The organism is Streptococcus sp. 2021WUSS126 (assembly GCF_044427255.1).
Classification (GTDB): Bacteria; Bacillota; Bacilli; order Lactobacillales; family Streptococcaceae; genus Streptococcus; species Streptococcus hashimotonensis.
Genome location: NZ_JAOTGI010000006.1, coordinates 1 through 57,671 on the forward strand (window position 1 = coordinate 1; position 57,671 = coordinate 57,671).

Genomic DNA, 57,671 nt, shown 5'->3' on the forward strand with positions numbered 1-57,671 from the left:
GTAAAATGAAACATATAAGACCTCCAATTGAGTGTGGTAATTCCTGTTAGAAGTTGATTGTTTTTTTATTCTAGTGTACAGGTAAATCCACGAATTCTCAACTGGGGGTCTTTACATATTGTCTATACCAAAAATAGAATCATCAAATAGGAAATTCCATTATTTAACATATGTAGCGCAATCGGATAGCGAATATCTCGTCTAATTAAATAGAGCCAACCAAGATTGAGACCCATAGTGAAATAAATTAGAAACTGCGGAATGGTTGTTGGCATATGGACCAAACTAAACAAAGAACCCGTTACAGCAAGATAGATTCCAACAGCCTTCATATCTGCCATTTTAGGGAAGAAATAGGTCGCCAACAAACCTCTAAAAATCAATTCCTCTAAAATCGGAGCAAAGATTACGACTGATAAAAATGAAACCAAGGGGTAGGCAGACACAAATTGGATGACCAAGGTTTGATTTTGACTTTCAGATATAGGTACCAAAAGTTGGAAGATGAAAAATGCAATATAGAGCAAAATAGGCCATTGAAACTTATGGAACCATGATGAAGATACACTATAGTCAATGGTATGCCGAGAATACACAAATTTCCATAATACAATTGTAAATGCAATTCCGAGAACAATGCCAATAATCGCACAAATCAAAATCATATTCACAATCAATTGAGCTGGAAATTCTGGAATAGCTTGTAATGACGGTCCTACCATCAAAAACCCAGAAATAATTTGATAAGCAACAAAAAATAAAAACAATAATGCAATGTGTTTGATAAATTTTAACATACTCCCTCCCTAAAAACTCAAATCAACAATATTATCAATTCGTACCAACTTGGTTTCAATCTCTCCTTCCGCTAATTCACGAGAAATTTTAACCCACTCCTCATCCACAGCTAAAATGCTGTATTCGTAAATGGTCATAAATTCCTCATCAAAGCGGATTTTAGCCTTACTTCCGACCAATTCTTTCAATAAAACTGACATCTGATTTTCTCCTTTTGTAGTTTTCTGCAACTTTTTTACCCTAGCTTGCAACTGCTTCACTTTTTTCCTATCTGATAGAGAATTGAAAAATAGAAATCCTACAAGAATCCATAAAAATAGTTCCATCGTATCCTCCTATATCAAGCCCAGACTCTGCATCAGTAGCATCAACAAAAATCCGAGAAGATTATTCAGACTGTGTAGAATAAGTGCATTGGTATATTTGCCAGAAATACGATAGGCGAGTCCCAGGACCAGGCCCATACCTCCATAGACAACCCAAGATCCGATATTGGTCGGATTGTGAATAAGTCCAAACAGAAAACTTGATAGCAATAATCCCACAATCGAATCCTTTCCAAAGACTTTCCCCATAAGAATCCCTCTGAAAAGCAGTTCCTCCAAAACTGGAGCAAAGAAAACTGTAAAGAGAAACAAAATTAAGGTTGGCAAGCCTGAATTGTTGATAATTTCCTGATTGGCAGTCGTCTGACCGTATCCCTCTTCCAGCATAATCAATTGTCCACCAATTATTTTCAGACCAAACATAACGATAAAGGCGAGGGCTATAAAACCAACATTCGCACCCATCCCCCACTTCTGCTCACCTTTCCACAGACCTAATTTACCAGTCAAGATAAGACCAAGCACTACAGCAACCAACAAGAAGGCAGCAGCAATCAGAAGGTTTTTCCCATCAAAATTTGGTAGAGTAAACATAGCCATCTGGGTCAATACATTTAGTGCAACGACAGCCAGTCCCACTAAGAGAAACTTCCAATTTTTAACCACATTCCAATCTTTGACACTTCCAAGTCTATTCATAGCAATCACCTTAATATAAATAATTATTTTTCGTTTGTTGAAAGATAAAGTCTTTTAGTTTACTTTTAGTACGAGGCAACGAGCCGCAGGCATAACTGGAGTTAGGCAAGGCGAGTTAACGAAGTAATAAAAGAGAAACTAAATGACGACAGCAGAGCTGGCAAGCCCAAAACCAATGGCAAGAGGATATTCAGGTTTGACAAATCAATCTGCCCAGTAGCCAGCCACTCTCCGAAAATATAGCCAACTGCGTACATACCAAGGCCGATTAACCCCACGAAATAAACAATTTTTAGAATCGATGTAAACTTTTTATTCTCTTTCATAATCACTACCAAAACCTTTCATTATTTAAAATAACGACGGATCATGCGAACCTGCATCACATTGATGTAAATATGTAAAAATGCAACAACTAGAAAAGCCGTAATTTGTCGTTCCTGCAATAGCATGCTAAGTACAAATAGGAAAAGATATAAACCTGGTAACACGATTTGATTCAAAGTGAAGACGATTTGGAAACTCATTTTGTAGTTTGCTTGTTTCTCACCTTCGTCCATTGCCTCAGCAAAGTCTTTCATTTCTTTTACCGTAGCAAAAGCGGATAACTTATAATCACGAATTTTCTGAGTTAATTTCATGATAAAAATCTGAGAAATGAGAAGAATGACATAGAAAACTACATCAAAAATTGACCCGTACATGATCGCGCCGTCTTCTAAGAAGGTAACACCAAATCCTAGAACCAAATTTAACAGAGTCAATGATACGGCAACATTGAATGATATGGTCGCGTATTCTAGGTTACGATACATTTTCTTATATAGTTCATCAACACGTTCTTCATCCTCATCTGAAATGGAATGATAAAGTTTATAATTTTGATTAGCTTTAACACCAAAATATACGGTTCCAGCGAAAATTACAAATGTAATAATCCTCAAACAAATTAGAAAGTTATCTAAATTGAGATAAGAAGGCAGGTTGAATTTAAAGATTAATACTCCAAAGAAACCGATAAAGCCACCCAAAATTGCTGAAATCAGCATATAGGCTGAATATCTCATCCATCTTTGTTTCGTTGAAATTTGTTTTCCCTGTTTCATTTTTCTACCTCCACTGATTGAAAAACATTCTCCACATTTTCATTAAAAATTTGTGCAATCCGCATAGCAATGACCACCGAGGGCGTGTATTCGCCCCGTTCAATCAAGCTAATAGTCTGCCGTGATACCTCTGCTAATTTTGCTAGCTCTGTCTGATTGAGACCATCTCTGGCTCGCAATTCCTTGAGCCGATTTTTTAAGACATATTCCATGAGTTTTCCTTTCTAGGCTTGGTAGATAATCAAGCCTGTTTCTGTGTCTTCGACAGCTATATTTTCCTTGGCAAACTTGACCAATAAAAGATAAGTATAGTAGAAATCGCCTGCACAAGAGGCCGCATGCATGGTTGCTACCATGAAGTAGAGAGTGGTATTCATCATCCCCAAACCTGCTAACATGGTCAAGCCCAAACTAATCACAACAAAGGGAGCCAAGCTGATTACTAGCATTTGCATCCGATTGTAGAGTGAACCTGGACTGGTCGCATAGGCCATCCCCGATTTCCATTTAAAACCAAACTTAACAGGATTTTCAGGACAAAAAATCTTGAAAAATAATCCATGAATAGCTTCATGTACAACTATCAAAATAGGAAATAGAACTGTTGCTATCCATAACTCTGGTAAGGTAAGCGGCAAATTTTGATCTACATTAGCCAGCAAGGAAAACGCTAACTTACCAAATAGCAGAGCAAATGGGAAGACCAGAACAATCGCAAGAATATTCAATCCCCACACAAACTTCTTATTTTCCATGATATTGACTTCAAATAATTTCTTTTTCGCTTCCATGTATCGTCTCCTTCATTTTCCTACAAGCTAGACTAAACTATATAGTCCTAGAGCAACTCCAATTAGTAAGCCGAAAATAATTGCTACCATATCTGCTGAAATGTGTCGTTTCACGATCTATCTCCTTTTACTTATTTTCTTTTTTCTCCATTTGTAAACTTGCTTCGATACAAGCAATTGAGGCAATTAGAGTAGTCATTAGAACTGTGTCCATATCGCTCCAACCCAGCAAATCAGAAAGAAGAATGTAAGCCAATAATAGAATGGCCCCTATTTCAACTGCACGCGCAATGGTTGTTCCTGTAATCATAAAAGGTTGTTTCATTTGGTGACTCCGTATCTGTTCATCGTATCAGATGAACCTTTTTGATTTTTATCTTGATATCATTGTAATACTTCCTTTTCTTTTTGACAAGTATCTTTGTCAAAAAAATAATAATTTTTGTCAAAAAGTTTATGAAAATTGTCAAAATGTAGTAAATATTGGTCAGGATAGCCAAAATTCATTAAAAAAGAAGCAAGATTACTCTCGCTTCTTTTCTCGAAAGACTGGATGTCCATGTTCCCACATGATAATCTCTAAATTAAACCACTTTGCATAATTTCTTTTATAGCTTTGCAGCTTGCCATACACTAAAGTAAATAAAAGAAGAATGCTTATGATAAATACTCCTATGATTACTTCCCCTGAATTCTCACCAATCATCAATTTGACTACCTCGGTAACAAACATTGCGACGATAATCAGTAACCGAATAAATCATAACAAAACCTGCGTAGTAAATTAGCTGGTGCTTTCTGCTTCGCTGATTGTATTTCTTCCTATAGACTTGCTCTATCTTTCTAAAACGTGGATAGAGGACTTCCTTGGTACCGTATCCAAAGCGCCCCATTTCATCCAAAGCATAATATCCTAACAGGCGGCAAATTTCATAATTTATGAAACGTAAAATGAGATAGAGGGGAATAATTAATAGACAATTCCATATCTGATAGGATATTATTAGACAGATAAACAGTATATTGATGACTTGCAGAAGAAAATAAAAGACCAAAATCATGTTTTTATTATACCAAAAACTCTTCTACCCAATGGATAAAAGAGTTTATTGAGCGATTATAGATTATCAGCTACGCTGTTCAAGAGGGTTTGGATTGCAGAGGCATCGCTACCACCTGCCATGGCCATGTCTGGCTTACCACCACCACGACCTGCTACGATTGGAGCAAGGACTTTGATGAGGTTCCCTGCATGAACATCGCTTGATTTGCTGGCTACAAGGACATTGACCTTGTCACCGATTGCAGCAACCAGCACCAAGACATCTGAGTAGTCTTTTTGCTTCCAGTTGTCAGCGAAGGTACGAAGAGCACCTGCATCAGAAACTTGGACTTGGCTGGCAATGTAGCGAATGCCATTAGCATCTTTGACATCTTTGAAGACATCACCTGCTGCCGCTGCTGCTGCTTTTTCTTTCAAGCTAGCATTTTCTTTTTGTAGATCACGAACTTGCTGAGCAAGACTTTCAACCTTGTTTGGTACTTCCTTGATCTGTGGTGACTTGATGGTTGCTGCCACTTCTTTAAGGGCATCTTCTTGGTCACGATAGGCAAGGAAGGCTTCACGGCCTGTTACCGCGATGATACGGCGGGTACCTGAACCGATACCTTCTTCTTTCAAGATCTTGAAGATACCGATTTCAGCGGTGTTACCAACATGAGTACCACCACAGAGTTCAACAGAATAATCACCAATTGTCACCACTCGGACTTCTTTACCGTATTTTTCACCGAAGAGGGCCATGGCACCCATTTCCTTAGCTGTGTCAATATCAGTTTCAACCGTCACAACTGGAATGGCATTCCAAATTTGTTCATTGACTTCTTCTTCAATACGACGAAGTTCTTCCGCAGTAACTGCCTCAAAGTGCGTAAAGTCAAAGCGGAGGAAGTCTTGCTCATTCAAGGAACCAGCCTGTGTTGCATGCTCACCGATAATATTGTGAAGAGCTGCATGGAGCAAGTGAGTTGCTGTGTGGTTCTTCTCAACACCCTTACGGCGTTTTGTTTCGATTTCAAGTGTGTAGGTTTGACCAACTGAAATGCTTGTGGACAGTTCAACTGTGTGCAATGGTTGACCATTTGGTGCTTTCTGCACATCGATGACAGTCGCAACAATGTCTCCAGCAGTATTTTTCACAAAACCATGGTCTGCAACCTGACCACCCATTTCTGCATAGAATGGTGTTTGATCAAAGACAAGGAGGGCTTGACCTTTTGAGACTGCTTCTGTACGCGCATTATCAGCCACAATGACAGATAAGCTTGCTTCAAGAGCTGTTTGACCATAAACAAAGGTTGACTCTTCTGTGATAGCAGCCAGGGTTTCATTTTGCATGCCCATTGAACCACCTTTGACAACTGAGGCACGTGCACGGTCTTGTTGCTCTTTCATAGCCGCTTCAAAGCCAGCAATATCAAGGGTCATACCACGGTGATCAGCCAATTCTTCTGTCAACTCTACTTGGAAACCATAGGTATCATAGAGTTTGAAAATGTCACAACCATCAATCTCAGACTTACCTTCTGCTGCCAATTTGTCCATCAATTGCTCAGCAAATTGTGAACCTGTATGGATAGTACGAGCAAATGACTCTTCTTCACTCTTAACAATCTTCTCAATAAAGGCACGTTTTTCAAGTACTTCTGGATAGTAGCTTTCCATGATATTGCCAACTGTCTCCACCAATTTGTACAAGAATGGCTCTGTGATGCCCAAACGTTGACCATGCATAGAAGCACGACGAAGGAGACGACGAAGGACATAACCACGGCCTTCATTTCCAGGAAGAGCACCGTCACCAATAGCAAATGAAAGAGCACGGATGTGGTCTGCGATAACCTTGAAGCTCATGTTGTCGCCATCTTGGTCATAGGTCTTACCAGAAATCTTTTCAACTTCACGAATGATTGGCAAGAAGAGGTCCGTTTCAAAGTTGGTCTTAGCCCCTTGGAAAATAGCTGCCAAACGCTCCAAACCAGCGCCAGTATCAATGTTTTTGTTTGGCAATTCCTTGTACTCAGAACGCGGAACAGCTGGGTCTGCGTTGAACTGGGACAATACGATATTCCAAATCTCGATGTAACGGTCATTTTCAATATCTTCTTCCAAGAGACGGATACCAATGTTTTCAGGGTCAAAGTCAGTACCACGGTCAAAGAAAATCTCCGTATCTGGACCAGAAGGACCTGCACCGATTTCCCAGAAGTTATCTTCAAGCGGAATCAAGTGGCTTGGCTCAACACCAAGAGCAATCCAACGATTGTATGAATCCACATCATCAGGATAGTAAGTCATATAGAGCTTGTCTTTTGGAAAGGCAAACCATTCTGGGCTTGTCAAGAGCTCAAAGCCCCACTCAATCGCTTCATCACGGAAATAATCACCAATAGAGAAGTTGCCAAGCATTTCAAACATGGTGTGGTGGCGGGCTGTCTTACCAACGTTTTCAATATCGTTGGTACGGATGGATTTTTGGGCGTTTGTAATCCGTGGGTTATCAGGGATGACTGAGCCATCGAAATATTTTTTAAGAGTTGCCACACCAGAGTTGATCCACAAAAGAGTTGGATCGTTAACTGGGACAAGGTTTGCTGAAGGCTCAACAGAGTGACCCTTTGATTTCCAGAAATCCAACCACATTTGACGAATTTGAGCAGAAGATAGATTTTTCATAAACTAAGATACCAAGAGCGTTAAGAAAGCGAGAAGAAAATAGGAGACCAACGCTGTGCGCCAGCGCACTAGGCGGTCTATCTTTTTCTCGACGCTTTTAGCTCGGGTTCAATTCAGAAAATTATCTAAATTGAACATTTCCTTTCATATAGTAATAATTGAGGGGAAAGTCCGTAGCCCGAGTTCATTTCAGAATAAACTCAATGCCCTTTCCTTTCGTTTAGATATTTTGAAAAATTATTATTAGAAAGAAGCGAGCCTTCCAGGCGGGTTCAATTCAGAAAATTATCCAAATTGAACATTTCCTTTCATATAGTAATAATTGAGGGGAAAGTCCGTAGCCCGAGTTCATTTCAGAATAAACTCGATGCCCTTTCCTTTCGTTTAGATATTTTGAAAAATTATTATTAGAAAGAAGCGAGCCTTCCAGGCGGGTTCAATTCAGAAAATTATCCAAATTGAACATTTCCTTTCATAATAGTAATAATTGAGGGGAAAGTCCGTAGCCCGAGTTCATTTCAGAATAAACTCGATGCCCTTTCCTTTCATAAGTGATAGTTAGGCGGGTTCAATTTAACGAAATAGTTAAACTGAATGATTATTTCACGATTAATTCGATGCATCTTCCATCATTTCGATGTAGTCAATTGCGACCACTAAGGAAATGACCAAATCTGCATAGGAATCCTCCAATACAGTAACGGAGTAATGAGAAGTTAAATGAAAGAGTTCTTTGGAGATTTCAGCCACGAGCATACCATCTGGCCTTTTCAAGCGAAAATCCAAATCCCAGATATTTCCATCTAGGATTAAACCTAGATTTTCCACAGTATAGCGATCCTTGAAAAAAGTAAGTTCCTTTTGCAAGTAGAAAGAATGACCGTCTGCCATATCAATGGTAAACTGGGGCAGGAAGGTCAAAAACTTCTTGGTAATCTGACAAACTTCTCCACCTCTGGAATTTCTCACGATAAACCGTTTTGGAATTTCGAGGAAAGAGCCCTCCACTTGATAGGCAAGATTCCCAAAACTATCACAAATATCAAATTTTTCACCACCAAAGGTAAAGCGCTGTTTCACTTGAAATTGCTTCATGATAACCTCCAAAAAAATAACAAGAAACCAAACGAAGGGCGAAAAACCGCGGTACCACCTTCATTCAATGACTTGTCATTCTCATTTAAGAAACTGTATCCACAAGCAAAAAACTTTTATATATAAGCCGAAAACTGTGAATACAGGTTCTACTATTCAATTGTAATATTAAGTAGCAAGATACTTGGCTTAGATGGCTCGCAGCAACCGCCAATTTTCTGAACTAAGGTGTCAAGTACCGATTCTTAATAAGTAAATCGTCAATTACTGACCTGATGAACTAGAAGATTCTGTTGTAGAAGAAGAACTTTCAGTCGATGAAGAGCTACTCTTCGTTGAAGAAGAACTGCTTTCTTCTGTTGTCACATATTGTGAAAGAAGATTTTGGAAAGCACTGTCTTTAACCTTAACGTTTGCTTTTTGGAGTGCTTCTTTCAGCACAGTAGCAACAAATGATGAATCACTTTGCTTTTGTGCCAAAATAATTTCTTTCAGCTTATCTTTATAATCTTCCCATTTAGCAGATTTTTCTGATTTAGCATCCAATTTTACAACATAATAGCTCGTTGTATACGTCTTCATATCTACCGAAGAAATCACCGACGCTCCGACTTGACCTGCATCCAAGGCAAATACTGCTTTCTGTACCTCTGCTGGAACAGTTGTTGAAGTTGAATCGAATTTAACTTCGCCTCCATTGTCTTTTGTAGTAGTATCCGTGGAATTGTCTTTCGCCAATTGAGCAAAATCTGCACCTTCAGCTTGTGCAGCAGCTAAAACTTCTTTTGCTTTAGCTTCGTCTGCCAACTTAATGACACGTGCTGTTACTTCAGGTGTATAGGCGTCATAAGCTGCCTTGTAGTTTTCATCTGTCAATTCTTTCTCAGCAGCTTGTTTTACAGCATACTCAACCAATTTATTGGTACGAATTTGTTCCTTATAGGATTCTTCTGTCAATCCTGCCGAAGAAAGTGCCGCATTAAAAGAAGCACCAAGTTGTTCTGCCTTCTTATCATATTCCTTATTTACTTCTTCTGCAGAGACTTTGTCACCATACTGATTTTCAAATACATTACTGATAACCATTGACAGCAAAACTTGTTGAGCTTGTGAGTTTGTTTTCACTTTCTCATAAAACTCAGACACAGTAATCGTGTTACCTTTCATCGTAATGATATCTTTATCAGCTGCATTGGAACAAGCAGCGAGTGTTACTGCAGCAAAGAGTGTTACTGCACCTGCGAGAATTTTTTTAGTTTGTTTCATTAAAGACTCTCTCCTTTTTTCATTAACCCCTTTATTATAACACAAAAGCTTAAAAACTTCTTAAATTTCTATATGTTTTAAGTCAACATTCTCTACATTTTTCCTCAACATAAGAAGACCGTCACTCATGGAAACAAGACTAGCAGTCACATCTGGATTATCCAATGTCGCATCGAATAAACGTTGCAATCCCTTATAAATCGTTCGCTGCCCTCTTCTGACATCCTTGATGTCTTTGGCAACATCTCCTCCTTGGAAGATGTCATCCAAAATGATTAAACCACCTACTTTGACCTTTTTCAAGACTTCTGGTAAAAATACAATATATTTTGATTTAGCAGAATCCATGAAAACAAAATCATATGTGTTATCTGGTAAAGTCGGAAGAATATCCATGGCTTCCCCTTCCAGCAATTCAATCTGCTGGCGCTGATCATATTTGGCAAAGTTTTCCTTTGCAAAGCCAATCATTTCTTCATTTCGATCAATCGTTGTAATCTTCGAATGTGGGCTATTGTCAGCCATCAGTAAAGCAGAAAAGCCAATAGCAGTTCCAACTTCTAAAATACGTTTAGGTTGGAGTGTCCGCATCAGCAAGCGGAAATAAGCTACCGTTTCATGAGGGATAACTGGAATATTTTCTTGACGAGCAAACTCTTCCAGTTCTTTCAAAAAACCTGTATTTTGCGCCTGACGTGTTCGCATAAAATCCACAATTTCTTCCTTGACAACCGGACGGCGCATATTGTGATTTGCGTTTTTACTATATGATTCGACCATAGAATCCATTATATCATAAGCCGACAAGATTTTCTTCCTCAACACACTAAAAGGTAGGTTTCCCCACCTTTTCTTTACATATTTTTGGCGTAATCAATTCGATACCCTAAATTTCCAGCTAGTTCTTGAAGTCGAATAAAAGTCGCCTGCTTACTGAAAAAGAGATAGTAACTATCCGTGTCCATATCTACTGCCCCTAGACAAAAGTTTTCATCAAGATATTTGTTATCAATGACTCTTGCCCATTCTGAAATAGATGCAATTGGACTTAATCCACCTGAATCCAATTTAAGAGAAATTCCCGCATTGCGGACCTGCTGAAGGCAATCAAAAAAGTAGATAAAATCTTCAAGATTGTCCTTATAATCACGCACACAAATATAGTTCAAATGCTCTAGTAATTTTATCAAGATTAACCAAAGATTTTCCTTTTCAGACTCTCCAACACGATCCAAGAAATCATCGAATGACTCTGAATCTAAAATACGTTCCATAAAATTGAGAATCTCGTGTGGATCACTGGCGAAGACTACTTCTCTAAGTTGGAGAAATAGTTCCCTATCACCATTTGACATTAAATCTGCTAATTCAAAAATATCTTGTAGTTGTTCTTCTGTTAACATAGTCCCCTCTCTTTATTAATTTGAAAAATCCCATCTTATATGCGGTGCTACTTGCTCTACAAAATGGTAAATATCATTAAAATCTGCACCATCAAGCTTATTCAAATTAACGACTGCAAGTAGTGCCCCCTTATTTCCTACAATTCGCAAACGTTTCGACTGATAGCCACGATAGACAGGAGAAACGATGTATCGAATCTCCGCAATCTCTTCTAACGAATGGCGCTGACGTTCACTCCAAAAGTGTTCTTGAAATTCTATGTACTGTGTTGTCAAGATAAAAACAGCCTTTTGCTTTCTCAATATATATAAATAAACCAGCAAAGGTTGTAAAAATATCAAATAGACAACACTTCCCACAGATGGTTCAGGTCTGGTCAAACCACCAAGACCGAGCAAGATGAAAACAAGACTAATCACACTGGGAATGACAATCGAACGTTTATAGGAAATCATTTTAGAGATGTACCCCTTTTTCAACAAGCTCCTCTAACTCAGTTAGGCGTGCTTCAAAAACTTTGAAAGCATCATTAAGATAGTCTTCTTTGGTCATGTCTACACCTGCTTTGGCAATGACATTGAGAGAATAATCTGAGCTACCAGCCTTCAAGTAGTTGAGATAGTTTTCTTTGTCTTCTGGACTACCATTGACAATCTTGTTTGCTAGAGCTGATGCTGCTGCGAAACCTGTCGCATACTGATAGACATAGAAATTGTAATAGAAGTGTGGAATACGAGCCCACTCAAACTGGATTTCTGGATTTTCTTCTGCAGAAAGTCCGTAGTATTTCTCGTTTGTCTGACCGTACAATTCATTGAGGAAATCAGCCGTCAAGACTTGACCTTCCTGGTCTGCCTTATAGATAGCTTGTTCAAACTCGGCAAATTGGGTCTGGCGGAAGACTGTACCACGGAATCCATCTAGGTAATGGTTGAGAATAGCAAAGCGTTCCTTGTCATCTTCTACTTCTGACAAGAGTTTTTCTGTTAAGAGATTTTCGTTGGTTGTTGAAGCAATTTCAGCCAAGAATAGGGAATAATGTCCATAGACATAAGGTTGAGTCTTACGAGTCAACATAGAATGAAGTGAGTGGCCTGTTTCATGGATAAGAGTGTACATGTTATCCAAGTTATCCTGCCAGTTGAGAAGCATGAAGGCGTTGGTGTCGTAGGCACCTCCTGAGTATGCTCCTGAGCGTTTTCCTTCATTGACATGGACGTCAATCCAGCGATTTTCAAAGGCTTCCTTTACAATTGCCGAATAATCCTCACCGAAAATTTCCAAGGTTTCTTGGCATTTCTTGAGTGCATCTTCATAAGAAATCTTGGTACTGAAATCTGACAATGGTGTGTACATATCGTACATCTTCAAGTCATCAATACCCAGGAGTTTCTTACGCAAATTGATGTAACGATGCAGGAGCGGAAGGTGCTTGTTGACTGCCGCCACTAATGTATCGTAAACGGATTCTGGAATGAAATTAGCTGCAAGTGATGCGTGACGGGCTGAATCGTACTTCCGCAAACGAGCTTTCAGGTTATTGACCTTGACATTAGACTGTAGAGTCTTAGCGTAGGTATGCTGGAACTGCTCGTAGGTTCCGTACATGGCCTCATAGGCTTCTTGGCGGACATCACGGTTTTTAGACTCCATAAAGTGGATGTAGTTTCCGTGTGAAAGCGGCACCAAGCGACCGTCCTCATCTGCGATTTCTGGGAAACGCAGACTGGCATTGTCCAAGACTGAGAAGGTTTCAGCTGGTGACTCAAAAATCTCGCTGGTCGCTGCCAATACTTCTTCCACCTCTTGTGACAGGACATGGTCCTTAGCCGCTAAAAGTTTTTCAAATTGGTGGCTGTACTGAACAAGAGCTGGCTCTTCTGCCTTAAAGGCTTCCAACTGCTCTTCAGTAATGGCCATAAATTCAGGCTCATAGAAGGCAAAAGCCTGTGAAAAGACCGAATACAAGCCCATGGCTTTAGCTTGAAATTCCTGGTATTTGCCTTCACGAGTATCTTGGTCGTTCTTCATAGACGCATAGACATAGAGTTTTTCAATGCGACGCATGAGACCAAGTTGCGTTTCGCTGATTGTCAAAAGGCTCTTCGCTGAGTCGAGCAAGTGACCTGCAAATTCTTTTGTTTTTTCAGTTTCAGCTTGTAAATCTGCAAGTTCTGCTTCCCAAGCTTCATCCGTTGGGAAAATAGTGGTTAAATCCCACTGGTATTTTTCTTCAATTTCGTAACGTTGTTTAGACATAATTAATCCTCCGTATCCTTTATTCTAACATAAAAAATCCCCTCTTTCCAACGGAAAGTGAGGGCTTATAGGTTACTATTTCAACTGGAAAATAGTTTTTGGTATTCGCTATCGCAAGTCGCCACTAGGATAACAAAGTCTACAACCTTCACCAACAGTAGCATGCCTAACATAAAATGTTGAGCATATTTTCAAAAGCAATATATACACCTCCATCAGCTATCTCTATTTACATTGGTTTTCTATAAATTATTGGTGGATATAGAACCTGTTTCTGCTTGTCTTCAATACTGTCGTAATACTGGTCAAAATCCTGATAAACTAGGGTTAAATCTGTTTGTATTTGGGCAAAGCCAATGGCAGAGCGGGGCAGACGGAGGTGGGGATACCATTCTTCTGCCGTCTTTGTCAGCAAATTCTCCCCTCGGCTATAAGACTCTGCCTGCAGGGCTAACCAATTGGGGGATTTGTAATAAAGCTGTTGAGCAATGTAGCGAGGCAAATCCCTATCTAACGGGCAAGTAAGATGCGATAAAGCTTGCTTGGCAAATGGCAGACGCAAGATTTCCAATAAATTTCCCTCGCCAAACGGAAAGACTTTAGTAAGACAGTGGACCTTACCTCGTAAGTCTTCATGAATAAGGTAACGAAGACGCAATTCTTTTTTCTCGTCATCCAATTCCCAGAGGTGAAACCCCATGTTCATACTAAAAGAGAGAAATTGCTTGTGTAATTTACTTAATCTTTCTTTTAACCATAGGTCTTTTCCCAACAGCCAGAGAACCTGAAGACCAGCTTCATAATAGGCTTGCGTCCTCACCTGCAAACGAGAAATTGGCAGACTGGAACATTGGACTTCCAAGGCTAAACGATCATTGACAAATAAATCAGCGACCTGCCCTATACTAGGCAGGCATTTTTCAAGTTCAACTTGTTCGGCATTGATTAACCAACTGTACAGACAAGACTTAAGGGACAGGTGCTGGGCCGACTCATTCTCGGAAAAGTATGTGCAATCCCGCAGGGTTACGTGGGCAAAGTGCGAACGCAGAACTTTTCCGGATTTGTATCGGACCAGTCCTCCACAACCTGGACAGCAAAAGCGACCTTGCGGCGCAGGATTTTCCAAGACATTAAAAACTTGTCCATCTTCATCAAGTGCAACTAACATAAAACCTCCTTTCTATATTAGTTCGCAAAAAAACACCCAGCTGTGCTGAGTGTTTGAACTTTCTTACCCAATCTGACTGCCGTTTGGTACTGATGGATCGACTGTTAAGAGTGTTAAATTGCCGTCGTGTTCGGCTGAGAGGATCATGCCCTGGCTGAGCAAGCCCATCATCTTATTTTTACACTAAAATACTTAGGCACTTTTCCTTGAATCCATCAAAACTCCGAGCTTCACTAAAGTACAAATCAAAAATTGATAAAATAGTTTCATACATTTTATCTGACACTACTTCATTATTTGGCTTTTGAAGTTTATAATTTACAAAATTTCTCTTCAAATGATTAAAATACAGTATAAAATCATCATAATATTCATGCATTAATTTTTCTATCCATTCAAGATAATCCTCAAGACTTGACTGATTTTGACCAAGCTTCAATTGATCAAGAAAATTATTTTTCTCAAAAACTAAAGAATTGATATTAAGCTGCCTTTGTTTAATTACATCATAAAATCGATCAATATACATCCGATCCTTTTCAAAAGCATCAGTTAATGTTTCACAAATTAGCTTTCCAAAATAATTTTGATCAATCCACCCTTCTTCAAGACTATATTTTTCAGAATAATCATTTCGCATCTTTTCGATATATTGAACCAATACATTTCTTGACAAGGGCAAAATAAGTTGTTTAGAAAGAACTGAAATCATTCTATTATATTCTATATTTACTCTGTTTTGATAAGTCTGAATGATATTATAAATATTAATAAAATTTTTTACCATCGCCACATCATCAGAGTCATTCTCATCCTCACTAGGTGGGACTAATTTCATTTCCCAAGTTTCCATCTCAGAATTATACATAAAACGTAATAATAAGTAATTCTCTATATCGACCTTTCCCTTAAACTCCTCTTCAAAATATGGATTGACCTCTCTGTCTCTTGCTGATTTTGAAGCTTTGTTATGCTTATTTGTATTACACTCTGCACAGCATTTTACTAAATTTATCGGCAGTATTGCAAACTGATACTTCCCTTTACTTCCTTTAGGGATAATATGTTCTAATGTTACTTTAGTTGTAAAAGTTCCTTCACATATAGGACATATTGAATTACTATGTACATTATTAGTAGTTGGAAATTTTGCAAAGCATTTTTCTCGCAGTGTTCCATATAGCACTTCTAAATTGGATTCATTAGCACATACAGGTAATCGCTCATTGTATGTCTGAATCAAGTGTAATTGAGTTGACTTTTGTCTGTACTCCTCATCCAACTTCTCTAAGTAGCTAATCCAACTTTCTCGTCCATCTCGTATTTGCTTTTTCCAGTCTTTTGTCACATTTTCAGTAACTATTGTATCTAGTATCTCTCGAACACTAGGCAATCCATCTTTATCTACAAATTTGATAAGTCATCACTCTCCTTGTTTAGGATGTATATCATTATTCTTTGAGTTTATGTATGTTTTTATCTCTTCCTCTATGATTAGATATTTTAAATACGCCTCATCTCCCAGTAAATTTTTGTCTGAAGCATTTGAAAAGATAGGAAAACGTTCAATACTATGTTCTTCGTTTTTCTCTCTATCGCTTATTGAAGAGGCTTGGGTATTTAATAAAGAATCACTTTCTTGGCTCAGCTTATTCTCTTCAACTTCTTTATCAGCAACTTTATTAATTGAATCAATTAGAAAATTTCGACGTTCTGTTAAAATATTATTATATCCCGTCATTTGCAACTCAACTCCATATACATTTTTATATAAAGAATCAAGGTTTTCACCAAACGTCTTATAAGATACATTCCGTAGTTCATGTTCAGCATTCAATGTATATATACACTTATGAGGGATTTCTTGGAGAACAATTGGAGAATGTGTAGCAGTTAAACAAAACGCCTTCTCTTCTTTGCAGATTTTTGCTACCGCCCTAATGAATGCCTTTATCATCGGTGGGTGCATAAATGTTTCAGGTTCATCAAAAATTACTAAACATCCTCTATTTATACTACTCACCAACTTTGTTAAGTACAAAAGTATAGTTGCCTGTCCTGAACTAAGCTCACTAAGTTTTTTAAAATCATTTAATTGAAACTCTTTATCTCTGAAAGCGCCTATAATATCTCTTGCCCACTGTTCAAATGCAAACAATTCTAAACAATTAAGCCATAGTTCAAACTTCTTATCTGAGGTAGCAATAAAATCCAATAAAACATCTTGAATGTAGAACGTAAAACTGTCCTTCATTGTTAATTTTTTAACCGACTTTTCCGTAGAATCATCTATGCTATACTTATCTTTTAGCCAATCTATAATATTTTTCAATTGTTGACCTTGTAATTTATTTATAACCTGATTAATTCTAGGTGTTTCAACCGATACAAATCCTATTTTTTCATAAAGTACACCTTCATCATCTTCTTCTATTGATCTCACTTCATATTTTTTATCATTTTTTTGATATTCTATAACACTATCAAACGGACTTAAAGAAAAGTGGATTATACTTGAAAAATTATTATCCCCTTCCATATGCCTTTTTATTATTTCATTTATCCTAAAGGACTTACCACTTCCGTTGCCACCTATAATAGCATAAACCTCTGTAGAGAGATCTGAACTCCTGTTTTTTACAAACGACAAGCCCACTTTCTCATCTCCAAAATCATAATCGATTGATACAATATTTTCATCAACTGATTTTTTGGGTCCTTCTTGCATCTCTTTATCCTCAGCAACACTTTCTTCACCATACCCAGCAACTGCCAAAGGACGAAAAATATCTTTGATTTCCTTTACTGACGTAGTTCTCATAAATGAATTATTGAAAAAATTATGAGATTTACCATAAGGTGGTTCCATCTTAAAATCCGCGGCATACGGATCTGCAAAATCTTCATACTTTCGAGAAGCTTTGTCCAGATTTTTCCTATTAAATGCTAGGTCTTTAGTAATCGAAAACCATTGCTGGCGTACACTATATGGAAGATATTTTTTTAAAAATTCGTAGTATTCTACACCTCCAAGCGAACACAAATCGGTTCCATCATCCAGCATAGGTTTTTTTCCGGTGCCTTTCAAATAATCTATCATCTCTTGGCTTCTCGGATTTACTCGTAGCCAGAATTTCTCCTTCCAAATATTAACATACAATACAGTATAGTAGCCATAGTCATTCCAGTCACTAAATGTAATGGAAAGACTATCTCTAAATTCCTTTAAATTTTTAAACCTAAGAATATTATTGACCTTTTCCAGATAATCCTTTTCATCAAACTTTATAAAGTAACAAGTAAAGAAATCTTGTTTTATAGAAAACGCCAGCTCTCCATTATCTATTCGAGTAATAATTTCAGAAAGTTTCCCTTTTTTTCCAACCGCAATACTCAAAGTTTGTGCTGGAGACTCTTCTATTTCTTTTATATCAACATCAATGATCACTAAATAATTCTTTGCTTTCTTACATTTTTCTACAACTTCAGAGCTATCAGAAAAATAGGTTATCCAAAAGTATTTTGCATCCCCTTTCCTCCATCTTTGTAAAGTTATTTCACGACCTATCTCTACACTTTTTCCTGATATACTTCCAGCAACTCCCCAGCCAATTTCTGGAAATTCCTTATTAATATTTAGAATTACTTCATGTATTGATTCCATAAATGCCTTCTTTCTAGCAAAAAAACACCCCAACCGCTTGGTTAGGGTGTACATTTTCAATGTTCTTTCTTACCCAATCTGACTGCCGTTTGACACTGAGGGATCGACTGTTAAGAGTGTTAAATTGTCACCATGTTCGGCTGAGAGGATCATGCCCTGGCTGAGCAAACCCATCATCTTACGTGGCTTGAGGTTGGCAACGATTTGGACTTTCTTTCCGACCAACTCTTGCTCATTTGGATAGTACTTGGCGATACCTGACAGGATTTGGCGGTCTTGACCGTCACCTGCGTCCAGACGGAACTTGAGCAGCTTGTCAGAGCCCTCTACCTTGGCCACTTCCTTAACTTCGGCCACACGGATTTCCACCTTGTCGAAGTCCTCGAACTTGATCGCGGCTTTCTCGTTTTTGAGCTCCACTTCAGCTGGGTTCCACTCTTTTTCTTCCTCTTGGGAAATAGCAGAGCTGCCACCCATTTGGGCTTGGATATAGGCGATTTCCTCTTCCATATCCAGACGTGGGAAGATAGGCGTACCTTTTGCGACCACTGTCAAACCAGCTGGAAGACCTGCAAAGTCAAGGTTTTCAAGGTCAAAATTTGTTCCCAAACCAAGCTGTTCCATAATGGCATTAGACGTAGTCATCATAAATGGTTGAATGAGGTGCGCCACCACACGAAGACCTGCTGTCAAGTGGGCCATAACCGCTGCCAACTTGTCACGGTCGGCTTCTTCCTTTGCCAAGACCCACGGTGCTGTTTCATCGATGTACTTGTTGGTACGGGAGATGATATTCCAAACAGCTTCCAAGGCACGTGGATAGTCAACAGCTTCCATATACTTGTGGTAGCTTGCCAAGTTGTCAGCTACTACTGCCGCCAAGTCCGCATCAAAATCCGTCACATTGGCAACGAAAGTTGGCACTTGACCACCGAAATACTTGTTAATCATCGCAACCGTGCGGTTGAGCAAGTTTCCAAGGTCGTTGGCCAGTTCGTAGTTGATACGACTAACATAGTCTTCTGGTGTAAAGGTTCCGTCAGATCCGACTGGCAGACTACGCATGAGGTAGTAACGAAGTGGATCCAAGCCAAAACGCTCGACCAACATTTCTGGATAGACCACATTGCCCTTAGACTTGGACATCTTGCCGTCTTTCATGACAAACCAGCCATGAGCAACCAAGCGGTCTGGCAACTTCATATCCAACATCATGAGCATGATTGGCCAGTAAATCGAGTGGAATCGAAGAATGTCCTTCCCAACCATGTGGTAAACTGTTCCATTCCAGAACTTGTCGTAGTTGGCCGTATTTTCCTGACCATAGCCCAAGGCCGTCGCATAGTTGAGCAGGGCATCAATCCATACGTAGACAACGTGTTTAGGATTTGACGGAACAGGTACCCCCCATGTAAACGAAGTACGCGATACTGCCAAATCTTCCAATCCTGGCTCGATGAAGTTTTTCATGATTTCATTGAGGCGGCCGTCTGGCTGGATAAAGTCTGGATGAGCATTGAAGAACTCGACCAATTTATCCTGATACTTGCTGAGGCGGAGGAAGTAAGACTCTTCTGATACCCAGGCAACTTCGTGACCGCTCGGAGCGATACCGCCTGTTACCTTGCCGTTTTCATCTCGGAAGACCTCTTCTAATTGGCTCTCGGTGAAGAATTCCTCGTCCGATACGGAGTACCAACCAGAATACTCTCCCAAGTAAATGTCGTCCTGCGACAGCAATTTTTCAAAAACAGCCGCCACCACTTCCTCGTGGTAATCGTCGGTCGTGCGGATGAACTTGTCGTAAGAGATATCCAGCAAGTTCCAGAGCTCCTTGACCCCAACCGCCATGCCGTCAACGTAGGCTTGCGGTGTCAGACCAGCCTCTTTTGCCTTCTCCTCAATCTTCTGCCCGTGCTCATCAAGCCCTGTCAGATAGAAAACCTCGTGGCCCATGAGCCGCTTGTAGCGGGCCAAGACATCGCAGGCAATGGTCGTGTAGGCCGATCCGATGTGGAGCTTGCCAGACGGATAATAAATCGGTGTGGTAATGTAAAACGGTGTTTTTGTCATGTTTTTTCCTTTCAAATCAGAGCAAATGAAACCCTGTTATTGACAACATCCTATTTTATCATATTTTCAGCTAAATCACAAAATGGTTCTAACTACAATTCTTCCTCTATCTATGCTATACTATGATACAACTCAAACAGAAAGAGGTCATCTATGTTTACAAAGAAAAATATTCTTACTCATCTCTTTTTCCTCATCATAGCAGTCGGACTAAAACGGTACGGTGTCACGGCACCTGACTTGACATGGAATATGTTCTTGGCATTGGTAGCACTTGATTTTGCAATCCTTACCAATCATACAAAGTCCCATATCCTCAAAGTGATAGCAGGTCTCCTCTGGCTCTTTTTCTACCCCAATACTTTTTACATGGTGACAGACATCGTCCATATGCACTTTGCCAACACAGTACTATGGCAACGAGAAAGCATGATTCTATTTATGCTTTATGTCCCAAGTATTTTCTTTGGGGTCATGGCTGGCGTTGAAAGTGTACGACTTATTTTCTCTGCTTTTTCTATCAAATCCTACTGGCTAAAACTGTTTATGATTAGTGGTCTTTCCCTACTATCCAGCTTTGCCATTCATATCGGACGATATGCAAGACTGAATTCATGGGACATCTTTACCAGACCAACTGTCGTTATTGATGAAATGCTTGCTGTTATTTCGTGGGATGCCCTCCCCTTTATCCTCGGCTTCACCTTTATCCAAATTATGGTTCTTGTCTTTTCAATAAATGAATAAGATTTTTATCTCATAGCCATTATCTTCAATCATCTTCCCACACTCAAGGACTATCGTTCCTTTTGGGAAGATTTTTCAAGGACATAAACAAACTTTTTTGATAAATTTATATCTTCTCCGTTTCTCTCCATTACATTTTTATCCAAAGTGTATGAGGCAAAAATCGTTAACCTATTGTAAGCAAAATTTCTTAAATTTCCTTTATATAAAATATTCAGAATTTACTGTAAATTTTACATAAAATCATAGATATTGATTTTAAATTCTTAAAAATAATGGTATAATTGAGGAATCTATAAATGAAAGAGGGAGATCTATTGTTTACACCAATCAGCGAAAAAATTGACATCAATCAAGTCCGAGAGCATTCTAAACTTTCTCCTGAAACACTTGCTAAAAAACAAGCTCGTGACCGTGAACTTGAAGCCATCTTAAAAGGCGAAGATGATCGTCTTCTCCTAGTGATTGGACCATGTTCATCTGACAATGAAGAGGCTGTCTTAGATTATGCTCACCGCTTGGCCAAGCTCCAAGAAGAAGTCAAAGATAAAATTTTCATGGTCATGCGCGTCTATACTGCCAAGCCACGTACCAATGGTGATGGTTATAAAGGACTCATACACCAACCAGATACAGATGCTGCACCAAGCCTCATCAACGGAATCAAAGCAGTTCGTAACCTCCACTATCGTGTCATTACGGAAACAGGTTTAACTACTGCTGACGAGATGCTCTACCCTGAAAACCTACCTTTGGTTGATGACTTGGTTTCCTACATCGCTATCGGAGCTCGTTCGGTTGAAAATCAGCAGCACCGCTTTGTAGCGTCAGGCATCGATGTTCCAACAGGCTTGAAAAATCCAACATCTGGTAACCTCAAAGTCATGTTCAACGGTCTTTTTGCTGCTCAGAAGAAGCAATCCTTCCTCTTCAACAATACTGAAGTTGAAACATCTGGCAATCCACTTGCTCACGTTATTCTTCGTGGTGCAGTCAATGAAAATGGTAAATGCCTACCAAACTATTACTATGACAATCTTCTAGAAACCATTGAGCTCTATGACCAATTTGGCTTGAAAAATCCATTTATTATTATCGATACCAACCATGACAATTCTGGGAAAAATTATTTGGAACAAATCCGTATCGTCCGTCAAACCTTAATCAACCGTGACTGGAACGAATCCATTCGTAACTACGTTCGCGGATTTATGATTGAATCCTACATTGAAGACGGTCGCCAAGACAATCCAGATGTCTATGGAAAATCCATCACAGACCCTTGCTTAGGCTGGGAAAAAACACAAGAACTCATCCGAGAAATTTACAACAGATAGGAAGATATTATGGGAATTCACAAACGTAGCACCAGTTTAGACATCGATAAAGTAAAGGAACTTTCCAAGCTAGAAGGAGAATTTCTAGTTGCAAAAAATCAGCGCGATGAAGAACTGAAAAGAATTATCCGAGGTGAAGATGACCGTCTGCTCTTGGTTATCGGCCCTTGCTCATCAGATAATGAAGAGTCCGTTCTAGAGTATGCACGTCGTCTCTCTAAGCTTCAAGAGGAAGTCAAAGATAAAATCTTCATGGTCATGCGGGTTTACACAGCTAAACCACGTACCAATGGGGAAGGCTATAAAGGACTGGTTCATCAGCCAGATACTTCTAAATTACCAGACCTCATTAACGGAATTGCAGCCGTTCGTAATTTGCATTACCGTGTCATTACTGAGACCGGACTCACAACTGCTGATGAAATGCTCTACTCTGCCAACTACCCTCTTGTGGAAGACTTGGTGTCCTACCATGCTATCGGAGCACGTTCGGTTGAAGACCAAGAACACAGATTTGTTGCATCAGGTGTCGATATGCCAACTGGTATGAAAAACCCGACTTCTGGTAATTTGACCGTTATGTTCAATGGTATCTACGCCGCACAAAACAAACAGAACTTTATTTACCGCGATGCAGAAGTTGATACAGATGGCAACCCTCTAGCTCATGCTATCCTTCGCGGTGCCAATACTGAAAAGGGCGGTTATGAACCAAACTACTACTATGATATTCTCTTGAAAACCATCAAACAGTATGAACAATTTGGTCTTAAAAATCCATTTATCGTAATTGATACCAACCACGACAATTCTGGTAAAAATTACCTGGAACAAATCCGTATCGTCCGTCAAACCCTCATCAACCGTGATTGGAATGAAGCTATTCGCAAATATGTTCGTGGTTTCATGATTGAATCCTACTTGGAAGACGGCCGTCAAGATAGCCCTGAGGTGTTCGGCAAATCCATTACCGATCCTTGCTTAGGTTGGGAAAAAACGGAAGCTCTAATTCGTGAAATTCATCAAACTGTCTAATTCTTTCCTTAATTTTTTATAGGATAAATAATTTGGAGGTAAGCTATGAACATTGATGGTTACACTCGTCTTGCTGCCGTTGTTGCAAAGCCAATCAAACACTCCATTTCCCCCTTCATTCATAATCTGGCTTTTAAGGAAACAGGTGTAAACGGTGTCTATGTCGCTTTGGAAATTCCAGAAGAGGATTTGGCTGCTACTCTTGAAAATATCAAACGCTACGATATGTTTGGCATCAATCTTTCCATGCCCTATAAACAAGCTGTCATTCCTTATCTAGATGATTTAACAGCCTCTGCACGCCTGATTGGCGCTGTCAATACTGTCATTCATCAGAACGGCTTACTAATCGGTCATAATACCGATGGCATTGGATTCTTCAAAAGTTTAGAAAAACTAAGAGGATTCCAAGTACGCAACAAGCGACTGACCATTCTAGGTGGTGGTGGTGCTTCTACTGCTATCATAGCTCAGGCTGCATTGGATGGTGCAAAGGAAATTACCATTTTCTGCCGTCAACAAAGCTTGGAAAGAACACAGGCGAGTCTTACACCTATTGCTCAAGCAACTGGAGTTCCTATGCAGGTCCTAGCGCTCAAAGATAGCCAATTACTACAGGAACGTATTACCAACTCCGACTTACTAGTCAACGGAACTAGTGTAGGCATGGATGGGTATTCTCAACCTGTTCCTTCTACCATTCGCTTTCCTGAAAATCTTTTGGTTGCGGATGTGATCTATCAACCATTCGAAACACCTTTAATGAAGCTTGCCCAGTCACAAGGCAACCCAACTATCAATGGTTTGGGCATGCTCCTTTTCCAAGCGGCTGAAGCATTCCAAACCTGGACTGGAAAAGAAATGCCGACTGACTTGATTTGGGACCAATTAGTCCAGAAATACGACATCAAATAGAGAGGAAATCTGATGAAACTGACCGTCAATCTTCCCAACACTCCCTACGACATCCTTATCCAAAGAGGAAGTTTAGCACAGACAGGTACATGGGTCAAAGAACTTTGGAAACCTCAGAAAATCGCCATTATTACAGATGACCACGTTGGCTCACTCTACCGTGAAACAGTCCAGTCAAGCTTAGAACAAGCTGGTTTTGAAACCATTGTTTTTGAATTTCCAGAAGGTGAAGCCTCAAAAAATCTTGATACCGTCAATCAGGCCTACGAATTTCTCGTAAAAAATGGTATGACACGAAGTGATGGAATCATTGCTCTCGGCGGAGGAGTCGTTGGCGATTTGGCAGGTTTTGTCGCTTCTACCTATATGCGTGGTATCCATTTCCTACAAATCCCAACCAGCCTAACTGCCCAAGTTGATTCTTCTATCGGGGGAAAAACTGGCGTGAACACCCCATTTGCTAAAAATATGGTGGGGACCTTCTGCCAACCAGACGGCGTTCTCATCGACCCTGATACCCTCAAAACACTCGGCAAACGAGAATTGATTGAAGGAATGGGCGAGGTTGTCAAATATGGCTTAATAGATGATGTGGAGCTCTGGGAAACCCTAGACCAATTAGACGGCTCTGTCGAGAGCATTCTGGAGCATGCTGACTATATCGTCTACCACTCCTGTGAAGTCAAACGCAAGGTTGTTGTCGAAGATGAATTAGACAACGGTGTCAGACTCTACCTCAACTTCGGTCACACGATTGGACATGCTATTGAAGCGACCGCTGGCTACGGCCAGGTCATGCACGGTGAAGCTGTTGCCATCGGTATGGTACAAATCTCACGCGCAGCTGAGAAAAAAGGACTGATGCCAGCTGGTCTGACAGAAAAAATTATCGCCATGTGTGAAAAATTCGGCTTGCCGACTACACACCAGCCTTGGAATGTAGATGAATTATACGCCGCCCTAACTCACGATAAAAAAGCACGAGGCAAGACCATCAAACTCATCATCGTCCCTCAATTGGGACAGGCAGCCATCCATCAAATTCCAATGGAAGAAATGCTAGAATTTCTACAAGTATAGTCTTTTAGTTTGCTTTTAGTACTCGCCCCAACTATCTGGTAGATAGTTGGAGGTTGGAGATAGAGCGAACAAGGTTCGCATCAATAGCTGCAGGCATAACTCAATGCTTTCTTGTTTCTAGGCGACCAGCTGATGTACTTCGCTTTTTTGTTTTCAGGCTCAGGTACGAATAGTCCACTGGACTATTCGTATCCCCCAGATTGCTTGCACAGTCAATGGACTGTGCAAGGTGGGAAATAAAACTTGCGGAGCACGTCGCTTTTGCAAAAGCAGGCAAGACGAGTTCAAACAATCCAATGGAGTGTTTGAAGTTGGAAATAAAGAAACGGAGTTTCCTCTTACGTCGAAGTAATAAAAGTCAACTAAATGACGAGATAAGAAAAATGACTACTGATTCAAAATCATCAGTAGTCTTATTTTTTTATAAAATCATCTCATCGTCAGTTAGCTTTTCACCACTATTTTTGTAGAAAAGGTCCATCAAGTTTTGAACGGTCAAGTTCTTCTTCTCTTCTCCTTCTACATCAACAACAATCTGACCACGGTGCAACATGACCAAACGATTACCATATTCAATGGCGTTTTCCATATTATGCGTAATCATCAGAGCTGTCAACTGGTGGCTCTCGACAATCTTCTTAGTCAATTCCATGACCATATCGCTAGTTTTGGGATCAAGGGCTGCAGTGTGCTCGTCCAAGAGCAGAACCTTTGGTTTAACCAGCGAAGCCATCATCAAGGTCAGAGCCTGACGTTGACCACCTGAAAGGAACTGCGTGTCAACCTTCATACGGTTTTCTAGTCCCAGACCAAGCTCTTTCAAGGCTTTCTTAAAAATAGCACGTTCACTATCCTTCACACCCCAGCCAAGACCACGTGACAATCCACGACGATAGGCAATAGCCATGTTTTCTTCAATGGTCAAGCGGGAAGCTGTTCCCATCTTAGGATCTTGGAAGACACGGCTGATGTCCTTAGAACGTTTGGCAGCTGAGACATGCTTAATGGATTTACTTTCAAGCAAAATATCACCCGAATCAACCGTCAAGGCACCTGCAAGTGAGTTCATGAAAGTTGATTTACCAGCACCATTACCACCGATAATGGAGATAAAATCACCCTCTTTTACATCTAAGTTCAACCCACGAAGGACATGGTTCTCATTAACTGTTCCAGCTTCGAAGGTTTTATGAATATTTTGAATTGATAAAATTGTAGACATGACTTCCTCCTAAGCATTTCCATTCAATTTTGGACGACGAATATTCAATTTCTTCTGCAATTCTGGCACATAGAGAACGGTTGCCAGAAGGATAGCTGAGAAGAGTTTAACAAGGTCTGCATCCATACCTGGAATTTCCAAAATCGCTAAGATAATCAAACGGTAAACAACTGCACCGAGAACAACCGATAGGAGTCTCCAACCCAGGCGTAAGTTACGCAAGATAACTTCTGCAATAATGACAGATGCTAGACCGATAACAATGGTACCAGTACCTGAATTGAGATCTGCATAGCCATTATTCTGAGTAAGAAGAGCTCCACAAAGGGCAATTAGACCATTCGACAACATATAGCCGTAGATTTTCATATTGTCTACATTGATACCATTGGCCTCACTCATTGGAATGTTATCCCCTGTTGAACGAATAGCTAGACCAATTTGTGTATTGAGTAAGAGCGTCAATAGGCCTACAACTGCTAGTACAAAGACCAGACCAATGACCAAAACAGCATTTGTTTTTGTCAAACCAAAATCCTGCAATTGGGTCACCAGTGTTTCTTGTTTGAGCAGGGCTACGTTGGCTTTACCCAAAATTTTCAAGTTGATGGAGTAGAGACCTGTCAAGGTTACAATACCGGTCAAAAGGGCTGGAATTTTTAGTTTTGTATGAAGTAAACCAGAAATCAATCCTGCACCCATACCAGCTACCATAGCCATAAAGGTTGCCAGCAAGGGATTCACTCCGTTCACAATCCCTGTCGCACAAACAGCAGCTCCAAGCGGATAAGACCCCTCAGCTGTCATATCAGCAATATCTAAAATACGAAACGTCAAGTAAACACCAATCGCCATAACTGACCAAAGCAAGCCTTGCGAGATACTTGATAAAATAATATCCACGATTTTCTCCTTTTTCTAAATTCGTAGTCAATACTAGGTTCTATCATACCGATCTTATTCAGATACAGCAAGCTTAGAAGTATCGATACCTAATTTCTGAGCCATTTCTTCATTAACGTGAAGACTGACGGTCTCTGGGTATTCTACTGCTGTTTCTGACACATTGGCTCCTTCGATAATCTTAATAGCCATTTTTGCAGTTTGACGACCTAAAGCTTCATAGTTGGTACCGTAAGTCAAAAGCCCACCTTCATCTACCATGTCCGTTGAACCACCGATTACTGGAACCTTATGCTCCACAGATAATTCACCGATCATGGTCATGGTTGAAGCGACAGTATTGTCTGTTGGAATAAAGAGAGCATCTACATCCTTCATCAAACTTGTTGTCGCATCTTGTACTTCATTAGTCGAAGTGATTCCTTTTACCACTACCTTATAACCTGCTTTTTCTAGCAATTCCTTAGCTTGCTCTACCTGAACTTCTGAATTACGTTCGCTAGTAGTGTACAAAATACCAACTGTCTTAGCATCAGGAACAGCTTGTCCTAGCAACTCAACCTGTTTGTCAATTGGAGCTTGATCAGAAGTACCTGTCAACAGTCCACCTGATTTTTCAATGGATTCTACCAAGTCAGCTGACAAGGGATCTGTAACCGCAGTAAAGACAATTGGCGTTTCAGTAGACACAGTCGCTAAACTCTGGGCAGACGGCGTAGCGATTGCCAAGACAATATCATTTCCATCGATTAATTGTTCTGAAATGGTTTGAAGGTTAGCTTGATCCCCTTGGGCATTTTGATAATCCAAAACCAATTTTTCACCCTCTTTATAGCCATTTGCTTCTAATTCCGCCACAAAACCCTCACGGGCAGCTGTCAATGATTCATGCTCCATATATTGGAGAACTCCAACTTTGACCACATCTGAGGAAGCTTGTTCTGATGATGAGGAACAAGCTGCAAGTGTTAGCAAACCCATACTTGCTACTGAAATAGTTGCCAATTTTTTTACTAGCTTATAATACATAAACGTTTCTTCTCCTAAATATTTTACTCTTCTAATGCTTTTATAGTCGCTGCATCAATACCAACAGCTTTAGCCATTTCTTCATTGACGGTAATAGCCGCTGTATTTGGTTTTTCAACTGCTAAATCAGCTGGCTTTTCACCCTTCAAAATCTTCACAGCCAATTCACCAGCTTGAACACCGATAGCATGGTAGTCGACACCGTAGGTAAATAGAGCTGCGTCAATAACTGCTGCGTCACTTCCCATAGCTGGAACTTTTGCTTCTTTTAAAATATCACCGATTGTTGAAGCTGTAGAGGCAACTGTGTTATCAGTTGGAAGATAGATAGCATCGACTTTTCCTGCAAGTGAAGTAATAGCTTGCTGAACATCGTTTGTCGTCGTAACTGTTGTCACTTCTACCTTTACACCTTTTGCTTCGAGTGCTTTTTTAGCCTGCTCAGCTTGAACTTCTGAGTTTACCTCGCTAGAATTGTAGAAAATACCGACAGTCTTCGCAGTTGGTACAACTTTGAGCAACATCTCAATTTGCCCTTCCACATCAGTTGCATCAGTCGATCCTGTCATGGTCCCACCTGGTTTTTCCAATGATTCAACCAAACCTGCTTCAACTGGATCTGTGACAGCTGTGAATACACTTGATGTTTCACTATCTGCATTAAGCATGGCTTGGGCTGCCGGTGTTGCGATGGCAAAGTTAAGATCATTTTTCCCTGCCAATTTCTCAACCATTGTCTGTAAGTTTGCTTGATCACCTTGGGCATTTTGCAAATCAATCGTCAGATTTTCACCTTCCTTGTAGCCTGCTTCTTCGAGTGCCTCTACAAAACCTTCACGAGCTGAGGTCAATGCTTCATGTTCAGCATATTGAATAATACCAACATTGACTGAACTTGAATCTGACGAATTGGAACTGCATGCAGCAAGCGTTACTGCTGACAAAAGTGCTACTGAACTAAGTATAATTTTTTTAAATCCCATGATTATTCTCCTTTTATAAATATAATTGCAAACAAGAAAGGACCGCTTAGACTACACTCTAAACGGTCCTTATATTTCATCTGTATAGGAAAACAGAATGAATTATCCGTGCCATTTAGATGTATCATCTATGGGCACATGTCAAAATAGCTACAGCCACATAGATACAAACTTTACGTTCCCGTGTTTGCATCCATGTTTACCATGTCTACAAACACTATCTAAAATAGCCGTAGAAATAAGTATGATTAGCTGAATGATTTTGACACATTTGTAACATCTCTGTTTCCCTTTCTCATTTATTTGTAACTATCATAACTGTTTTCAAATTATTTGTCAATAGGAAATTGCGTAAATTTTCAGATTTTTCAAGTTTTTTCGAATTTTTCTAAAAATAACCCCCTATATTATTAGCTATAAAACGATCAGTCAACATGTTTATATAGCCTTTTTGTTTACTTTTAGTACTTGCTCCAACTATTTCCTAAATAGTTAGGGGTTGGAAATAAAGGGAACAAGGTTCGCGTCAACAGCCGCAGCTATAACTCAATGCTTTCTTGTTTCTGGGATTGCTTGCACAGTAAATAGACTGTTCAAGGCGGGAGATATAAGAGCGGAGTGCAAAATCGGGTCAACAACGACTGATTTTGATTTTCGAAGGGTATAAATGACTATATTTGATGTCACAAAAAAGTCTGAACCTAAGCCCAGACCCTACTAAAACAATTATTTAACTTCAACTTTTTCAGTCCAAGGACATGCTGTAGTTGCTAGAACCTCGTTGAGTTCTTCTACGTTGCGACGACCTTGATCTGCCAACCAAGCTTTGGTTGCTTCTTCACCCTCGCTTGCAAAGATGGCTACTGCATCCTTCCAAGTCGCCCGACCACAAAGGACACCATTAAAGCTTGAACCTGCTTCTTTGGCAAAGACAAGTGTTTCTTGGAAGAGTTTGGCAGACACACCTGCACTCAAATAAATGAATGGCAAGTGAGTACTGTCTGTTTGTTCCTTGAAGAAGGCCTTGGCTTCCTCAACTGTATAGACTGGCTCTTCATCTGTGTAGCCTTCTACAAAGTTCATATTGACAGGCACTTCAACCTTGAGCACGTCGGCATTATAACGTGACTTGCTAAATTCACGCATGGCTCCATTAACCTTGTGTGGTTTGAGGGCTGCGTATTCACGAGAAGTCACATCCATATCGCTGGCATCGTAAGTCAAGATTTCGACAAAGTAAGGAATATCTTCTGCGATACACTCACTACCAATACGTTCTACCCAGGCATGCTTAATGTCGTTGATTTCTGGCTTGTCATCTACATCATAGTAAAGCAAGATTTTTACGGCATCTGCACCCAATTCCTTGATGCGTTTGGCAGACCAGTTTGGCAAAAGGTCTGGCAAACGACCCGGTGTGGACGCATCGTAACCTGTTTTTTCATAAGCAGCAATGAAGCCACAATCTGCATGACGTAATTCTGAAGCTGGAACACCATACTCAGCATCCAAGAGGATAGAGCTTGCATAAGGGGTCAAATCGCTTGAAATGACTTTCTTGAAATCAATCAAAATGTCATCTCCAAATTCGCCACCACCTGCTGCAGCAGCAAGCAAGCGTTTCAAAGCCCCCCGTTGGTCAATCGCCAAGGCCGCAATCACCTGACTGCTGTTTGACAAGCGGGTCATGTGATTGAATTTAGCCTGAGAAAGTTGTAATTTTGTCATTAGTTTCCTCCTAAGGAATTTTATTAACCAAATCGTTTCACGCCATCTAGATAGGTCGCTTGTAAGCGTCCTGCATCATCTACGACGATAAAGTCTGCAGCTCGTCCTTCTGCAATCCGACCACAAATATGGTCAATATTGACAGAGCGAGCTGGTGCCAGAGAAGCCATACGAAGGGCATCAGGTAGGGACACCAAGCCCCATTTCACAACATTCTGCACTGCTTCGATCAATTCTAAGATAGAACCTGCCAAACTACCACTTTCTTTTAAACGAGCAGTTCCATCTTTTACAACAACTTCAAATTCACCGAGGCGGGACTCCCCTTCACCCATACCGCCAGCTCGCATACAGTCCGTAATCAAAACAGTTTCCTCTGCTCCACGTGCTTTGACCACGATTTCTGCCGCAGCTGGATGAACATGGTGCCCATCACAAATCATTTCCGCATAGACATTTTTTAAATTCAAAGCAGCACCGACCATACCTGGTTCACGGTGATGAAGCCCACTCATCCCATTGTAAACATGGACGAAGATATTGGCACCAGCTTCTACTGCCGCTTCCGCTTGCGCATAGATCGCATCGCTGTGAGCCAAGGCAGTATGAATTGCCTTGCTGTTAGCAAACTCGATGAATTCTTTGACGCCTTCACGTTCTGGAGCAATAGCAATTTTATTGACTAAACCTTTAGATAAGCTGTGCCAGTTGTCCAACTTTTCAATGGATGGATCGCTCATGTACTTAGGATTTTGTGCTCCCTTGTATTTTTCTGTAAAGAAGGGACCTTCTAAGAAAATACCTTGAATCTTGGCGCCTGTTTCCTGCCCTGCATAAGTCCCAATCGTTTCACAAACTGCATCTAAATTTTCAGTCGTATCTGTTAAGGTCGTTGGAAGCCAAGAGGTTACCCCACAAGACAAGAGGCCTTCTGAAATTACCTTGATCCCTTCAAAATCATTGTCCATAACATCGTGAGAAGCGTAGCCGTGGATATGTGTATCAACTAGCCCTGGTGCTAAATGAAAGTCCGAATAATCAACAATTTCCCCTTCAGGCTTTTCAGTCACAATCCGTCCAAACTGACCCTTGTCAGTAATTTCCAAATAGGCTGATTCGACCTCACTCTCTGGTAAAATAATAGATTTTGCTTTTATAAATACTGTCATACTATCTCCTTTATTGATATATATACTCATCAAACTGGTTATAACCATATACTAAATATATTGTAGAACTTCTATTAGAAAATGTCAAGTAATTACCATAACTTTATAAGAAATGGATGCTGTGAGAAGGTAGAAAAAAAGTTCTCACTCCCCAAAGTACCGTTTCTGAATCTGTACTTGGAGATAAGAACTCTACGTAAGCAGTGTATACTAAGCGTCAATCCATGACCTAATACCCTGCCTCCTATCAAATATAAATATATTACAACAATTCGTTGAGAGGCTTGAAGATGATACGTTCCAAATCAGCTACATAAGTTCCCAACTGTTGTTGCTTGCTGAAATATTCCGTCAAAAGTGGATTTCCCTGAACTTTCTTGTTGAAATCCAACATTTTCTTTTGGTCAGCTTCAGTAGGAATTTCACCAGCCTGCAATTTAGATTGGATTTCTTTTTGGAAAGAAATATAACTTTCCAATATTTCTTTGGCTTCTGAATCCCCCTCAACTGAGACCTTAACGGCTTCCACCGCCTTATATTCAGGCAGGTTACGGATTGCACGTTCCAATTCATTTGCTATATCATAGATATTTGTTGACATAATTTTCTCCTAATCTAAATGAATTTTGTAAGTCGTCTGCTCTCTTAAACGTTTCGCAGCGTCTTCCAAATTTCCCTTGTTTTTAAACGTAATTTGTAAAATACCGTGTATATCTTCACGGTTCTCTTCATTGATACGAATATTGACAATGGAAATCCCCCGTAAGACTTCCAAAACCTTCAAAATCGTATCTTCCTCATCAGGAACACTAAGGAATAAATCGTAGAAAGAATCAACACCTGCACGCTTGTGAATTTCCATGGCTTTACGAGTTTGACGTCCCTTATCAAAAAAGTCCCAAATTGCTTCTTGATTGCCAGATCTGAGCACATCTGAAATTTCTGAAAGACGTTCTTGAAATTCTTCGATTCGATTTAGAATAGAATCTGCATTGGTCAGCAAAATGCTAGTCCACATGCTCGGCTCACTTTCCGCAATCCGTGTCATATCTCTAAATCCTCCAGCTGCAAAATTATTCGTAAAAGGATGTTCTTGCGCAAACTCCCCAGCTTGATGCATCAAACTAGAAGCCAATACGTGGGGAAAATGTGAAATTTGACTGGTCACACGGTCATGTTCTGCTGCATCAATCTGAACAAAACGTGCCCCCGTTCCAGATAACAAATCTGTCAATCGGGGAACCGCATCCTGCGTGGTAGCCTGACACGGTGTCATAATGTAGTAAGCATTCTCAAATAGATAGGGATCTGCTGCACTGGCACCAGATTTATGACTACCTGCCATAGGGTGGCCACCGATAAAATTAATTTGTCTTGGCGCCAAATGTTCCTCTGCAGCAGCCACAATTGCAGACTTCGTTGAACCTGCATCTGTAATCAAGACCGTATCCTTCAATTCAAGGGTGCTAAATTCTTCAATCAAGCGCAAAGAAACTTGAATTGGAACACAAAGAAGAATCACATCAGCCTGCTTTGCTACATCCTCCAATTCCGTTGATACCTCATCAACCATCCCCTTGCCCAAGGCAATTTGGCATGATTGTTCGTTAGGATCAAAGCCAATGAGGTGATAGTCAGGATGATCTTTGCGAATACAGAGCGCAAGCGAACTTCCAATCAACCCTAGACCTACAATTAAAATCGTTTTTTTCATTAATTACTTAGAAATTTTTAACATAGTCACGATGACTGGCTACTGCAGCTTTCAATTCCTCCATATTATCGGAAGAGAACTTCTCTAGGATTTCTGTCGCTAGAGTTGTAGCTACGACTGATTCCATGACTACGCCAGCTGCTGGGAGAGCCGTTGGATCTGAACGCTCCACAGTAGCTTTATAAGGCTCATGAGTATCAATGTCAACCGACATCAATGGCTTATAGAGGGTCGGAATTGGTTTCATAACACCACGAATAATCAGAGCTTCGCCATTGGTCATACCACCTTCGAAACCACCTAGATTATTGGTTCGGCGTGTATATCCTTTTTCTTGGGACCAGAGAATTTCGTCCATAACTTGGCTCCCTTTGAGATAGCCAGCTTGGAAGCCTACTCCAAATTCTACTCCCTTAAAAGCATTGATTGAAACAACAGCCTGCGCTAATTTTGCATCTAACTTTTTATCCCATTGCACATATGACCCCAAGCCAGCTGGAACTCCTCCAACAACAGTCTCAATCACTCCGCCAATAGTATCTCCATCTCGCTTGATTTGATCAATATAGGCTTTGATTTCTTCTTCACGCTCTTGGTTGACAATGGATACTTCTGACTGGGCTGCACGCTCTTTGATTTCTGCTACGCTTAAACCATCTGGGACATCAATTTCCTTCCCTCCGAAAACGACTACATGGTTGGCAATTTCAATATCCAACTCAGCCAAAATCCGTTTGGCAACCGCACCAACAGCCACACGCATAGTTGTCTCACGCGCACTAGAACGCTCCAAGGAATTACGCAAATCATCAAAGCGATATTTCATACCACCAACTAGGTCAGCATGCCCTGGTCGTGGATGTTTGATACGACGCTTACTTTTGAGCTTCTCTTCGATGTCCTCAACTGCCATAATATCCAACCATTTTTGATGGTCTTTGTTGGTCACATTCAATGTAATCGGGGCACCGGTTGTCTTACCGTGACGAACACCAGCTGTAATCTCTACGCAATCTGTTTCAATCTGCATACGACTACCACGACCGTATCCACCTTGGCGCCGTTTTAACTCTTCATTAATATCCTCGGCTGTTAAAGGAAGACCCGCTGGAACTCCCTCAATAATGGCTGTTAGACGTGGTCCATGAGACTCACCAGCTGTTAAATAACGCATAACTTATTTCTCCAAAATTTCCAGAAACTTACGAGTGTTGCTTAAAGACATTTGTCCTGGTGCAGATGTTTCATCTAAGCTGGCAAAAGTCCAGCAGGAGCCTGTAATCACACCTGCAATACGTGTTAACTTCCCTAGTTCACCCATGGCGATCGTCGCAAATATCTGCTCAGTGTTCAGTGATTTAAAACCACGAGTATAATTCATAACATCTAGGACATCCTGCTCTGTTTTAGCCATTACAGCCATTTTAACAACAGCTGGTGATAGGCTAGTCAGTTCAGACATGATTTCCATATAATTAGACGGTGTTTCCTCAAAATTATGATAACTCAACACAAGGTTAGGAAAATCCAACATCTGCTCAAAAACCGACTTATAAGAATAATATTCAAAATCAATATAATCTGGCTGATAAAGCGCTGCTACTTCTTTGATTACATTGACATATTCTTGATCGTCCAAATCCAAGTGACCGCCTTCACGTGTTGTCCGAATGGTGAAAACTACTTCCTTACCACTACATTTTTCAAATATAGCAGGTGCTACTCTTAAAATATCATCTTTCGGAAGATAGTCTGCTCGCCATTCAACAATATCTGCCTCTGCTAGACGTTCTACATCAATGGCCTCTACCTCTTCCAGATTTCTAGGCATAATAGGAACTACTATTTTCATTTATCTACCTGTATCGTAAAGACCTTTAGGTAATTACTACTTTCATCATTTTTATTGATTACAAAATCGGCTGGCAAACGATAAGTTGCCTCATAGCGATGTTTTCTAACACTAAACCCTTTTTCAATCTGCCGCTTAAATTTTTCAACAGAAACATTTGCAGCGTTGGTCGAAGCAATAATAGTTCCACCTGTATTTAGTATTTCCAAAGATTGAGAAATCAGCTTGTGATAATCCTTGGCTACTGAAAAGGTTTGTTTCTTATTTCGTGCAAAGCTTGGCGGATCCAAGACAATCACATCATAGGTCAAGCCTTTACGTTTGGCATATTTGAAATATTCAAATACATCCATTACTACAAAGTGATGATTATCTAAGTCTAAACTATTAACCTTAAAATGAGCTTTAGAAAGTTCACGTGAGCGTTTGGCTAAGTCAACAGAAGTCGTTTCCCCTGCTCCGCCCATAGCAGCAGCAATAGAAAATGCTGCCGTGTACGAAAACATGTTCAAAAGTGACTTGCCTGCTGCCAGACCATCCACCAAGGAACCACGTACCTCATGCTGATCCAAAAAGATGCCCGTCATCAGACCATCATTCATAAAAACCTGATAGTGAACTCCATTTTCCAACACAGTGAAATATTCAGGGGCTTCTTCTCCATAAAGATGAGCAGACTCGAAGGTCAAACCTTTAAAACGAATCTTTTCATAAGCTCCTCTTACTTCTGGGAATACCCGTTGGAAGGCAGCAACAATCATCTCTTTGACAGAATAAATAAAGGTATTATACCATGAAAAAACGGCATATTCATCATACAAGTCAACCGTCATTCCACCAAAATTATCTCCATCTTGATTAAATAAACGAAACGCATTCGTCATCTCAGATTGATAAAAATGTTGGCGCTTCTGTTTAGCATCCACGAATAATTTAACAAAAAAATCCGTGGTCAACTCTTGGCTGCTTCTACTAAACAGCCAGCCTATCCCCTTATTCTGTTTGGACAAATAAGCCTGACCTAAATAGGTTCCAGACTCTGAATACAAAACAGCCAGCCTGTCTTCATCAAATGAAAAACCTGAAAAATCAGCGCTATCCAAGAGTTGAATCCCTCTGTTTATTTTCTGTTCTGCAATACGGTTTACCTTTATTTTCATAGAATTATTATAACATGTTTCTTCATATATGCCAAAAAAACTCTAAACTTTGAGGCTTATTTTAAAATTATGGTATAATTAACTAAACTTTTAGAAAGGACCATGAGGTTTTATTGTGAAAAAACTAATTGACTACGTCAAGAAGAGCGGACAAACTCGACTTGGTTTCGTCTTGATTTTGCTAATCATTTACTGGCTCAAAACACTCTGGGCCTACTATGTTGATTTCAACTTAGATACACAAGGGTTTTTCCAAAATTTTATTGCTGTCATGAATCCTCTACCAGTCGGGATTTTATTACTCGGTCTCTCGCTTTATATAAAGAATACAAAAGTCTTCTATAGCGTAGCGATGATCATTTACATTATTCTTTCCGCCTGGCTCTTTTCAAATGCAGTCTATTATAGAGAATTTTCCGATTATATTTCCATCTCTACTATAATGGCTACCTCTAGTGTATCTGCTGGATTAGGGGAAGCAGCTCTTAAGTTATTTAGGCTATGGGATATTGTCTATTTTATTGATTTTATCATTTTTGGAATCCTAGTCTATCGTAAACTACTCCGGTGGGATAAAAAGACATTTCATAAAAAATCTAGCTTTGCTATTACAGCACTATCAGTCATGCTTTTCTCCATCAACCTCTTTTTAGCAGAAATTGATAGACCAGAGCTACTTACGAGAGGATTTTCTAATACTTATATCGTCAGAGCCCTTGGTTTACCTGCTTTCCTTGGTTACAATGCTAATCAAACCTACAATGCCCACAAGAATCGTTCTGGAGCAAAATCTACAGATTTGGAGCCTGTGAAACAATATATTGCAGAACATTATGCTCAACCGAATGACAACTACTTCGGTATTGCCAAAGGGCGAAATGTTATCTATCTCCACCTAGAAAGCTTACAACAATTTGTTATTGACTATAAGTTGAACGTCAACGGTGTCGAGCACGAAGTCACACCTTTCCTCAATTCTCTGTATCATTCTAGCTCTACTCTCGCCTTTTCCAATTTCTTTAACCAAGTTAAGGCAGGTAAGACCTCTGATGCCGAAACCATGATTGAAACCTCTCTTTTTGGCCTCAATCAAGGCTCTTTCATGGTCCAATACGGTGGAAGCAATACCCAACAAGCTGCACCATATATTCTCTCTCAAAATGGAGGATATACATCTGCTGTATTCCACGGTAATGCAGCCAGTTTCTGGAATAGGAACAATACCTATAAACAGTGGGGCTACAATTACTTCTTTGATCAATCCTACTTCTCTAAAGCCACTGCTGAAAATTCATTCCAATACGGTCTGAATGATAAAATCATGTTCGCCGACTCTATCCAATATCTTGAACATTTACAGCAACCCTTCTATACCAAATTTATCACGGTTTCCAACCATTACCCCTATACAACCAGCTTGATTGGGGATGAAATCGGCTTTCCATTAGCCAATACAGATGATGAAACCATTAATGGCTATTTTGCTACTGCCAACTATCTCGATGCGTCCATAAAGGCATTTTTCGATTACTTAAAAGCGACTGGCTTGTACGAAAACTCCGTCATCGTTCTCTATGGCGATCACTATGGAATTTCTAATTCACGTAATCCTGACTTGGCACCGTTGATTGGAAAAGATTCGCAGACTTGGTCAGATTTTGACAATGCCATGATGCAACGTGTTCCATATATGATTGTTGTACCTGGAATGACCAACGGTGGAATTTTTGATACCTATGGTGGTGAGATTGACGCACTTCCTACTCTCGAACATCTTTTAGGAATCAAATCCGATAACTATCTTCAAGTTGGTCAAGACCTACTTTCCAGCCAACACAACCAAATTGTGGCTCTTCGAACCGCTGGAAGTTTTATTACACCAAAATACACTAGCTACGAAGGTAAAATCTATTATACAGAAACTGGTCTTGAAATTACAAATCCAGATGAGACAACTCAGAAAGAAATTGATGCAATTAAAGAAGCTACTGCAGCACAACTGGCGACTAGCGATGCCATTCAAACTGGTGATCTTATCCGGTTCTTCGACAATGGATTGTCAGCCTTGGATCCAAGCCAATATAACTACCTTGACTCATTGGCTGCCGAGATTGCACTAGAGAATAAACTTGGCAAACAATCAACAAGTTTATATAGTACAAACGGCAATAAGTCGACAATTGACCTATTTAAAGCACCAAGCTACCTAGAACTTCATGGTAGTACAACAACTACTAGCACACCAAATACTGGTACAAGCACTAGCTCAACAAGTACCAGTTCAAATTCACGGTAATACACTAAAAGGCTTAGAATCATGTCAGTTACTACATTGATTCTAAGCCTTTTTATACTCAATGAAAATCAAAAACAGGCTAGGCGACGCAGATGCAGATAGAACTGAAGTTCATCAAATCAAGTCAACAACGTCTGATTTTGATTTTCGAAGAGTATTAGACCACTATTTCAAATCACTCATCTCTATTTCATCAAGGAAATATAGAATCCTCACTAGGCTCTTCCTCTGTTGATGATTTTTTAGGGATATCTATGGGAGCAACAGTACTACTTTCAATTGCTTTTGTATCTTCTGTTGTAGTTTCAGCTTCTGTTACAGTTTCTACATCTGTCGCTTCTGGACTAGGTGTCAACAAATCATCTAACCAGCTATCTGCGTTCCCTTCTCCATTAGGGACATCGGGAGTATTCGGCAATGGATTCCCAGGCAACCAAGTATCACCTGGCTCAACTGTCCCATCTTTGCTATCACTTTCAACTTTATCGAAATGAATATCGTAGACAGTATCTTCCAAAATAGGTGTATCCCATGCTACATTTGGAATAACAGGTTTTGTATAATCTCGTTTATAACCTGTATCACTCTTCAAAGATGGCGGAAAAATTCCAGCTTGGTTTAGTGTTAACCCTTTTCTAACAAGGTAAACAACTGTTTTACTAGTTCCCAAATGGGTCTGAAGTTGACCGCCTTCACCTGCTCGAAATGCGAGGGCTACATAATTCTTTGGATCATACCAATAGTAATTTGGATGTCTACTTGGGTCATTGATGTCCGTTGGATTATCCGTATTATTAGCAATGTAAGGTCCTATACGAGGAGCCGTTGTCCCAAATGCTGCCAAGCTCGTTGTGGCACTAACATAATCTGTATCTTTTTCTCCACCAGTAATAACTGTCCTAAACTCAATGAACTCATAATCTTTGCTTGGAACCGGTTCTGGTACAACAAGCCCCTGCTCCTTAGCTTGTTTCCAAGTTAAGTCAGATTTCACAAAGTATATGAACCCTGCTCGAATCTCACCATTTAATTTTAAACGACCATTGGCTATCGCACTATATTTAACAGGTACATAGTCTGATAAATCGATATTTGAAACATCATCACTTGGAGTGTAAATATTTTTGGTTGGCTTACGATAAACATTATCAAAATCAGCATAAAAACTTTGATGTTCTCTTGCCATCTTGCCAGACTTTGGCAAAGTAGCATTCCAACCATTAAAGACACGTCCCTTTTGTTGAAGGGTCTGCGGATAGGCGATATTCAAATCCTCCCAATTTAAATCTTTACGAACCAAATAATAAACTCTCTTCGTTTTTTTACCATTAACGACAAAATCACCAAAATCACTATTTGTACTGAATGTTACTAGAATGAAATTTTTAATATCCTGAAGACCTTCCGGATGATACTTTTGATGGACACCATTACGTGTTAAATTTTCTGTCGAACCTTCTGTATAAAAAGGTCCATATACTGATTGTTTCTCAATAGCAAGATTTACCGTTTCGGTCTTAACATCACGCTCAGGATCATCTGGCAAACTAGGATCAATTTTATAAACGTGCGCATGGTCCCCATGGCGTACACTCATATAGTTCCCATCAATTGTAATATCCTCACGTTTTACTTTAAAACGCTCCATGTACTGTTTAATGAGACGTTCTTTTCTCTGTTCAAGAGTTTCTCCATCCTTTTGTTTAAGAATACGATCTTCCGGACTTTCAAACGGCTTCGTTATATCAATTTCCTTTAATAAAACAATATGTGTGTGATCTCCATGCGGATACTCTAATCCAATTTGACCGTCAACAATGACTTTCTTAAGACGTGATGGCTCTAAATTCAGTTCTTTTGCTAAGTAGTCCAATTTCGTTTGATACTCAGTATTTTCTACCTCAGGTTGTGACTTCTTATCCGATTCAACATTTGGTTTATACTGATTCACAAGATAAGACCATTTACTCCTTTTCAATGTTTCAAAATGAATAAGATGCAAATGTTTCCCATGCCTTACTAGAATCCCGGTTTCCGTTACACCGCTGATATTTTGCCCATCAAACAAGAAACCATCACTCGTTTGAAAATCAATCCCCGGAATCCCTTCCTGTTGGTGAACGATAGGAACAGTTGGCGATTGACGACTATCAGAGGTCAATTGTCTGTGTGTCGTGCCACCTAAGCTTGATTTTAAAATATAGTGATAATGATCCCCATGCCGAACAGTATAGCCATTGGCATCCTCTGCGACAATATCTTTAGGATCAAAAACGTATTCATCTTCGGTCTGTTTCGAGCCTGACGATAATTGACTTCTCTTAGGTTGAGAAGAATGATTTTTTTCTTGATAGTTTTCAGGAATTAAATAAGCCCATTTTGTATTCTTTAAATCTGAATAAAAGAAAAAGTGCTTATGATCGCCATGATTGACAATAATTCCTAAATCAGTTTTTTCCTCAATTTGTGACTCATCAGTGAGTAAAAAACCATCATCCGTCGCCTTATCAATCCCTGGAACTTCCTTTTTCGAATCTGAAGGAATCTCTTTTGATTGCTTTGATTGCGATGTTTCTATGCTTGTTGTTTTTTGATGGTTCGATTGCTCTCTATAGTTAGACGCTTGATAAGTAACCAATGCTACAGCACAAATAAGCGATACTCCTGCTACATAAAGCAAAGTCTTACCTTGTTTCATATCTATGTTTCTCTCCTTATTTACCATTATTATATTACCGACATGATAAATGTAATCAACTATTGTAAAATAGCATCACCACATCCACTTATTATAGTCTTTTAGTTTACTTTTATTACTAGCTTCAAAGGTTCGGGGAACCTTTGAAGGTCGGAAATGAAACAAACGAAGTTTGTGTCAACAGCCACAGGCATAACTCAATGCTTTCTTATTTCTAGGCATTGACTTGAAACAGTCCCCCAGACTGTTTCAATCAGGCAAGGCGAGTTCAAACACTCCAGTGGAGTGTTTGAAGTTGGAAATAAGGAAACAAAGTTTCCTCATTCGTCGAAGTAATAAAAGAAAAACTAAATGACGAGAAAGTTAAAAACCGTCGATTTATTTACTAGTTAAGTATATCACCCATATCGAAATTTAGCAAGTGGTGAGCTACTTTCCAAAAATAAAGAACCTGGTTCATCACTACCAAGTTCTTTAGATTTTTATACTTATTTAGCAAGTTTTGCTTTAGCAGCATCTGCAAGAGCAGTGAAAGCTGCTGCATCGTTTACTGCCAAATCAGCAAGCATTTTGCGGTTTACTTCGATTTCAGCCAATTTCAAACCGTGCATCAATTGTGAGTATGACAAACCGTTCATACGAGCAGCCGCGTTGATACGAGTAATCCACAATTTACGGAAATCACGTTTTTTCTGACGGCGGTCACGGTATGCATAGTAGTAAGAGTTCATGACTTGTTCTTTCGCAGTGCGGAACAAGAGATGTTTAGCTCCGTAGTAACCTTTAGCTAATTTTAAAATACGTTTACGGCGTTTACGAGAAACAACGCCACCTTTAACACGTGCCATTTAATTTTCCTCCAAATAATCTAAATTCTAGTAGTCGGCTTATTTCAAACCTGTAAGCATTGATTTGATACGCTTGAAGTCACCAGCATGTACCATACCTGCTTTACGAAGGTGACGACGTTGTTTTTTAGTTTTACCGTGGAAACGGTGTGAAGTATAAGCGCGGAAGCGTTTCAATCCACCAGAACCTGTACGTTTGAAACGTTTAGCTGATGCGCGGTGAGTTTTTTGTTTTGGCATGTTAATTCTCCTTTTGCTTAAAAAGCTTATTTTTTATCTGAAGCTGGGGCCAATTGCATAAACATTTGACGTCCGTCCATCTTAGCGCGTTGTTCGATAATGGCAATATCTTGGGTTGCTTCAGCGAACTCAGCTAATACTTTCGCTCCAACTTCTTTGTGGGTAATCATACGACCCTTGAAACGGATCGAAACCTTAACCTTATTTCCTTTTTCAAGGAATTTACGGGCATGACGAAGTTTTGTCTCGAAGTCCCCTTTATCAATAACTGGACTTAGACGCACTTCTTTTACAGTGACAACACTTTGTTTTTTGCGTTGTTCTTTCTGTTTCTTCTGATATTCAAATTTGAACTTACCGTAGTCCATAATTTTCGCTACTGGTGGTTTAGCTTGGGGTTGAATCAATACTAAATCCACGTTGGCGCTATCAGCAATGGCCTGAGCCTCATTGAGTGGTTTGATTCCCAACTGTTCACCCTCAAGACCGATAAGACGAACTTCACGCACTCGAATTTCATCATTGATGAACAAATCTTGCTTTGCTATGGCTTTTCACCTCATTTTGTATTTTTCGAGAAAAACGAAACGGACTTGCTAAACAAGTCCGCACTACACCATTATTCTTTCCGAAGAAATCTTAATCCGTAGAGCCAGACAACGTTAGTCGCAAGGCGAGAAGTTCTCACTTCTGCTTTTCTCAATACGACTATTCTAACATGTCTAAAACTACTTGTCAAGAATTTCTTTCGCTTTTTCTGAAATAAATTGAACAACACCTTCTATGGATACTCCTGTTGTATCAAAGGTAATGGCATCATCTGCTGCCTTTAAAGGAGAAACTTCTCGATTGGAATCTTTATAGTCACGAGCCGCAATCTCCTCTTTCAAGGATTCCAAGTCTGTCTCGATGCCACGTTCCGTATTTTCCTTAAATCGACGAAGGGCACGCTCTTCAACAGAGGCAACAAGGAATATTTTGAGTTCTGCTTGTGGCAACACAACCGTACCAATATCACGACCATCCATGACAATACCACCAGCTTGCGCAATGTCCTGTTGCAGGCGGACCAATTCTTCCCGTACTAGAGGAAGCGCTGCTACCGCTGATACATTATTTGTTACTTGATTATCTCGAATAGGCAAAGTAACATCTTCATCACCGACAAAAACAAGTTGCTGACCGTTTTCATCACGCCCAAATCGAATGGGATACTGGGCAAGCAAGTCCACGATTCGTTTTTGATCTGTGACCTCTACACCGTTTGTCAAGGCTAGATAGGTAGCCGAGCGATACATAGCTCCTGTATCTAAGTAAGTGTATCCAAAATTTTTAGCAATAATTTTAGCAACCGTTGACTTTCCACTTGAAGCTGGACCGTCAATTGCAATTTGAATTGATTTCATAACTCCTCTTTATCTAATACGAACTACATCCCCAGGATGCGCAATCCAAGACCCTGTTGTCATTTTCTCTGGATTCAAACGCTCTAGCTCTGCAATTGAAATCCCGCCACGAGCAGCCAGTTGTCCTACACCTTCACCTGCTTGAACAGTAAGGGTAGAGCCATCCGTTGCTTCCGCTGGGCTAGAACTTGTTTCTGTCGTGTCAGTCGAAATAGATTCTTGTGACTCAGCAGCCGATGAAGAGCTCTCTACTACGACTGTTGTAGTGCTTGGGGTATAAAATTCTTTTGTTGAATCTGTTTTACTACCGCCACCGATTGAGAGATAGACAGCCATAATTCCAATAATCAGTACGATAACAAAGAAAATAATTGCCAAAACTGTAAATACTGTTGTATTCGCTACCCCCTTACTCAGACGTTCTTTACGACTAGTTGTTTCTGTGTGGTAAACTTCTTCATTCCATGGCTCTTGTGACATTATTGAGAAAACTCCTTGTATTTTTATTAAAATATGATTACAATACTAATATGAAAGTAAAACTTATTCCTGAACGGTGCATTGCTTGCGGGCTCTGCCAAACCTACTCATCTCTGTTTGATTATGATGACAATGGTATCGTTGTTTTTTCAGACGACTCACAATTAGAGAAAACAATTGAACCCAATCCAGATATTCTTAAAGCCATCAAATCATGCCCTACAAAAGCCATTTCAGCGGATTGATTTGGCTTTTTTTGTATAATACTCTTCAAAATAATCCTGTTTTATTAAATGGTCTATTAATTCAATTTTACCCTTGAAGCAACTATGAATAGCTAAATGGTTAATAAAGTATTTTTTTGTCCATTTACGCATATAATACATCCGTCCGTTGGGAAACTCTTTTGCAAATATACGAATGGCTAAATAAGAAACTTCAATTTTTTCTATGGTAGCAATTTCAATTTTCTGCACTGCAAAAGGATTAGCCGAAGCAATCCGTAAATGCTCATCTTTTATCTCGAAATAGCGATGTAAGCCGAGCACTACTAATACAGCAAAGAGTGAGACAAGTAGAATAAATAATCTTGAAACTTGCAACTTCTCCAATAAAAGTGCCATACCAATAAAAATAGGTGTGAAGGTAAGTGACCAGTATATGATGGCCCATGATAAATCCGGTTGCCAATGGTAACGAATTTTACCAAAAATTTTGATCATATCGGACCTCCATCTATTATTCTAGCACAAAAAAAGAGATTTTCCTATGAAAACCTCTATCTTTTGAAATTTTTTATTACATTTACATGACAATGTTGAATGTTTTGTAAAATTTCTGAAATGTTTTTGAAATATTTTGAGTAGGAATTGGTGGGAACACAATGATCAACAACCAAAATATTTTAGTCATTCGTCTCTTGACTCTTAACATAGTAACTCAGGAGAAACTTGGCAATAAACTTTGGCCAGAACAACAAATACATTTCATAGTCTTCTTTTGTACGAATATTGTTTTCAATGCTATTTGTCGTCTCAGATTCTTCATGAATGCGATGATACATCAAACTCTCATCTACAAAGGTAAAGCTACCATTTTTTTGTGCAATCTGATACCAAGCAAACCAATCAAGAGAAACTTTCATTGCTTCATTAAACTTGAAATCATTCAGTTTCTTCAAATTATAGGTCACAGCTGGACAAGAAATTGGATTACCAAAGGCTAAAACCCTATTCCGCCAAAACTTCCATTTGGGAAACATGGCCATTGTCCGTAACATGAGTTGCTTGATTTTCAAGTTTGAAGTTAAGGGAATAGCCACACCTTCCTTAACTTCCTGATAATCTGAATAAGCAATCAACGTTTCCTCTGTCATCTGAGACATTATTTTTTCACAATAGTCTGGTAAATAAATATCATCTTGATGAGCAATTGTAGCATAAGGGGTTGTTACAAAAGAGAGTGCTAAATTCCAATCTTTTCCAATACCTCCTCCTTGTGCGGTATGCATTACGATTGCATTCTTTTGGCAAATTTGTTCTATATATTCACTCGGAGTACTAGTGTATAGGATGAGTTGTGATTGAAGTGTTTGCTGCTTTAACGAATGGATGCATTCTTCTAGATACTTACTGTCTCCATAAGCACAGATAACAAATGTATGGTTATTCTGCATGATGCTCCTCCAACTCAGAGATTCTTTTTTTAGCCATTGATACTTCTTGAATTAAATTTTTAATCTGCTGCTTTTGTTGAGATAAAGCCATACTATGCAAAAATCCAATCACCAAGAGAACAAAAATTGCCACAGATAACAAGAAATTGGAAGTCAGACCAAACCCGAATAAATAAGCCAATTTAATAGGAATAACATCAAAGAGTGCAAAAACAATCAGTCCGAAGCCAATAACAATCCACATAAAGGCATGTTCGAATAAAATCTTATTTTTATTAATATTCCTAAAAATAAAATACAAAAAACCTAGTGAGGCAAGAAACATAGCTAATGCTTGTATAGTCATTATTCCCCCTCCTTCATAAGCGAAGCAATCAAAATAGATGAGCAAACTTCTACCATGTAGCGGATGGACTTAAATGGAGTAATCGAAGAAACCCCTCCTGCTCTCTCAAACATATTAGCAGGTGCTTCTACTACTTGGAAATTTTGCTTTAGTAAATGAACAGTTGATTCTGGTTCCGGATATTTCGTAGGGTATCGTCTGGCGAATTGAGCAATTACTTTTCTATTTCCCAAACGATAACCAGATGTTGTATCCCAAATGCGTTTTCCAGTTGTTATTTTTATCATATTTGAAATAACACCTATTCCAAATCTTCTCATAAAACTGGTTTGGAATTCTGACAAGGTTTCACCAACAAAGCGTGAGCCAATCACCATATCAGCTTGACCAACTAAGATTGGCTGAATTAAGCTATTTAAGGAACGAATGTCATGTTGACCATCACCATCAAATTGAACTGCTACGTCATAGTCATTATCCAAGGCATATTTATATCCTGTTTGAACAGCTCCGCCAATACCCAAGTTTTGTACCAAGTGAATTGCATTTAATTTATTGTTTATCAAAATTTCTTTCGTGCGATCTGTTGAGCCATCATTAATGACAACATAATCCAATTGGAAATTCACACTATTTCTATAATCTATAATTCCCTGAACAGTTTGAAGGATACTTTCTTCTTCATTGTAGGCAGGAATAATCATTAATACTTTCATTTTTTCTCTCTAAAACTAGAATTCTATATAACTTTTCAGATTCTACTACTCATTTGAAGAAACTGTAATATACATATTTTAGCATAGCTATCCTATTATTCATTAAAGTCGAAGTTTATGTCTGATTTTTGTCGCGATATTGCTGATCAATCTTGCATAACGCTCCAATCTTGTTGGATGCATATTTAAAGTCAGTAACTCTTTTATGTGACTTAAATTTGTATTTTGGTGTCCAGTATATTCTAAGTGGTTGATGCCGTTCAGTATTTCTTTATAGGCAACCTCCGGTGTATATAGAGTACGTAAACGTTCCACATCAAGCCGAGCCCTATCTGAAAAATCCCTAAAGGATTCAAGCACTTGCTCTAACTTAGTCACCAAGTCTTCTATATCGCCCAATTTATAAATTTGACCTGCTGAGAATATTTCAAATGCCGTCAAATGTCCTAAATTATCTGATAGAATTACTGGAAGCCCTCTTAAGATTGCTTCAACATAGACTAAGCCAAAAGTTTCCATAGATGAGGGGAAAACACAGATATCTCTATCAGTTACTTCTTCCCAAGGATTATCTAAGTTACCTAAAAATTTAACATTTTTCTGTAATTTATTTTCATGGATATATTCATCACAAATAGCTTTGTATTTACTATCCCATCCTCCAATAAAAACCAATTCAATATCTAATCTATTTAGTGTCTTATATGCTTTTATAAGTTCTAATTGATTTTTTCCTTCTGTTAATCGACCAACAGAAACAATTCTAACTTGGTTGCCTTTTTTTAAATCTTTTGTTTCTTGCTCAGTATAAGAAATAAACGGATGGACTTTCTTATTAAATAGTGGTGTTAAAAAATTATTTAACTCTCCAGTCACACTAAATAATTCTGAAGAATACTCTTCTATGAAGTCAATTTTATCAGCATAATAAGCAAACTCATTTTTAGGGAATTCATGAATTAGCCAAAAATGGGGAACCTTTTGACATGAGGCAGCAATTGCTCCCTGAAAAACATTAACAGTATTTGAAATAACCAAGTCTATCTCATTTTGCTCAATAATTTCAGCTATGTCTTGAACATTCTGGCGATAGTAGCTTGTAGCCTCTTCTCTATTAAGGATTTCTCCACCTGGTGCATCCGGCCACCACCACTTGACAGTTGGTAAATAGTAATTCTTAACCCCTATCATTTTATAAAGTTGCTCATGCTTATCTTGTGGTTCCCCTCCTATTGCATGGGTAACATTTATAACTGTGTGTCCCAGTTGAATAAGGTACTTCATTAGATAATAAACAGACTTCTCCGCACCATTATCCATACTAGTTGTAGGAGAAATAAACAAAATACGTTTCATTAGACTAACTCTTCTTTCAAAAAATCATTAATTCTATTTGCTGTAGTGCAATGATTCATTACAAATTCAAAAGCATTTTCTGCTATTTGTTCTCTCAGGTCTTGTTCAAGAATCAATCTCTCCAATTTACTTTCCCATTCGTTATCATCTGCTAGAACTCCAGTCACTCCATCTTGAATCATTTCTTCAAATGCTCCAAGATTACTTGCAACTGTCACAACTTTAACTGCTGCCGCTTCTATCCATTTAATTTCCGACTTTGCTTCATTAAAGGTTGTGGTTACAAGCGGCGCCAAGTTAATATCAACTTGTGAAATTAAAATTGGAAGCTTTCTCCAATCAACATACTCATGACTCACAATCTGTTTTTTGAATTTTTGGAATGGTTTAGGAATGTCTAAATATCCTACTATATGTAATTCCACTTGCGGGTACTTTTGAAGCAGATGTAGCAATGCTTGACTAATTAAATCAAAATTTTCGTTGTGTGTAATTGACCCTGAGAAATATCCTATTTTGACTTTATTGTCGTTCGAATTTTTCTTAACTTGTAAACTACGCTCAACTAATTCTTTAGACATGACGTTGCGATTCAAGATAACCTTGTTTTTATATTGTTCAAGCTCGTCTTTCAATTTCGAAGTCGATGTGATAGCATAATCGCAGAGAGAAAGCATTTTTTTGTAAGCTAAGACACTTGTATCATAACCTTTTTTCTCTCTCTTGCTCAAGCCTTGGGTAAATTCAAGTTCATCTGTAAATTTTGTATCAAAAACCAAATCATCAATATCAAAATAAACTGGTCTGTTCTTTATGTGTGCCGCCCTACATATTTCTTTCAGCATATCATTGAATGGAGCACGATAAATAATAATATGACTAGCAAACTGTGCATCCTGAAGTTGTACAAGAGAATTATTTATCACTCGAACTGTATAACCAAGTTCTCGCAATTGCTCAGCCTTATTTAACACACGATAACGTGTACATTGTGGAATAATATTTTCGACACCATCAATAATCAAAATATAAGATTGATTTTCTCTAGTTTTAAAATCTTCTAATATAGAAGACACCACTTCAATCGGATAATCTGTTTCCTTAGCAATATACTCCATCAAATCCGGAATCTCAGATTCTCTTTCTAAACCATGCCAAAAATATTGTTCTCTGTCATAATTTCTAAAGGCCGAATACTTAACTAATGGACAACCTTGCTTTAATAATTTAAGCGGATGAATATACAATGCACTATCTTTCGTGTCTTTAATCAATGCATCATACTTAAAGCCTCGATCATAAAAATATTTTGCAAACACAGTTTCATGTTTTCCAATTGCCTTATTACGAGAATCCGTGTCAGAGAGCTTTTCCCAATAATCATAAAAACCTTCATATCTTAGCAAACTATTTTCAACAACAACAAAATATGATTGTAAGTGCTTAGGAATTTTACCATAAGGGTTATAACCTGTAAAGTCTAGCTGCTCCTCACCCATAGAAATTCCCCAAAAGTCTAACTGATCGGAATTAAACTCAGAGAAAACCTCTTCCAAATCTCTAAAAGGACCAATATTCGTATCATTAACCAAGATGAGCTGATTATATTGTTGTAACGCCTCTTTTCCAGTATGTATTATCCCGTGTCGGAAAGCCGCAACATCATACCCCTCATTTTCTCTTTCCACAACCTTACCATATTGTGCTAAACGATTTATATCAGCCTGTGGAAGTTTACCATTTACAACAATTAAAACATCTCGAGAAATTTTAGCCAATGCCTCTAAAAAAATTACTTTATAGTCCTGTAAAGACGATTGATGTTCATAAATTGTGTAAATCAAGTAACGATTTTTGATATCTGAATAATTATTTCTACGTTGCTTATCACGTTGCAAAGCTAGTATAGTTCGCTTTATATATTTTGGAATGCTCCAGAAAAACTTTGCAATATTTTTGGTAAGCTCTAATATATAAAACAATAGCTTGTATTTACCTGATAAGATAAATAATCGCGTTGTGAAATTTCTAATCCACCTTTTCACAGTGTTACCAATCACTTTCTATTATTATCTACTTTTATAAATTTTCAAAAGTTTGTTTTGAATAAATGTTGATACATATATCCCCAGAACTCTGGTCATTAAACCTGAGATTCTAAACGAAACAAGTTCTACCCTATGTGAATATTTCAGCAAATATCTAAATTTTTTCACAAACATTTTTATATCAGAATTATTCAGATATGGAAATACAAATGGCAAGATGGAAATATAAGAATTTGATAAATAAATCAAAAGTGCTTCTTGTTTCTCATTCGATAGTTGTTTAAAATTCTTTAAATTTTCTTCAATTCCTCTAAAGGCATGATAGACTTTTTTTTGTGTAATTTTGTTAGTAAAACTTCCATCTCTATTTTGTCTATACATATAATTAGAATTTTCAATGACACAACAACAAGTTATTATTTTTAATAGGTCTGCACACCAAATACCATCTTCGTACATTAACCCGTCTGGAAACATCAAAGAATCTGCAAATAGTTCTCTGCGGACACACTTGTTCCAAACAGGAGCAATCAATGCGCCTGTTTCTACAAGTAGAACAGAATCAGTAATAATTTCATGTCTAGGTAATTTTTGAGGGAAATCACGAACTCTTATATCAGCATTACCATACCAGTATGAAAATGGATAAATTACTGCATCTACCACTTCCTCGTGAGAATGTAGTTCATCATTGATTTCATCTAAAAAATGCACATCAGTCCAAAAATCATCACCATCTAGGAATAAAATATAATCACCACTAGCATTTTTTATTCCTGTATTTCTCGCAATTGATTGCCCACCATTAGACTGATGAAATACCTTCACCCTATCATCTTTAGCTGCTAATTTATCGCATATATTGGAGGTTATACCATCTGTAGAACCGTCATCTACCAACAATATTTCAAATTCTTCATAAGTCTGATTCAGTACACTATACACACATTCTTCCAGATAATCAGCAACATTGTACGCTGGGATAATAACGGAAAACTTCACACCTAGACTCCTTTTTGTAATCTAATTTTCCTATATTTCATGAATACAGGAATTAAGACTGTAATAATTTTATAGCGCAACATAGGAAAAGGCTTCATAACCATGTTAAAAAGATTAAAGCAGAAAAAGTAAAGCTGCCAACCACTCTCAAATTGAGTACCTCTCCATGGCGTCTGATTTAATGCAGAAACATAGTCCTCTCTAAATCGATGTTTATTTCCGATTCTCCATGGACGTTCTTCGCCTAAAAAATGAACAATACGTGGTTGCTTACGAATTTTTACAAATTCTTCTTTTGAAATAAACGTTGAAGGCCTACTTAATTTTTCCAATGTACGATATGGATAAACATCAAAAATATTAAAATAATTATAAGTGATTGAGAGTGTTTTTATCTCTTCTTTCAACGCTCCATTCAGTGCATCTTGATCATTAGCAAAAAGCTCTCCATTTTTTTCTTTATAATAATCAAAAATAATTGTTCCTATACTTTTTGAACGCCACCGTTTCAAATCGATTAGAAGAACTCCCGCATTATGATATGTATACGTACCCAAATTTAAGCCTTCTCTTCTCTCAGACGAAGCTGTCGGTTCTGGGCACATTCCAAGGACTTTCCCCTCCAAATCTACTTCCCATAGCTCCCGAATATTTTCTAAAACTAAAGTATCTCCATCTAAATAGATGATTCTATCAACTTCTTCGGGCAGTAATTTATCTACAAGTAATCTTGCAAGTACAACCGAAGCCCAACCATTTGTGTCAACTTCAAAATCAAAATATGATTCCAAGTTTTCCAATTCAACGATTGTCAATTTATTTCCTCCGTCAGTAACAAATTGATGAAGGTTTTCTTTATTCTGTTGACTTATACCATCTGAGAAAAGATAAAAATGGCATGTATCGTCTTCGTTTAATGTTCGCATGATTGAGCCCATACAAGCTGCAACTTGCGGGACAAAAGCATCATTCAATGTAAATAATATATTCACGTTTCCCTCTTCCACTATCTTAAATTACAACCAATAATAATCCACTATCAAAAATAGATACATGATAAAGTTAATGACTACTGTGCCAGTGATCAACCGTATCAAATACTTCTGTTTTACCGATACACTTACCTGCTCTTTTAACATTAAACATGCCGGAAATAGATAGACTAAAAATGGAGTAAAGTATCTTCCTTGTGCCCCTTGAGAAATCATTGCATTTGGTCCAATAGCTGTCGGTGTCCATGCAAAATACATACCCGCTACAATGATAGCTACCTGAACAGGGAGTACAAATAACGAAGCAAGACCTTCTGTTTTACTTATCTTTAAATTTCCATCATTAAATAATAATAACGTAAAAATGAAAATATCTATGAAAATTAACCAAAGAGGTAATTGAGTGACAAACCAGCCAAAATAACCAAAAATACCAACCGTTAAAATACCATTAAGATGATCATTTCTATTATTGATAAATAAACTGTTTATCATCACTTTCACAAAGTGCACGACACCACCTCTGTTATGTAGGAATAGATAGCTAACAAGTAAAACTAGTCCTAATCCCAAAATAAGAATTGGTAATCTTCTCTTTTGAATCCATTTTAAAATCGAATTAAACTTAGATAAGACACCTTCAAATTCAAAATCAACAAAAAACAATAGTGCCAAAAGTAAAATATTATTTGCTTTTGTTAAATATAGTAGCAAGGATAATAATATTAAATTAATAAATTTCCTGGTGGTCAGTACCTTGTCTACCAATAAGTTAACATAAAAAACAAAAAATGCAACAACAGCCAGATAGTTCACCACATCATAAGACAGTGAGCCAGCCTGCTGAATCATCATAGGTAAAAGTGAGACAAAAAACAGGGTCATCTTCCCATACTTTATTTTTTTTATCAAATAGTAGATACCTATAATATAGACTATTGTATTAAAAAGGCGCCCTATAGTGACCATCATACCATATGACGGATAAATCAATTTACCTACAACTAGACCAATTAGCTGAGGTGTACTCATTAACGATTTCAGTGAAAAATCGATAGATAATTTATCCTTTGAAAAATCACGAATTTTGGTAAAAAGGTTTGAATATTCTGTAGAATCAACTGCATGAATCTCCGGTTCTGAATACGTAAAATCTACTGTCCGTAATTCATTCATTGCCTCTGTATCTCTACTTGTCGGAGAATCAAATAATATATTCCACGACATAAAAGCATGTGTTGCTTCATCAGGAACCTTTGTCACAGGCATAACAAATATTGAAATTAACAAAAAGGGGATTGCTAACCTTAAAAATAATTTTTCTATCTTCATTCTTGTACTTCCCAATTCAAATGTTTTTGCAATTTTAGATATATTACTAAAGAAATTAAAAACCAAGTCCACATCGAACTAACAAAAGCAATAGCTGCCCCCAATATTCCATAATATTCTACCAATGGATTAGAAATCAATATGGATAATAGACAAGAAATTGCAAATGAAATTACGAGATACTTTTGCTTCCTCAAAACAGTAAGCATGTTATCACAAATGGTTGCAAAGGTACTCGCAATTCCCCCAAGCATTGTTATAATAAAGCTTAGCCAGTATTTATTAAGATTCGTTCCATAGAGAATATTTAATGCTGGAATCCCCAATACTATCCCCCCGACCAAAACTAACACAGCCAACCCGACAACCATTTTAACGATACGCTTCTGGTATTGTTTAAATTGATTATAGTCCCCAGCTCTTCTATATATAGCCAACTGAGTTATCATGGGTCTAAACAAAATCAATAAAATATTCATTGAAAAAACAGGCATAAATAAAATGTTAAAATCCCTTTGAACACCTGTTCCTATAACACCTCTCTCAAAAAAAGTATTGAGAGCATATTTAGGTTGATTATAGATAGTAACAAGTAAAAATGCATTAATAAATAACGGCAAGCATTCTAACAATATATTTTTAATGGCTTTCAAATTAATTTCTTCTTTGATAACCCTCGTAAATTGAAACAAATTCGGAACATCAAAAAAGAAAACAAATAAATATGAGCTAATGACTAGATAGATTAATGAGAGTAGCAGGTTATTGGTTATAAACAAACCAAGTCCAAATGTCAAAATCACAATAGAGTTTCTCAAAAAAAGTGATTTACCTGCAATATCTAGCCGAGCATTTTGTTGGAACAATCCTTGAAAAACATCCGACAGAGCGTCACTTCCGCGATACAAACATATTAGGAAAATACAAGCAGATTTTTGAAATTCATATTTAGACAGAAAAATATAGCTTAAGGCAAGTAATAGCATAATAGTGATTGTTATAAGCCTTGTTGCAAGATACTGGCTAAACGAAAACTTTTTCGAAACATCAGTCGCTTGATAATCTCTTACCTGAAAACTAGCAATGATTACAAAAAGATTTGCTACTGCATAAGCAAAACTAAAAATATCAGCCTCTAATTCCGTCAACAAACGTGTTACTAGTAACAATAAAAATATTGATATTGCTGCTGAAGAAATACTTCCTAATAAATTCCAAATAAATATTGTTTTTGGTGATACTATTTTGCTCTTCACACTATCTTCCCCTTGTTTGTCATCCGTTATCCCTAATTTTTTAATAGAGATTTCTTTATCATCTTAAACACACTCACAATCCCAACAGATATTATCTTTAGTGTCCTTCTCAGTCCAATTTGTAAAAATTCCTTTTCTTCAATAATCAAACGCAATTCCCTTTCGCTGGAAAAACTAATCTTTTCCAATATTGGACTCACATTTTCAGTATTCTCAACTACTGCATAATCATTTGATAAATCCCACGCGCTATAAATAAATAATATTGGAACTAGCAATAATCTATCTTCTTTTAAAAAATCAATGTTTCTAAATTTTTCCTCAAGCTTTTTATAGTGTTCTGTTTTTATCCAATACCAACTTACTTCTTCTCCAATTATATAAGGCACTTTATAAAAATCAACTTTCTTAGTTCTCACAAGTGATTCATAGAGTATATTCAATTGACGAATAAGTTCTGGATTGCCCTCACGAAGGCTTTTTCTATCATATCTTTGATTAATTGTTAAGTCCGGAATAACTACAGCCAAATTAGATTGTGATTCAAAATTAGAAATCACTGCATCAAATGATGTAAAAAACATTTTCCTCAACTGATACCTGTCAATAATATCCTCTACAGAATATTTTATTTCCTTTGTTTGTTTGACAGTTATATGAGCAAGATATTTGGCATCTCCCGTATAGTTATTTACTATTTCAAAAAAATGCAATTCATCTGTGAGTTTTACAATCTGTGCTCTCAATTGGTAGGTGAATAAATATCTCTCAACTATACTAAAATTATTTGAAAAATCAGTTTCTGGCAATGTTATTAGTAACTGGCACCTATCGGCTATTTTGCATAACTCTTCAATATACTCTTCAAAAATAGACACTGATTCTATGTGAATATGAAGAAGCACCGATGTCGAAGATAGAACAGTTTCCGTCGTTTGCGAAACCCGTATTTGAGGAATAAAACTCGTACCCGGAATAATTATCTGCCTCAAATGCCTCTCGATTAATTCAACTGGATATTTAGTTTTCATCCTAATAAGATGTAATAAAGAGTATATTCTGTCTGGATATTCGGTAAAACTCTTTATTTTTATGAATGGAACATTATTTTTAAGTATAACTTCTGGATATTCTAGTGTAATGTTGCTATTTTCAAGGGTTTTACAACAAATGGACGTATCTAATACACACTTATAGCTATAGCCCTCTGATAAAAGTATTTTTGTCAATTGGCTCTCATATAATTTTATAACATCTTGAATATCTGTTAACTCACTTACCGATGACCAAAAATCAACAAATGCTTGACTCTGCAAGATTCGTTTTTTAAATACCATAAAATATGACTGTAAATGTTCAGGGACAACTACACTATCTATTTTTGTCTCTAAGTGATTGGTCATTCCCCAAAAATCTACATCAACATCACTGTCAAATTGACTATAATAATCCTCTAGGTCCCAGAGGGGGCCGAAACATGTATCATTCATCAGAGTTACCGAATCATATTGATAAAATGTTACTTGATTCAGCCCTTCTTTCCATGCCGCAAAATCATAACCAATATTATCTCTTTGGATAAAAAAATCAATCAATCGTTCCGACTGTAAATATTGTACTATGTCCTTTGAAACATGGCTGTTAGAAACAAAAACTATGTCTGAATAAATACTTCGTATCGACTTTAATTGATAATAAATATATTCACTGACAACATT

55 protein-coding genes, 1 pseudogene and 1 other annotated feature (1 of these 57 running past the window's edge) are annotated in these 57,671 nt (G+C 38.4%); of the genes and pseudogenes, 7 read left to right on the top strand and 49 right to left on the bottom strand.

Going from position 1 to position 57,671, the window contains the following annotated elements:
• Positions 1 to 122: 122 nt before the first annotated feature.
• The 21 genes and pseudogenes from ODU39_RS04010 to metG all read right to left on the bottom strand — a co-directional run bounded on the left by ODU39_RS04010 (position 123) and on the right by metG (position 20,388).
• Complete coding sequence (locus ODU39_RS04010; RefSeq protein ID WP_398579946.1) at positions 123 to 797, bottom strand: lysostaphin resistance A-like protein; 675 nt, start codon at positions 795 to 797, stop codon at positions 123 to 125.
• A gap of 9 nt (positions 798 to 806) precedes the next feature.
• Positions 807 to 998, bottom strand: coding sequence for a hypothetical protein (locus ODU39_RS04015; protein ID WP_228381485.1), 192 nt, complete (start codon positions 996 to 998; stop codon positions 807 to 809).
• A gap of 135 nt (positions 999 to 1,133) precedes the next feature.
• Positions 1,134 to 1,823 (bottom strand): CPBP family intramembrane glutamic endopeptidase, encoded by a 690-nt coding sequence (locus ODU39_RS04020; protein WP_205014821.1) that lies wholly within the window; start codon positions 1,821 to 1,823, stop codon positions 1,134 to 1,136.
• Between the two features lie 101 nt (positions 1,824 to 1,924).
• On the bottom strand, positions 1,925 to 2,149 hold the full coding sequence (locus tag ODU39_RS04025) for a hypothetical protein (protein ID WP_161942447.1): 225 nt from the start codon (positions 2,147 to 2,149) through the stop codon (positions 1,925 to 1,927).
• Positions 2,150 to 2,170: 21 nt separating this feature from the next.
• Positions 2,171 to 2,929 (bottom strand): DUF3169 family protein, encoded by a 759-nt coding sequence (locus ODU39_RS04030; RefSeq protein WP_172030074.1) that lies wholly within the window; start codon positions 2,927 to 2,929, stop codon positions 2,171 to 2,173.
• Positions 2,926 to 3,141, bottom strand: a complete 216-nt coding sequence (locus ODU39_RS04035) for a helix-turn-helix domain-containing protein (protein ID WP_172030075.1) — start codon at positions 3,139 to 3,141, stop codon at positions 2,926 to 2,928. The genes ODU39_RS04030 and ODU39_RS04035 overlap by 4 nt, the downstream gene beginning before the upstream one ends.
• A 12-nt stretch (positions 3,142 to 3,153) precedes the next feature.
• Entirely contained in the window at positions 3,154 to 3,720 is a 567-nt protein-coding gene (locus ODU39_RS04040; RefSeq protein WP_172030076.1) for a metalloprotease family protein, read from the bottom strand.
• A 127-nt stretch (positions 3,721 to 3,847) separates the two neighbouring features.
• Positions 3,848 to 4,045 carry a hypothetical protein gene (locus ODU39_RS04045; RefSeq protein ID WP_105139491.1) on the bottom strand — a complete coding sequence of 66 codons (198 nt, stop codon included), beginning with the start codon at positions 4,043 to 4,045 and terminating at the stop codon, positions 3,848 to 3,850.
• 370 nt (positions 4,046 to 4,415) lie between these two features.
• Entirely contained in the window at positions 4,416 to 4,781 is a 366-nt protein-coding gene (locus ODU39_RS04050; protein ID WP_398579947.1) for a hypothetical protein, read from the bottom strand.
• A 56-nt stretch (positions 4,782 to 4,837) separates the two neighbouring features.
• The gene (gene alaS / locus ODU39_RS04055) at positions 4,838 to 7,456 is read right to left on the bottom strand and encodes an alanine--tRNA ligase (protein ID WP_398579948.1); all 2,619 of its coding nucleotides are present in this window, start codon (positions 7,454 to 7,456) and stop codon (positions 4,838 to 4,840) included.
• Between the two features lie 609 nt (positions 7,457 to 8,065).
• Positions 8,066 to 8,551 (bottom strand): LURP-one-related/scramblase family protein, encoded by a 486-nt coding sequence (locus ODU39_RS04060; RefSeq protein ID WP_398579949.1) that lies wholly within the window; start codon positions 8,549 to 8,551, stop codon positions 8,066 to 8,068.
• A 264-nt stretch (positions 8,552 to 8,815) separates the two neighbouring features.
• Entirely contained in the window at positions 8,816 to 9,817 is a 1,002-nt protein-coding gene (gene prsA, locus ODU39_RS04065; RefSeq protein WP_014735705.1) for a peptidylprolyl isomerase PrsA, read from the bottom strand.
• Between the two features lie 60 nt (positions 9,818 to 9,877).
• Positions 9,878 to 10,597 carry an O-methyltransferase gene (locus ODU39_RS04070; RefSeq protein WP_398579950.1) on the bottom strand — a complete coding sequence of 240 codons (720 nt, stop codon included), beginning with the start codon at positions 10,595 to 10,597 and terminating at the stop codon, positions 9,878 to 9,880.
• Between the two features lie 74 nt (positions 10,598 to 10,671).
• Positions 10,672 to 11,220, bottom strand: a complete 549-nt coding sequence (locus tag ODU39_RS04075) for a DUF6630 family protein (RefSeq protein ID WP_002938103.1) — start codon at positions 11,218 to 11,220, stop codon at positions 10,672 to 10,674.
• Positions 11,221 to 11,235: 15 nt separating this feature from the next.
• Positions 11,236 to 11,676 carry a hypothetical protein gene (locus ODU39_RS04080; RefSeq protein ID WP_105135062.1) on the bottom strand — a complete coding sequence of 147 codons (441 nt, stop codon included), beginning with the start codon at positions 11,674 to 11,676 and terminating at the stop codon, positions 11,236 to 11,238.
• Between the two features lies 1 nt (position 11,677).
• Positions 11,678 to 13,480: an oligoendopeptidase F gene (gene pepF, locus ODU39_RS04085; RefSeq protein ID WP_398579951.1), complete on the bottom strand. Its 1,803-nt coding sequence runs from the start codon at positions 13,478 to 13,480 to the stop codon at positions 11,678 to 11,680.
• Between the two features lie 229 nt (positions 13,481 to 13,709).
• Positions 13,710 to 14,651 carry a competence protein CoiA gene (locus tag ODU39_RS04090; RefSeq protein WP_105153179.1) on the bottom strand — a complete coding sequence of 314 codons (942 nt, stop codon included), beginning with the start codon at positions 14,649 to 14,651 and terminating at the stop codon, positions 13,710 to 13,712.
• A gap of 63 nt (positions 14,652 to 14,714) precedes the next feature.
• Positions 14,715 to 14,825: pseudogene (locus ODU39_RS04095) on the bottom strand (hypothetical protein); the annotation flags it as partial.
• Between the two features lie 4 nt (positions 14,826 to 14,829).
• Positions 14,830 to 15,999 (bottom strand): hypothetical protein, encoded by a 1,170-nt coding sequence (locus tag ODU39_RS04100; RefSeq protein ID WP_172030243.1) that lies wholly within the window; start codon positions 15,997 to 15,999, stop codon positions 14,830 to 14,832.
• 75 nt (positions 16,000 to 16,074) lie between these two features.
• Complete coding sequence (locus ODU39_RS04105) at positions 16,075 to 18,315, bottom strand: ATP/GTP-binding protein (RefSeq protein WP_398579952.1); 2,241 nt, start codon at positions 18,313 to 18,315, stop codon at positions 16,075 to 16,077.
• A 69-nt stretch (positions 18,316 to 18,384) separates the two neighbouring features.
• Positions 18,385 to 20,388, bottom strand: a complete 2,004-nt coding sequence (metG, locus tag ODU39_RS04110) for a methionine--tRNA ligase (RefSeq protein ID WP_398579953.1) — start codon at positions 20,386 to 20,388, stop codon at positions 18,385 to 18,387.
• Between the two features lie 153 nt (positions 20,389 to 20,541).
• Between metG and ODU39_RS04115 the strand changes: the two genes are divergently transcribed.
• The 5 genes from ODU39_RS04115 to aroB all read left to right on the top strand — a co-directional run bounded on the left by ODU39_RS04115 (position 20,542) and on the right by aroB (position 25,502).
• Complete coding sequence (locus ODU39_RS04115; RefSeq protein WP_002938116.1) at positions 20,542 to 21,135, top strand: DUF1361 domain-containing protein; 594 nt, start codon at positions 20,542 to 20,544, stop codon at positions 21,133 to 21,135.
• Between the two features lie 299 nt (positions 21,136 to 21,434).
• Positions 21,435 to 22,472, top strand: coding sequence for a 3-deoxy-7-phosphoheptulonate synthase (locus ODU39_RS04120; RefSeq protein ID WP_398579954.1), 1,038 nt, complete (start codon positions 21,435 to 21,437; stop codon positions 22,470 to 22,472).
• Between the two features lie 9 nt (positions 22,473 to 22,481).
• A complete protein-coding gene (locus ODU39_RS04125) occupies positions 22,482 to 23,507 on the top strand; it encodes a 3-deoxy-7-phosphoheptulonate synthase (protein ID WP_105248545.1) in 1,026 nt (341 codons plus the stop codon).
• A gap of 45 nt (positions 23,508 to 23,552) precedes the next feature.
• On the top strand, positions 23,553 to 24,422 hold the full coding sequence (locus tag ODU39_RS04130) for a shikimate dehydrogenase (protein ID WP_105139223.1): 870 nt from the start codon (positions 23,553 to 23,555) through the stop codon (positions 24,420 to 24,422).
• Positions 24,423 to 24,434: 12 nt separating this feature from the next.
• Positions 24,435 to 25,502, top strand: a complete 1,068-nt coding sequence (gene aroB, locus ODU39_RS04135) for a 3-dehydroquinate synthase (RefSeq protein ID WP_398579955.1) — start codon at positions 24,435 to 24,437, stop codon at positions 25,500 to 25,502.
• Positions 25,503 to 25,923: 421 nt separating this feature from the next.
• On the opposite strand, the gene ODU39_RS04140 is transcribed toward aroB, so the two are convergent.
• The 11 genes from ODU39_RS04140 to ODU39_RS04190 all read right to left on the bottom strand — a co-directional run bounded on the left by ODU39_RS04140 (position 25,924) and on the right by ODU39_RS04190 (position 37,262).
• On the bottom strand, positions 25,924 to 26,724 hold the full coding sequence (locus ODU39_RS04140) for an ATP-binding cassette domain-containing protein (RefSeq protein WP_172030249.1): 801 nt from the start codon (positions 26,722 to 26,724) through the stop codon (positions 25,924 to 25,926).
• A gap of 9 nt (positions 26,725 to 26,733) precedes the next feature.
• Positions 26,734 to 27,627, bottom strand: coding sequence for an ABC transporter permease (locus ODU39_RS04145; protein ID WP_002940642.1), 894 nt, complete (start codon positions 27,625 to 27,627; stop codon positions 26,734 to 26,736).
• A 54-nt stretch (positions 27,628 to 27,681) separates the two neighbouring features.
• The gene (locus tag ODU39_RS04150; RefSeq protein WP_398579956.1) at positions 27,682 to 28,656 is read right to left on the bottom strand and encodes an ABC transporter substrate-binding protein; all 975 of its coding nucleotides are present in this window, start codon (positions 28,654 to 28,656) and stop codon (positions 27,682 to 27,684) included.
• Between the two features lie 23 nt (positions 28,657 to 28,679).
• On the bottom strand, positions 28,680 to 29,639 hold the full coding sequence (locus ODU39_RS04155; RefSeq protein WP_024400040.1) for an ABC transporter substrate-binding protein: 960 nt from the start codon (positions 29,637 to 29,639) through the stop codon (positions 28,680 to 28,682).
• 726 nt (positions 29,640 to 30,365) lie between these two features.
• A complete protein-coding gene (lacD, locus tag ODU39_RS04160; protein WP_105256764.1) occupies positions 30,366 to 31,367 on the bottom strand; it encodes a tagatose-bisphosphate aldolase in 1,002 nt (333 codons plus the stop codon).
• Between the two features lie 23 nt (positions 31,368 to 31,390).
• Positions 31,391 to 32,536, bottom strand: coding sequence for an N-acetylglucosamine-6-phosphate deacetylase (gene nagA / locus ODU39_RS04165; RefSeq protein ID WP_398579957.1), 1,146 nt, complete (start codon positions 32,534 to 32,536; stop codon positions 31,391 to 31,393).
• Between the two features lie 262 nt (positions 32,537 to 32,798).
• Positions 32,799 to 33,137: a YlbF/YmcA family competence regulator gene (locus ODU39_RS04170; RefSeq protein WP_024401417.1), complete on the bottom strand. Its 339-nt coding sequence runs from the start codon at positions 33,135 to 33,137 to the stop codon at positions 32,799 to 32,801.
• A 9-nt stretch (positions 33,138 to 33,146) separates the two neighbouring features.
• Positions 33,147 to 34,250 (bottom strand): prephenate dehydrogenase, encoded by a 1,104-nt coding sequence (locus ODU39_RS04175; RefSeq protein ID WP_398579958.1) that lies wholly within the window; start codon positions 34,248 to 34,250, stop codon positions 33,147 to 33,149.
• Between the two features lie 7 nt (positions 34,251 to 34,257).
• Entirely contained in the window at positions 34,258 to 35,424 is a 1,167-nt protein-coding gene (gene aroC / locus ODU39_RS04180) for a chorismate synthase (RefSeq protein ID WP_398579959.1), read from the bottom strand.
• A gap of 3 nt (positions 35,425 to 35,427) precedes the next feature.
• A complete protein-coding gene (aroD, locus tag ODU39_RS04185; RefSeq protein WP_105256760.1) occupies positions 35,428 to 36,102 on the bottom strand; it encodes a type I 3-dehydroquinate dehydratase in 675 nt (224 codons plus the stop codon).
• Complete coding sequence (locus ODU39_RS04190) at positions 36,099 to 37,262, bottom strand: class I SAM-dependent rRNA methyltransferase (RefSeq protein WP_105202492.1); 1,164 nt, start codon at positions 37,260 to 37,262, stop codon at positions 36,099 to 36,101. Before ODU39_RS04190 ends, aroD begins: the two co-directional genes overlap by 4 nt.
• 115 nt (positions 37,263 to 37,377) lie before the next feature.
• Between ODU39_RS04190 and ODU39_RS04195 the strand changes: the two genes are divergently transcribed.
• Positions 37,378 to 39,558, top strand: a complete 2,181-nt coding sequence (locus ODU39_RS04195; RefSeq protein WP_105256759.1) for an LTA synthase family protein — start codon at positions 37,378 to 37,380, stop codon at positions 39,556 to 39,558.
• Positions 39,559 to 39,751: 193 nt separating this feature from the next.
• Here ODU39_RS04195 and ODU39_RS04200 read toward each other — a convergent pair whose 3' ends face one another.
• From ODU39_RS04200 to ODU39_RS04225, 6 genes are all read right to left on the bottom strand, one after another.
• Complete coding sequence (locus ODU39_RS04200; protein WP_398579960.1) at positions 39,752 to 42,256, bottom strand: pneumococcal-type histidine triad protein; 2,505 nt, start codon at positions 42,254 to 42,256, stop codon at positions 39,752 to 39,754.
• Positions 42,257 to 42,744: 488 nt separating this feature from the next.
• Complete coding sequence (gene rplT / locus ODU39_RS04205) at positions 42,745 to 43,104, bottom strand: 50S ribosomal protein L20 (RefSeq protein ID WP_012028296.1); 360 nt, start codon at positions 43,102 to 43,104, stop codon at positions 42,745 to 42,747.
• 39 nt (positions 43,105 to 43,143) lie between these two features.
• Positions 43,144 to 43,344, bottom strand: a complete 201-nt coding sequence (gene rpmI / locus ODU39_RS04210) for a 50S ribosomal protein L35 (protein WP_012027223.1) — start codon at positions 43,342 to 43,344, stop codon at positions 43,144 to 43,146.
• A gap of 26 nt (positions 43,345 to 43,370) precedes the next feature.
• Entirely contained in the window at positions 43,371 to 43,877 is a 507-nt protein-coding gene (gene infC / locus ODU39_RS04215; RefSeq protein WP_002940606.1) for a translation initiation factor IF-3, read from the bottom strand.
• A 40-nt stretch (positions 43,878 to 43,917) separates the two neighbouring features.
• Positions 43,918 to 44,046, bottom strand: a sequence feature (ribosomal protein L20 leader region).
• A gap of 26 nt (positions 44,047 to 44,072) precedes the next feature.
• A complete protein-coding gene (cmk, locus tag ODU39_RS04220; RefSeq protein WP_105202489.1) occupies positions 44,073 to 44,750 on the bottom strand; it encodes a (d)CMP kinase in 678 nt (225 codons plus the stop codon).
• A 9-nt stretch (positions 44,751 to 44,759) separates the two neighbouring features.
• Positions 44,760 to 45,230 (bottom strand): SAG1386/EF1546 family surface-associated protein, encoded by a 471-nt coding sequence (locus tag ODU39_RS04225; RefSeq protein WP_398579961.1) that lies wholly within the window; start codon positions 45,228 to 45,230, stop codon positions 44,760 to 44,762.
• Positions 45,231 to 45,280: 50 nt separating this feature from the next.
• On the opposite strand from ODU39_RS04225, the gene ODU39_RS04230 reads away from it, so the two are divergent.
• On the top strand, positions 45,281 to 45,475 hold the full coding sequence (locus tag ODU39_RS04230) for a ferredoxin (protein ID WP_044671351.1): 195 nt from the start codon (positions 45,281 to 45,283) through the stop codon (positions 45,473 to 45,475).
• Here the strand turns inward: ODU39_RS04230 and ODU39_RS04235 are convergent.
• The 11 genes from ODU39_RS04235 to ODU39_RS04285 form a co-directional block, all read right to left on the bottom strand.
• Positions 45,464 to 45,952, bottom strand: a complete 489-nt coding sequence (locus ODU39_RS04235) for an EbsA family protein (RefSeq protein ID WP_012027226.1) — start codon at positions 45,950 to 45,952, stop codon at positions 45,464 to 45,466. The genes ODU39_RS04230 and ODU39_RS04235 overlap by 12 nt on opposite strands.
• Before the next feature lie 182 nt (positions 45,953 to 46,134).
• Positions 46,135 to 46,905: a glycosyltransferase gene (locus tag ODU39_RS04240; protein ID WP_105248560.1), complete on the bottom strand. Its 771-nt coding sequence runs from the start codon at positions 46,903 to 46,905 to the stop codon at positions 46,135 to 46,137.
• Entirely contained in the window at positions 46,895 to 47,251 is a 357-nt protein-coding gene (locus tag ODU39_RS04245) for a DUF2304 domain-containing protein (RefSeq protein WP_002937073.1), read from the bottom strand. Before ODU39_RS04245 ends, ODU39_RS04240 begins: the two co-directional genes overlap by 11 nt.
• Complete coding sequence (locus ODU39_RS04250) at positions 47,251 to 47,967, bottom strand: glycosyltransferase family 2 protein (RefSeq protein ID WP_136646856.1); 717 nt, start codon at positions 47,965 to 47,967, stop codon at positions 47,251 to 47,253. Before ODU39_RS04250 ends, ODU39_RS04245 begins: the two co-directional genes overlap by 1 nt.
• A gap of 102 nt (positions 47,968 to 48,069) precedes the next feature.
• Positions 48,070 to 49,323 carry a glycosyltransferase family 4 protein gene (locus ODU39_RS04255; RefSeq protein ID WP_398579962.1) on the bottom strand — a complete coding sequence of 418 codons (1,254 nt, stop codon included), beginning with the start codon at positions 49,321 to 49,323 and terminating at the stop codon, positions 48,070 to 48,072.
• Positions 49,323 to 51,383 carry a rhamnan synthesis F family protein gene (locus tag ODU39_RS04260; protein ID WP_174853658.1) on the bottom strand — a complete coding sequence of 687 codons (2,061 nt, stop codon included), beginning with the start codon at positions 51,381 to 51,383 and terminating at the stop codon, positions 49,323 to 49,325. Before ODU39_RS04260 ends, ODU39_RS04255 begins: the two co-directional genes overlap by 1 nt.
• 9 nt (positions 51,384 to 51,392) lie before the next feature.
• Positions 51,393 to 52,373, bottom strand: a complete 981-nt coding sequence (locus ODU39_RS04265; RefSeq protein ID WP_024415527.1) for a glycosyltransferase family 2 protein — start codon at positions 52,371 to 52,373, stop codon at positions 51,393 to 51,395.
• A gap of 2 nt (positions 52,374 to 52,375) precedes the next feature.
• Entirely contained in the window at positions 52,376 to 53,365 is a 990-nt protein-coding gene (locus ODU39_RS04270) for a glycosyltransferase family 8 protein (RefSeq protein WP_105159175.1), read from the bottom strand.
• 24 nt (positions 53,366 to 53,389) lie between these two features.
• The gene (locus ODU39_RS04275; protein WP_105178582.1) at positions 53,390 to 54,697 is read right to left on the bottom strand and encodes a DUF2142 domain-containing protein; all 1,308 of its coding nucleotides are present in this window, start codon (positions 54,695 to 54,697) and stop codon (positions 53,390 to 53,392) included.
• The gene (locus ODU39_RS04280) at positions 54,694 to 55,953 is read right to left on the bottom strand and encodes a polysaccharide biosynthesis C-terminal domain-containing protein (RefSeq protein WP_024378821.1); all 1,260 of its coding nucleotides are present in this window, start codon (positions 55,951 to 55,953) and stop codon (positions 54,694 to 54,696) included. Before ODU39_RS04280 ends, ODU39_RS04275 begins: the two co-directional genes overlap by 4 nt.
• Positions 55,954 to 55,985: 32 nt before the next feature.
• Positions 55,986 to 57,671 carry the 3' portion of a rhamnan synthesis F family protein gene (locus ODU39_RS04285; RefSeq protein WP_398579963.1) on the bottom strand. Its footprint extends 78 nt past the window's final position, so only the last 1,686 of its 1,764 coding nucleotides appear in the window; its start codon lies beyond the right edge, outside the window — the gene reads right to left on this strand; the stop codon is at positions 55,986 to 55,988.

Coding starts and splice junctions, on each gene's coding strand:
- alaS (WP_398579948.1), bottom strand. CDS start 7,456: ATGAAAAATCTATCTTCTGCTCAAATTCGTCAAATGTGGTTGGATTTC.
- ODU39_RS04035 (WP_172030075.1), bottom strand. CDS start 3,141: ATGGAATATGTCTTAAAAAATCGGCTCAAGGAATTGCGAGCCAGAGAT.
- ODU39_RS04025 (WP_161942447.1), bottom strand. CDS start 2,149: ATGAAAGAGAATAAAAAGTTTACATCGATTCTAAAAATTGTTTATTTC.
- ODU39_RS04275 (WP_105178582.1), bottom strand. CDS start 54,697: ATGAAGATAGAAAAATTATTTTTAAGGTTAGCAATCCCCTTTTTGTTA.
- lacD (WP_105256764.1), bottom strand. CDS start 31,367: ATGACAAAATTACAACTTTCTCAGGCTAAATTCAATCACATGACCCGC.
- ODU39_RS04240 (WP_105248560.1), bottom strand. CDS start 46,905: ATGCAGAATAACCATACATTTGTTATCTGTGCTTATGGAGACAGTAAG.
- metG (WP_398579953.1), bottom strand. CDS start 20,388: ATGACAAAAACACCGTTTTACATTACCACACCGATTTATTATCCGTCT.
- ODU39_RS04190 (WP_105202492.1), bottom strand. CDS start 37,262: ATGAAAATAAAGGTAAACCGTATTGCAGAACAGAAAATAAACAGAGGG.
- cmk (WP_105202489.1), bottom strand. CDS start 44,750: ATGAAATCAATTCAAATTGCAATTGACGGTCCAGCTTCAAGTGGAAAG.
- ODU39_RS04130 (WP_105139223.1), top strand. CDS start 23,553: ATGAACATTGATGGTTACACTCGTCTTGCTGCCGTTGTTGCAAAGCCA.
- ODU39_RS04245 (WP_002937073.1), bottom strand. CDS start 47,251: ATGACTATACAAGCATTAGCTATGTTTCTTGCCTCACTAGGTTTTTTG.
- rpmI (WP_012027223.1), bottom strand. CDS start 43,344: ATGCCAAAACAAAAAACTCACCGCGCATCAGCTAAACGTTTCAAACGT.
- ODU39_RS04020 (WP_205014821.1), bottom strand. CDS start 1,823: ATGAATAGACTTGGAAGTGTCAAAGATTGGAATGTGGTTAAAAATTGG.
- ODU39_RS04150 (WP_398579956.1), bottom strand. CDS start 28,656: ATGTATTATAAGCTAGTAAAAAAATTGGCAACTATTTCAGTAGCAAGT.
- ODU39_RS04250 (WP_136646856.1), bottom strand. CDS start 47,967: ATGAAAGTATTAATGATTATTCCTGCCTACAATGAAGAAGAAAGTATC.
- rplT (WP_012028296.1), bottom strand. CDS start 43,104: ATGGCACGTGTTAAAGGTGGCGTTGTTTCTCGTAAACGCCGTAAACGT.
- ODU39_RS04045 (WP_105139491.1), bottom strand. CDS start 4,045: ATGAAACAACCTTTTATGATTACAGGAACAACCATTGCGCGTGCAGTT.
- pepF (WP_398579951.1), bottom strand. CDS start 13,480: ATGTCTAAACAACGTTACGAAATTGAAGAAAAATACCAGTGGGATTTA.
- aroD (WP_105256760.1), bottom strand. CDS start 36,102: ATGAAAATAGTAGTTCCTATTATGCCTAGAAATCTGGAAGAGGTAGAG.
- ODU39_RS04155 (WP_024400040.1), bottom strand. CDS start 29,639: ATGGGATTTAAAAAAATTATACTTAGTTCAGTAGCACTTTTGTCAGCA.
- ODU39_RS04120 (WP_398579954.1), top strand. CDS start 21,435: ATGAAAGAGGGAGATCTATTGTTTACACCAATCAGCGAAAAAATTGAC.
- ODU39_RS04015 (WP_228381485.1), bottom strand. CDS start 998: ATGTCAGTTTTATTGAAAGAATTGGTCGGAAGTAAGGCTAAAATCCGC.
- prsA (WP_014735705.1), bottom strand. CDS start 9,817: ATGAAACAAACTAAAAAAATTCTCGCAGGTGCAGTAACACTCTTTGCT.
- ODU39_RS04255 (WP_398579962.1), bottom strand. CDS start 49,323: ATGAAACGTATTTTGTTTATTTCTCCTACAACTAGTATGGATAATGGT.
- ODU39_RS04090 (WP_105153179.1), bottom strand. CDS start 14,651: ATGTTAGTTGCACTTGATGAAGATGGACAAGTTTTTAATGTCTTGGAA.
- ODU39_RS04200 (WP_398579960.1), bottom strand. CDS start 42,256: ATGAAACAAGGTAAGACTTTGCTTTATGTAGCAGGAGTATCGCTTATT.
- nagA (WP_398579957.1), bottom strand. CDS start 32,536: ATGACAGTATTTATAAAAGCAAAATCTATTATTTTACCAGAGAGTGAG.
- ODU39_RS04235 (WP_012027226.1), bottom strand. CDS start 45,952: ATGATCAAAATTTTTGGTAAAATTCGTTACCATTGGCAACCGGATTTA.
- ODU39_RS04040 (WP_172030076.1), bottom strand. CDS start 3,720: ATGGAAGCGAAAAAGAAATTATTTGAAGTCAATATCATGGAAAATAAG.
- ODU39_RS04075 (WP_002938103.1), bottom strand. CDS start 11,220: ATGTTAACAGAAGAACAACTACAAGATATTTTTGAATTAGCAGATTTA.
- aroB (WP_398579955.1), top strand. CDS start 24,435: ATGAAACTGACCGTCAATCTTCCCAACACTCCCTACGACATCCTTATC.
- ODU39_RS04070 (WP_398579950.1), bottom strand. CDS start 10,597: ATGGTCGAATCATATAGTAAAAACGCAAATCACAATATGCGCCGTCCG.
- ODU39_RS04175 (WP_398579958.1), bottom strand. CDS start 34,250: ATGAAAAAAACGATTTTAATTGTAGGTCTAGGGTTGATTGGAAGTTCG.
- ODU39_RS04115 (WP_002938116.1), top strand. CDS start 20,542: ATGTTTACAAAGAAAAATATTCTTACTCATCTCTTTTTCCTCATCATA.
- ODU39_RS04030 (WP_172030074.1), bottom strand. CDS start 2,929: ATGAAACAGGGAAAACAAATTTCAACGAAACAAAGATGGATGAGATAT.
- ODU39_RS04050 (WP_398579947.1), bottom strand. CDS start 4,781: ATGATTTTGGTCTTTTATTTTCTTCTGCAAGTCATCAATATACTGTTT.
- ODU39_RS04080 (WP_105135062.1), bottom strand. CDS start 11,676: ATGATTTCCTATAAACGTTCGATTGTCATTCCCAGTGTGATTAGTCTT.
- ODU39_RS04125 (WP_105248545.1), top strand. CDS start 22,482: ATGGGAATTCACAAACGTAGCACCAGTTTAGACATCGATAAAGTAAAG.
- ODU39_RS04105 (WP_398579952.1), bottom strand. CDS start 18,315: ATGGAATCAATACATGAAGTAATTCTAAATATTAATAAGGAATTTCCA.
- ODU39_RS04140 (WP_172030249.1), bottom strand. CDS start 26,724: ATGTCTACAATTTTATCAATTCAAAATATTCATAAAACCTTCGAAGCT.
- ODU39_RS04060 (WP_398579949.1), bottom strand. CDS start 8,551: ATGAAGCAATTTCAAGTGAAACAGCGCTTTACCTTTGGTGGTGAAAAA.
- ODU39_RS04225 (WP_398579961.1), bottom strand. CDS start 45,230: ATGTCACAAGAGCCATGGAATGAAGAAGTTTACCACACAGAAACAACT.
- aroC (WP_398579959.1), bottom strand. CDS start 35,424: ATGCGTTATTTAACAGCTGGTGAGTCTCATGGACCACGTCTAACAGCC.
- ODU39_RS04010 (WP_398579946.1), bottom strand. CDS start 797: ATGTTAAAATTTATCAAACACATTGCATTATTGTTTTTATTTTTTGTT.
- ODU39_RS04170 (WP_024401417.1), bottom strand. CDS start 33,137: ATGTCAACAAATATCTATGATATAGCAAATGAATTGGAACGTGCAATC.
- ODU39_RS04230 (WP_044671351.1), top strand. CDS start 45,281: ATGAAAGTAAAACTTATTCCTGAACGGTGCATTGCTTGCGGGCTCTGC.